The sequence below is a fragment of the Streptomyces sp. NPDC055749 genome (genome assembly GCF_053617235.1).
In genome coordinates this window covers 1-54,453 of the sequence record NZ_JBSHFH010000045.1, presented here as the reverse complement: position 1 = coordinate 54,453, position 54,453 = coordinate 1, and the positions used below count along the sequence as shown (strand labels likewise).

At 70.9% G+C, this 54,453-nt stretch carries 42 protein-coding genes and 1 tRNA gene; 25 read left to right on the top strand and 18 right to left on the bottom strand.

All coding sequences use genetic code 11. The features are described 5' to 3' along the window. Positions 1 to 158 precede the first annotated feature (158 nt). Together ACWGO0_RS28030 and ACWGO0_RS28025 are read right to left on the bottom strand one after the other, a co-directional pair. Positions 159 to 1,793 carry a penicillin-binding transpeptidase domain-containing protein gene (locus ACWGO0_RS28030; protein WP_453540812.1) on the bottom strand — a complete coding sequence of 545 codons (1,635 nt, stop codon included), beginning with the start codon at positions 1,791 to 1,793 and terminating at the stop codon, positions 159 to 161. 105 nt (positions 1,794 to 1,898) lie between these two features. Next, the gene (locus ACWGO0_RS28025) at positions 1,899 to 3,665 is read right to left on the bottom strand and encodes a dolichyl-phosphate-mannose--protein mannosyltransferase (protein WP_453540809.1); all 1,767 of its coding nucleotides are present in this window, start codon (positions 3,663 to 3,665) and stop codon (positions 1,899 to 1,901) included. Between the two features lie 53 nt (positions 3,666 to 3,718). Here ACWGO0_RS28025 and rsmI point away from each other — a divergent pair, with 53 nt between their 5' ends. The 6 genes from rsmI (at position 3,719) to ACWGO0_RS27995 (ending at position 9,315) form a co-directional block, all read left to right on the top strand. Next, positions 3,719 to 4,609 carry a 16S rRNA (cytidine(1402)-2'-O)-methyltransferase gene (gene rsmI, locus ACWGO0_RS28020; RefSeq protein ID WP_453540806.1) on the top strand — a complete coding sequence of 297 codons (891 nt, stop codon included), beginning with the start codon at positions 3,719 to 3,721 and terminating at the stop codon, positions 4,607 to 4,609. A 165-nt stretch (positions 4,610 to 4,774) separates the two neighbouring features. Continuing rightward, entirely contained in the window at positions 4,775 to 5,131 is a 357-nt protein-coding gene (locus tag ACWGO0_RS28015) for a hypothetical protein (RefSeq protein WP_453540803.1), read from the top strand. 33 nt (positions 5,132 to 5,164) lie between these two features. After that, positions 5,165 to 6,031, top strand: a complete 867-nt coding sequence (locus tag ACWGO0_RS28010) for a TatD family hydrolase (protein WP_453540800.1) — start codon at positions 5,165 to 5,167, stop codon at positions 6,029 to 6,031. A gap of 241 nt (positions 6,032 to 6,272) precedes the next feature. Beyond that, positions 6,273 to 7,505, top strand: coding sequence for a ubiquitin-like domain-containing protein (locus ACWGO0_RS28005; RefSeq protein WP_453540797.1), 1,233 nt, complete (start codon positions 6,273 to 6,275; stop codon positions 7,503 to 7,505). After that, positions 7,502 to 8,413 carry a 16S rRNA (adenine(1518)-N(6)/adenine(1519)-N(6))-dimethyltransferase RsmA gene (gene rsmA, locus ACWGO0_RS28000; protein ID WP_453540794.1) on the top strand — a complete coding sequence of 304 codons (912 nt, stop codon included), beginning with the start codon at positions 7,502 to 7,504 and terminating at the stop codon, positions 8,411 to 8,413. The genes ACWGO0_RS28005 and rsmA overlap by 4 nt, the downstream gene beginning before the upstream one ends. Then, a complete protein-coding gene (locus ACWGO0_RS27995; RefSeq protein WP_453540792.1) occupies positions 8,410 to 9,315 on the top strand; it encodes a 4-(cytidine 5'-diphospho)-2-C-methyl-D-erythritol kinase in 906 nt (301 codons plus the stop codon). Before rsmA ends, ACWGO0_RS27995 begins: the two co-directional genes overlap by 4 nt. Before the next feature lie 24 nt (positions 9,316 to 9,339). On the opposite strand, the gene ACWGO0_RS27990 is transcribed toward ACWGO0_RS27995, so the two are convergent. Beyond that, positions 9,340 to 10,005: a lipoprotein gene (locus ACWGO0_RS27990; protein WP_453540789.1), complete on the bottom strand. Its 666-nt coding sequence runs from the start codon at positions 10,003 to 10,005 to the stop codon at positions 9,340 to 9,342. Between the two features lie 150 nt (positions 10,006 to 10,155). Between ACWGO0_RS27990 and ACWGO0_RS27985 the strand changes: the two genes are divergently transcribed. The 8 genes from ACWGO0_RS27985 to galK all read left to right on the top strand — a co-directional run bounded on the left by ACWGO0_RS27985 (position 10,156) and on the right by galK (position 21,893). Beyond that, complete coding sequence (locus tag ACWGO0_RS27985; RefSeq protein WP_453540786.1) at positions 10,156 to 11,973, top strand: ABC-F family ATP-binding cassette domain-containing protein; 1,818 nt, start codon at positions 10,156 to 10,158, stop codon at positions 11,971 to 11,973. Positions 11,974 to 12,079: 106 nt separating this feature from the next. Further along, positions 12,080 to 13,642 (top strand): outer membrane protein assembly factor BamB family protein, encoded by a 1,563-nt coding sequence (locus ACWGO0_RS27980; RefSeq protein WP_453540783.1) that lies wholly within the window; start codon positions 12,080 to 12,082, stop codon positions 13,640 to 13,642. Positions 13,643 to 13,885: 243 nt separating this feature from the next. Beyond that, the gene (locus ACWGO0_RS27975; RefSeq protein WP_453540858.1) at positions 13,886 to 15,718 is read left to right on the top strand and encodes an outer membrane protein assembly factor BamB family protein; all 1,833 of its coding nucleotides are present in this window, start codon (positions 13,886 to 13,888) and stop codon (positions 15,716 to 15,718) included. 55 nt (positions 15,719 to 15,773) lie between these two features. Beyond that, positions 15,774 to 17,630: an outer membrane protein assembly factor BamB family protein gene (locus tag ACWGO0_RS27970; RefSeq protein ID WP_453540780.1), complete on the top strand. Its 1,857-nt coding sequence runs from the start codon at positions 15,774 to 15,776 to the stop codon at positions 17,628 to 17,630. A 225-nt stretch (positions 17,631 to 17,855) separates the two neighbouring features. Next, positions 17,856 to 18,557, top strand: a complete 702-nt coding sequence (locus tag ACWGO0_RS27965; protein WP_453540777.1) for a helix-turn-helix transcriptional regulator — start codon at positions 17,856 to 17,858, stop codon at positions 18,555 to 18,557. Positions 18,558 to 18,706: 149 nt separating this feature from the next. Then, on the top strand, positions 18,707 to 19,750 hold the full coding sequence (gene galT / locus ACWGO0_RS27960; protein WP_453540774.1) for a galactose-1-phosphate uridylyltransferase: 1,044 nt from the start codon (positions 18,707 to 18,709) through the stop codon (positions 19,748 to 19,750). Beyond that, positions 19,747 to 20,727 carry a UDP-glucose 4-epimerase GalE gene (gene galE, locus ACWGO0_RS27955; RefSeq protein ID WP_453540771.1) on the top strand — a complete coding sequence of 327 codons (981 nt, stop codon included), beginning with the start codon at positions 19,747 to 19,749 and terminating at the stop codon, positions 20,725 to 20,727. Before galT ends, galE begins: the two co-directional genes overlap by 4 nt. After that, a complete protein-coding gene (gene galK, locus ACWGO0_RS27950; protein ID WP_453540768.1) occupies positions 20,724 to 21,893 on the top strand; it encodes a galactokinase in 1,170 nt (389 codons plus the stop codon). The genes galE and galK overlap by 4 nt, the downstream gene beginning before the upstream one ends. Here galK and ACWGO0_RS27945 read toward each other — a convergent pair. Beyond that, the gene (locus tag ACWGO0_RS27945) at positions 21,890 to 22,339 is read right to left on the bottom strand and encodes a GNAT family N-acetyltransferase (protein ID WP_453540765.1); all 450 of its coding nucleotides are present in this window, start codon (positions 22,337 to 22,339) and stop codon (positions 21,890 to 21,892) included. The genes galK and ACWGO0_RS27945 overlap by 4 nt on opposite strands. Positions 22,340 to 22,569: 230 nt before the next feature. Between ACWGO0_RS27945 and ACWGO0_RS27940 the strand changes: the two genes are divergently transcribed. Continuing rightward, the gene (locus ACWGO0_RS27940; RefSeq protein ID WP_453540762.1) at positions 22,570 to 23,379 is read left to right on the top strand and encodes a LuxR C-terminal-related transcriptional regulator; all 810 of its coding nucleotides are present in this window, start codon (positions 22,570 to 22,572) and stop codon (positions 23,377 to 23,379) included. Here the strand turns inward: ACWGO0_RS27940 and ACWGO0_RS27935 are convergent. Further along, positions 23,338 to 23,835 (bottom strand): MarR family winged helix-turn-helix transcriptional regulator, encoded by a 498-nt coding sequence (locus ACWGO0_RS27935; protein WP_453540759.1) that lies wholly within the window; start codon positions 23,833 to 23,835, stop codon positions 23,338 to 23,340. The two genes, ACWGO0_RS27940 and ACWGO0_RS27935, sit on opposite strands and share 42 nt — an antisense overlap. Positions 23,836 to 23,924: 89 nt before the next feature. Here ACWGO0_RS27935 and ACWGO0_RS27930 point away from each other — a divergent pair, with 89 nt between their 5' ends. Further along, complete coding sequence (locus ACWGO0_RS27930) at positions 23,925 to 24,746, top strand: trans-aconitate 2-methyltransferase (protein ID WP_453540756.1); 822 nt, start codon at positions 23,925 to 23,927, stop codon at positions 24,744 to 24,746. Positions 24,747 to 24,912: 166 nt separating this feature from the next. On the opposite strand, the gene ACWGO0_RS27925 is transcribed toward ACWGO0_RS27930, so the two are convergent. Together ACWGO0_RS27925 and ACWGO0_RS27920 are read right to left on the bottom strand one after the other, a co-directional pair. Further along, positions 24,913 to 25,599, bottom strand: a complete 687-nt coding sequence (locus tag ACWGO0_RS27925; protein WP_453540753.1) for a TetR family transcriptional regulator — start codon at positions 25,597 to 25,599, stop codon at positions 24,913 to 24,915. After that, positions 25,596 to 26,558 carry an acyl-CoA desaturase gene (locus tag ACWGO0_RS27920; protein WP_453540750.1) on the bottom strand — a complete coding sequence of 321 codons (963 nt, stop codon included), beginning with the start codon at positions 26,556 to 26,558 and terminating at the stop codon, positions 25,596 to 25,598. Before ACWGO0_RS27920 ends, ACWGO0_RS27925 begins: the two co-directional genes overlap by 4 nt. Before the next feature lie 288 nt (positions 26,559 to 26,846). On the opposite strand from ACWGO0_RS27920, the gene ppc reads away from it, so the two are divergent. After that, a complete protein-coding gene (ppc, locus tag ACWGO0_RS27915; protein WP_453540748.1) occupies positions 26,847 to 29,576 on the top strand; it encodes a phosphoenolpyruvate carboxylase in 2,730 nt (909 codons plus the stop codon). Between the two features lie 69 nt (positions 29,577 to 29,645). Here the strand turns inward: ppc and ACWGO0_RS27910 are convergent, their stop codons facing one another. The 6 genes from ACWGO0_RS27910 to ACWGO0_RS27885 form a co-directional block, all read right to left on the bottom strand. Continuing rightward, entirely contained in the window at positions 29,646 to 30,116 is a 471-nt protein-coding gene (locus ACWGO0_RS27910) for a hypothetical protein (protein ID WP_453540745.1), read from the bottom strand. A gap of 75 nt (positions 30,117 to 30,191) precedes the next feature. Beyond that, the gene (gene pth / locus ACWGO0_RS27905; RefSeq protein ID WP_453540742.1) at positions 30,192 to 30,785 is read right to left on the bottom strand and encodes an aminoacyl-tRNA hydrolase; all 594 of its coding nucleotides are present in this window, start codon (positions 30,783 to 30,785) and stop codon (positions 30,192 to 30,194) included. A gap of 150 nt (positions 30,786 to 30,935) precedes the next feature. Further along, complete coding sequence (locus ACWGO0_RS27900) at positions 30,936 to 31,526, bottom strand: 50S ribosomal protein L25/general stress protein Ctc (RefSeq protein WP_453540739.1); 591 nt, start codon at positions 31,524 to 31,526, stop codon at positions 30,936 to 30,938. 199 nt (positions 31,527 to 31,725) lie between these two features. After that, positions 31,726 to 32,709, bottom strand: coding sequence for a ribose-phosphate diphosphokinase (locus ACWGO0_RS27895; protein ID WP_362843893.1), 984 nt, complete (start codon positions 32,707 to 32,709; stop codon positions 31,726 to 31,728). Between the two features lie 119 nt (positions 32,710 to 32,828). Continuing rightward, positions 32,829 to 34,277 (bottom strand): bifunctional UDP-N-acetylglucosamine diphosphorylase/glucosamine-1-phosphate N-acetyltransferase GlmU, encoded by a 1,449-nt coding sequence (gene glmU / locus ACWGO0_RS27890; RefSeq protein WP_453540736.1) that lies wholly within the window; start codon positions 34,275 to 34,277, stop codon positions 32,829 to 32,831. A 106-nt stretch (positions 34,278 to 34,383) separates the two neighbouring features. Beyond that, positions 34,384 to 34,458, bottom strand: a tRNA-Gln gene (locus tag ACWGO0_RS27885). Between the two features lie 159 nt (positions 34,459 to 34,617). Between ACWGO0_RS27885 and ACWGO0_RS27880 the strand changes: the two genes are divergently transcribed. Next, positions 34,618 to 35,925, top strand: coding sequence for a sensor histidine kinase (locus ACWGO0_RS27880; protein WP_453540733.1), 1,308 nt, complete (start codon positions 34,618 to 34,620; stop codon positions 35,923 to 35,925). 25 nt (positions 35,926 to 35,950) lie between these two features. On the opposite strand, the gene ACWGO0_RS27875 is transcribed toward ACWGO0_RS27880, so the two are convergent. Together ACWGO0_RS27875 and ACWGO0_RS27870 are read right to left on the bottom strand one after the other, a co-directional pair. Beyond that, positions 35,951 to 36,469 (bottom strand): SUKH-3 domain-containing protein, encoded by a 519-nt coding sequence (locus ACWGO0_RS27875; RefSeq protein WP_453540730.1) that lies wholly within the window; start codon positions 36,467 to 36,469, stop codon positions 35,951 to 35,953. A 10-nt stretch (positions 36,470 to 36,479) separates the two neighbouring features. Further along, on the bottom strand, positions 36,480 to 37,004 hold the full coding sequence (locus ACWGO0_RS27870) for a YwqJ-related putative deaminase (protein ID WP_453540727.1): 525 nt from the start codon (positions 37,002 to 37,004) through the stop codon (positions 36,480 to 36,482). Between the two features lie 261 nt (positions 37,005 to 37,265). Here ACWGO0_RS27870 and ACWGO0_RS27865 point away from each other — a divergent pair, with 261 nt between their 5' ends. The 3 genes from ACWGO0_RS27865 (at position 37,266) to ACWGO0_RS27855 (ending at position 41,883) form a co-directional block, all read left to right on the top strand. Beyond that, positions 37,266 to 38,243 carry an SMI1/KNR4 family protein gene (locus ACWGO0_RS27865; RefSeq protein ID WP_453540724.1) on the top strand — a complete coding sequence of 326 codons (978 nt, stop codon included), beginning with the start codon at positions 37,266 to 37,268 and terminating at the stop codon, positions 38,241 to 38,243. Between the two features lie 5 nt (positions 38,244 to 38,248). Then, positions 38,249 to 40,792 carry an SUKH-4 family immunity protein gene (locus ACWGO0_RS27860; protein ID WP_453540856.1) on the top strand — a complete coding sequence of 848 codons (2,544 nt, stop codon included), beginning with the start codon at positions 38,249 to 38,251 and terminating at the stop codon, positions 40,790 to 40,792. A 191-nt stretch (positions 40,793 to 40,983) separates the two neighbouring features. Continuing rightward, the gene (locus ACWGO0_RS27855; RefSeq protein ID WP_453540721.1) at positions 40,984 to 41,883 is read left to right on the top strand and encodes a cellulose-binding protein; all 900 of its coding nucleotides are present in this window, start codon (positions 40,984 to 40,986) and stop codon (positions 41,881 to 41,883) included. Positions 41,884 to 41,910: 27 nt separating this feature from the next. On the opposite strand, the gene ACWGO0_RS27850 is transcribed toward ACWGO0_RS27855, so the two are convergent. From ACWGO0_RS27850 to ACWGO0_RS27840, 3 genes are all read right to left on the bottom strand, one after another. Beyond that, positions 41,911 to 43,551, bottom strand: coding sequence for a sodium/solute symporter (locus tag ACWGO0_RS27850; protein WP_453540718.1), 1,641 nt, complete (start codon positions 43,549 to 43,551; stop codon positions 41,911 to 41,913). After that, a complete protein-coding gene (locus ACWGO0_RS27845; RefSeq protein ID WP_453540715.1) occupies positions 43,548 to 44,081 on the bottom strand; it encodes a DUF485 domain-containing protein in 534 nt (177 codons plus the stop codon). The genes ACWGO0_RS27850 and ACWGO0_RS27845 overlap by 4 nt, the downstream gene beginning before the upstream one ends. Positions 44,082 to 44,228: 147 nt before the next feature. Then, positions 44,229 to 45,860 (bottom strand): MFS transporter, encoded by a 1,632-nt coding sequence (locus ACWGO0_RS27840; RefSeq protein WP_453540712.1) that lies wholly within the window; start codon positions 45,858 to 45,860, stop codon positions 44,229 to 44,231. Between the two features lie 371 nt (positions 45,861 to 46,231). Here ACWGO0_RS27840 and ACWGO0_RS27835 point away from each other — a divergent pair, with 371 nt between their 5' ends. The 4 genes from ACWGO0_RS27835 to mfd all read left to right on the top strand — a co-directional run bounded on the left by ACWGO0_RS27835 (position 46,232) and on the right by mfd (position 54,409). After that, positions 46,232 to 47,020, top strand: a complete 789-nt coding sequence (locus ACWGO0_RS27835; protein WP_453540709.1) for an ABC transporter ATP-binding protein — start codon at positions 46,232 to 46,234, stop codon at positions 47,018 to 47,020. Then, on the top strand, positions 47,017 to 49,602 hold the full coding sequence (locus ACWGO0_RS27830; protein WP_453540706.1) for an ABC transporter permease: 2,586 nt from the start codon (positions 47,017 to 47,019) through the stop codon (positions 49,600 to 49,602). The genes ACWGO0_RS27835 and ACWGO0_RS27830 overlap by 4 nt, the downstream gene beginning before the upstream one ends. Before the next feature lie 97 nt (positions 49,603 to 49,699). Beyond that, entirely contained in the window at positions 49,700 to 50,629 is a 930-nt protein-coding gene (locus ACWGO0_RS27825; protein WP_453540703.1) for a hypothetical protein, read from the top strand. 249 nt (positions 50,630 to 50,878) lie between these two features. Then, positions 50,879 to 54,409: a transcription-repair coupling factor gene (gene mfd, locus ACWGO0_RS27820; RefSeq protein ID WP_453540700.1), complete on the top strand. Its 3,531-nt coding sequence runs from the start codon at positions 50,879 to 50,881 to the stop codon at positions 54,407 to 54,409. Positions 54,410 to 54,453 lie beyond the last annotated feature (44 nt).

Genomic DNA, 54,453 nt, shown 5'->3' with positions numbered 1-54,453 from the left:
CGGGGGGGGGGGGGGGGGGGTCGTGGGGTGTGCGCTCATCCCCCCCGGCTGGGGGGGGGTGTCCGGGGCTGGCGCGGGGTTCGGGGTGGGGGGCCCCGCCTAAACCGGGGGCCCGGGCCCGGGGTTTTTCGCCCGTCCAGCCGGTAGGCCCCGTACGGTCAGCTCCCCGCCCGCAGTACCGCCGCCACCACAGGACCCGCCGCGTCTCCGCCGTGGCCGCCGGACTGGACGACCGCCGCCGCGGCCAGGTCATTGCTGAATCCCGTGAACCAGCTGTTGGACACGGCCTGGTTGTCGACCTCCGCGGAGCCCGTCTTGGCGCCCTTGTCGCCGCCGACCGAGGCCATGGCGGCCTTGCCCGTGCCCCAGGTAGCCGTCGCCCGCATCATGCTGTTCAGCTGCTCGGTGACGTAGCGCGGCAGGGAGCGGGACGCGACGGCGAGCTGCCGGTTGTCCAGCGACTGCGGCACGATGACCGGCTGCCGGAAGGTGCCGTTGCGGGCGGTGGCGGTGATGGACGCGATGTTGAGGGCGTTCATCTGGACCGTGCCCTGGCCGATGTACTGCGCCGCGGCCTCACCGCCGACCGCCTCGGGGATGCTGCCGTCGGTCGAGAAGATGCCGGTCTTCCAGTCGAGACCGATTCCGAAGACGTCCCGCGCCTCCTTGCCGAGCGCGGAGTCGTCCTTCACGTCGTCGATCTTCTTGATGAAGGCCGTGTTGCAGGAGCGGGCGAAGCTCGTCGTGAACGTGTCGGTGTCCGCGAGCGAGAAGTACTTCAGGTTGTGGAAGGTGTTCCCCTGGTACATCACATCCTTGGGGCATTCGACCGGGGCCGTCGCCGAGACGAACCCCTTCTCGATCAGCATCGCGGCCGTCACGATCTTCAGCGTGGAACCGGGTGCCTGCTTGCCCTGCATCGCCGCGTTGAAGTCGGTCACCGGGTTGTTGGCGACCGCGCTGATCGCGCCCGTCGACGGCTGGATCGCGACCACCGACGCCTGGCTGTGCTGCTTCACCGCCTGCTCGGCCGCCGCCTGGGCACCGGCCTCGATCGTCGTCCGGAGCTTGCCGGGCTTCCCCTTCGTCAGGGTCAGCAGTGTGGTCTTCGGCGCCGTCTCGTCGGCGGGCTCGATCCAGGTCTCGACGCCCGCCGTGCCCCCGCTCCGCGCCCCGTACTTCTCGCGCAGCGTGGCCAGCACCGGAGCCAGCGACGGGTACGTCTTCGGGTCCAGGACCTTGTCGTCGCGGTCGACGGCCTCGATGTCCGGCGTCGACGCCTGACCCGTCCTCAGCGTCGCCCCTTCGGCCAGCTGCGGGTGGATCACCGTGGGCTCCCAGTCGACCAGCGCCTTTCCGCTGGTCAGACCGCGCACCACGGTCAGCTCGGAGGCGTAGACAAGGGTCTTGGTCCTGCCTTCGTACGAGACCGTCGCCTTCACCGTGTACGGCACCTTCGCGCCGACCGCAGGACCCGGAGTGATCACGGCCTTCGTGACGTGGGCGTCCTCGGCGTACCCGGCGAGCAGCGGCTCGGCGCCCGCCTCGTTGTTGGTGAGCAGGGCCGCGGCCGTCGCGTCACCGGCCGCCCACGCCTTCAGGAACTCCTTCGAGGTCCCGGCTATCTCCGTCTTGCTCGGCGGCCCCGACCTCACCTGCGAGGAAGCCGCCTTCGTGTCCGTGCCACCGCTCTCGCCGCCTGCTCCGACAACGTTGTACGCGCCGTAGCCGACGCCGCCGGCCACCAGCGTGAACACGCCGCCTATTACGGCGACCTTCGCTCCACCGCGCATCGTGCAGTCCCCTCCCCAGGAGTCCCCTTGAACATGTTCAAGGGGAGTTTCCCGTCACTCTACGGGAGAGCAGTGACGGGTGGGGTGGGCGTTATTGGACCGGGATCAGACCCACATGTCGAGCCACATCCGGTCGCGCCAGGAGTTCTCCGGGAGGGACGTGCCCGTGTACAGCGGCCAGAAATAGACGAAGTTCCACACGATCAGCAGCACCAGCACACCCGCGCCCACCACGCCCAGCGTCCGCCGGAGTTCACCGGTCGGATCCTTCGTGGGCAGGCTCAGGTGCGTCCCGGTCCGCGCTCCCGCGCCCGGCCCGATCATCGCGCCGATCATCATCGTCACCGCCAGACACAGGAACGGTACGAAGACGACCGCGTAGAACAGGAAGATCGTCCGCTCCTGGTAGAAGAACCACGGCACCCAGCCCGCCGCCACACCGCACGCGATCGCGCCCGCCCGCCAGTCGCGCCGGAAGAACCACCGCCACAGCACGTACAGCAGGGCGAAGCACGCCGCCCACCACAGCATCGGAGTGCCGATCGCCAGCACCTCGCGCGCGCACTTGCCGGTCGCCGACGCCGCGCAGCCCGTCTCCTCCTCGTAGAAGTACGAGACGGGGCGGCCGAGCACGATCCAGCTCCACGGGTTGGACTCGTACGTGTGCCCGGAGGTCAGGCCGACATGGAACTCGTACACCTGGTACTCGTAGTGCCACAGGCTGCGCAGCCAGTCCGGCAGCCAGGTGAACCAACCGCCCTTGCCCTCCGTCGCCGCCCAGTTCCGGTAGTAGCCCTTGTCGGTGACGATCCAGCCGGTCCACGAGACGACGTACGTGCCGATCGCGACCGGCACCGTCGAGACGAACGCGGGCAGCAGATCGCGGCGCAGCGCGGCCACATACGGCTGCACCGCGCCCGCCGTGCGCCGCGCGCCCACGTCCCAGAGCACCGTCATGACACCGAACGCGGCCAGGATGTAGAGGCCGTTCCACTTGGTGCCGAAGGCCAGGCCCAGCATCAGGCCCGCCGCGAGCCGCCACGGGCGCCACCCCAGACGCAGCGTCTCCGCGATCCGCGCATCGGGCCGCATCACCCCGTCCGCGTCGACCGGAAGCGCCGCCGCCAGTCTCCGGCGCGCCCAGTCGCGGTCGGTCACCAGACATCCGAAGGCCGCGAGCACGAAGAACATCAGCACCAGGTCGAGCAGCGCGGTGCGGCTCATCACGAAGTGCAGCCCGTCCACCGCGAGCAGCGTGCCCGCCAGGCAGCCCAGGAACGTGGAGCGGAACAGCCTGCGGCCGATCCGGCAGAGCATCAGCACGGACAGCGTGCCGAGCACCGCCACCATGAAGCGCCAGCCGAACGGGGTGAAGTCGAAGAGCTTCTCGCCGATCCCGATGATCCACTTGCCCACCGGTGGATGCACGACGTAGCCGGGCTCCACGGGGATGTCGACCTTCGAGGGGTCGGCGAGAATCGACTTGTCGATGTCCTTGGGCCAGGCGCCCTCGTACCCCTGGTTGATCAGCGCCCAGGCGTCCTTGGCGTAGTACGTCTCGTCGAATATCACCGCGTCCGGCTTGCCGAGGTTCCAGAACCGCAGCACCCCGGCGACCAGCGCCACCAGCAGCGGTCCGCCCCACGCCGCCCAGCGGACCAGATGGCCCGCCAGGACCGGCGGCACCCCGAGCACCGCCCAGAACCGGCGTCCCGGACGCGTGTACGGCGGCACCAGCCGTTCACGCAGCCCTGTCTCCGGCCTGGGCACATGGCCGAAGCGGCGCAGCCGCTGCTGCCAGGCAGGCGGCTGTGCACTGTAGGTGTCCCCGGCGTCTTGGCCCTGCTGGGCTTCGGGCGCAGTACTCGTCACCGCGCCATCGTAGGGAACGCATCTGTGCGAAGGGCGCCGCCCGTGCTGGGAGGATGGCTCATGTGACTGGATCGACTGGAACGCTGGTACTCGCAGGGACCCCCATCGGCGACATGGCGGACGCCCCGCCACGGCTCGCCGCCGAGCTGTCGACGGCCGACATCGTCGCCGCCGAGGACACCCGGCGGCTGCGCCGTCTCACCCAGGCGCTGGGCATCCAGACCACGGGGCGTGTCGTCTCCTACTTCGAGGGCAACGAAACGGCCCGTACGCCCGAGCTCGTCGAGGCACTGATGGGCGGCGCCCGCGTCCTGCTCGTCACCGACGCCGGGATGCCGTCCGTCTCCGACCCGGGCTACCGGCTCGTCGCCGCGGCCGTGGAGAAGGACATCAAGGTCACCGCGGTGCCCGGCCCCTCGGCCGTGCTGACCGCGCTCGCGCTCTCCGGGCTGCCCGTGGACCGCTTCTGCTTCGAGGGCTTCCTGCCGCGCAAGGCGGGCGAACGCCTCGGCAAGCTCGGTGAGGTCGCCGGTGAACGCCGCACGATGGTCTTCTTCGAGGCCCCGCACCGGCTCGACGACACCCTGGTTGCGATGGCCGAGGTGTTCGGCGCCGACCGCAGGGCCGCGGTGTGCCGCGAGCTGACCAAGACGTACGAGGAAGTGAAGCGCGGCCCGCTGGGCGAGCTCGCGGTCTGGGCGGCGGAGGGCGTACGCGGCGAGATCACCGTGGTCGTCGAGGGCGCGACGGACTCCGGGAACGAGGGCCTGGACGCCGAGGAGCTGGTGCGCAGGGTGCAGGTGCGCGAGGAGGCGGGGGAGCGGCGCAAGGAGGCCATCGCCGCGGTCGCCGCCGACGCGGGGCTTCCCAAGCGCGAGGTGTTCGATGCGGTGGTCGCGGCAAAGAACGCGGCTCGAACTGCCCCCGCGCAGGGCAAGGACTAGCCTGGAAGGCAAAGCCCGAGCCGCGTACCGGGCCCTTTGGCCATGAGAGGGCCAAGACCGCTCCAACACTCGGCTTGACCTGGTGCGTTTCCGTCAGGAAAGGCGTCCACTGGATGGTGGGACGCATTCCATGGCGTGCTTGTCCGGCGGACAAGAGGAGCAGGCATGAGCGAGATCGCAGCAACCACCGTGCATGAGGCGTACGCGTTCGCCTGCATGAGGTGCGGGTACGGCTGGGAGCAGGCGTACGAGATAGAGCACCACGTCGACGGCGCGGGCAACGCGTTCGTCGTCTACAAGGCGGACGGGGAGCGCGTGCCCTCACCGCTGTCCACCCCGACCTGCACGAACTGCGGTGGGCACGTCGTCCGGATCATGCGGTCCGGCCGGGTCTCGACCTTCCAGCAGCTGCTCGAACACCAGCGCCCCGAAGAGCCGGAGCCCGCCCCCGCGCCGGTCCCGGCGGGCCCGGAGCACCACTGGCACTTCTCCCACCTGCTGCACCCCTTCCACCGCAAGTGAGCCGGCGCCCATGATCCTCGTACGATCGTGGGTATGAGCCGTACGGAAGCCCCGCCGCTGCCCGAACCCCTCCGGGTGCCGGTCGCCGATTCGCACACCCACCTCGACATGCAGGACGGAACCGTCGAGGAGGCCCTGGCCAGGGCCGCCGCCGTCAATGTGACGACCGTGATCCAGGTCGGCTGCGACGTGGCGGGCTCGCGCTGGGCCGCCGAAACCGCGGCGGCCCACGCCGCGGTGCACGCCTCCGTCGCCCTTCACCCCAACGAGGCGCCCCGCATCGTGCACGGCGACCCGGAGGGCACCGCGCGCCAGGGCGTCAGGGAGCCGGGCGGGAAGGCCGCACTCGACGACGCGCTCGCCGAGATCGACGCGCTGGCCGCCCTCGACCACGTACGGGGCGTCGGCGAGACGGGCCTCGACCACTTCCGTACGGGCCCCGAGGGCGTGGCCGCCCAGGAGGAGTCCTTCCGGGCGCACATCGAGATCGCCAAGCGCCACGGCAAGGCCCTCGTCATCCACGACCGCGAGGCGCACGCGGACGTGCTGCGCATCCTCGCCGACGCGGGCGCCCCCGAGCGGACCGTCTTCCACTGCTACTCCGGCGACGCCGACATGGCCCGGATCTGCTCGGACGCCGGATACTTCATGTCCTTCGCGGGCAACGTCACCTTCAAGAACGCCCAGCCGCTGCGCGACGCACTTGCCGTCGCGCCGATGGAGCTGGTCCTGGTCGAGACGGACGCCCCCTTCCTCACCCCCGCCCCGTACCGCGGACGGCCCAACGCGCCCTACCTCATTCCGGTCACGCTCCGCGCGATGGCCGAGGTCAAGGGCGTCGACGAGGACACCCTGGCTGCGGCGATCTCCGAGAACACCGCGCGCGCGTTCGACTACTGAGCCGTTGCCGAGCCGTCGCCGACAAGCGACACGGCAACTCTGTGTAGCCGTGTCGCTTTGGAGAGTCACGGAAGCTCCGCTATCGTCCCCGCGCAGTCGGGTCGCAGTGCGGATCTTCTGGAGCGTCGTGAGCAATTCGCAGGGCAGTCACCGTGCAGCGCGCGGCGGACGGCGTACGCCGGCCGCGCCCGTCGCCGTAGCGTCCCCCGTTTCCCTCCATGAAGAGCCGACGCTCGTGGACGTGTCGTGGACCGGCCTCGCCGTCCACGACCCGACGGTGGTCGACACCCCTCTGGTGCCCCGTCCGACCGTCACGGCGGAGGGCGCCACCGGCCGCACGGGCACCGGGCGGGGCACCAGGCGCCGCAGGAGCACCACGGGCCCCGAGGGCCTTCGCCGGCTCGTCCCGCAGGCCCTCGTCGTCGCCTTCCTGGCCGGCGGCACCTCGGCGTTCGTCGCCCACGACAAGGCCGTCGAGCTCAGCGTCGACGGGGAACCGCGCACCCTGCACACCTTCGCCGACGACGTCGGCGAACTCCTCGCGGACGAGGGCGTCACCATCGGCGCCCACGACCTGGTGGCCCCGGCCCCCGGCACCGAGCTGGACAGCGGCGACGAGGTCGTCGTCCGCTACGGGCGCCCCGTCACCCTCACGCTCGACGGCATCCGCCGCCAGGTGTGGACCACCGCCGAGACCGTCGACGAGGCCCTGCGCCAGTTCGGGGTGCGAGCCGAGGGGGCGTACCTCTCGGCCTCCCGCTCCTCCCGGATCGGCCGCACCGGCCTCACCCTCGACATCCGCACCGAACGCACCGTGACCTTCATGGCCGACGGCCGCGAACGCACCCTGCGCACCAACGCCGCCACCGTCCGCGAGGCCGTCGCGGAGGCCGGCATCACCCTCCAGGGCCAGGACACCACCTCCGTGTCCCCCGACAGCTTCCCGCGCGACGGCCAGACCATCTCCGTCATGCGGATCACCGACGCCCGCGAAGTGCGCGAGGAGACCGTCCCGTACGCCGTCGAACGGAGCGAGGACCCCACCCTCTTCGCCGGTACGGAAGTCGTCGAACGCAACGGACGCAACGGAGTGCGCCGCGTCACGTACGCCCTGCGCACCGTCAACGGCGCCCGGCAGAAGCCGCGCAGGACCGGCGAGGAGACGCTGCGCGAACCGGTCAGCCGGATCGTGCGCGTCGGCACGAAACAGCAGCCGGACTCGGTCGCCGGCGCCGACGGACTGAACTGGAACGGGCTCGCCGCCTGCGAGTCCGGCGGCCGGCCGGACGCCGTCGACCCCAGCGGTTCGTACGGCGGGCTCTACCAGTTCGACACCCAGACCTGGCAGTCGCTCGGCGGCACCGGCAGGCCCCAGGACGCCCCGGCCTCCGAGCAGACGTACCGGGCGAAAAAGCTCTACGTTCAACGGGGGGCGAGTCCGTGGCCGCACTGCGGCCGTAGGCTTGGCGGGTGAGCAGCACAGAGCCCGACGCCCTCCTGGGCCCCGCAGACATCCGAGACCTGGCAGCGAAACTGGGCGTACGCCCGACCAAGCAGCGCGGTCAGAACTTCGTCATCGACGCCAACACCGTCCGCCGGATCGTGCGCACCGCCGAGGTGCGCCCCGACGACGTGGTGGTCGAGGTGGGCCCCGGGCTCGGTTCGCTGACCCTGGCGCTGCTGGAGGCGGCGGACCGGGTCGTCGCCGTCGAGATCGACGACGTGCTCGCGGGCGCCCTGCCCGCCACGGTCGCCGCCCGGATGCCGGAGCGCGCCGACCGTTTCGCGCTCGTGCACTCCGACGCGATGCTGGTACGGGAGCTGCCGGGCCCGCCGCCCACCGCGCTGGTCGCCAACCTCCCGTACAACGTGGCCGTGCCGGTCCTGCTCACCATGCTGGAGCGCTTCCCGAGCATCGAGCGCACGCTCGTGATGGTGCAGGCGGAGGTCGCCGACCGGCTGGCCGCGAAGCCGGGCAACAAGGTCTACGGGGTGCCGTCGGTCAAGGCCAACTGGTACGCCGACGTGAAGCGGGCCGGTTCCATCGGCCGCACGGTCTTCTGGCCCGCGCCGAACGTCGACTCGGGTCTCGTGTCCCTGGTGCGGCGCACGGAGCCGATCAGGACCAGTGCGAGCCGCACCGAGGTCTTCGCCGTCGTCGACGCCGCCTTCGCCCAGCGCCGCAAGACGCTGCGCGCGGCCCTGTCCGGCTGGGCGGGTTCCGCACCCGCCGCCGAGGCCGCGCTCGTGGCGGCCGGCATCTCCCCGCAGGCCCGCGGTGAGGCGCTGACGGTCGAGGAGTTCGCCGCGATCGCCGAGAACAAGCCGGAAGCCGGGAGCAAGCCGGATACCGCCGACAACAGGCCGGAGCCGTCCGCATGACCCAGAGCGTCACCGTCCGCGTCCCCGCCAAGGTCAATGTGCAGCTCGCGGTCGGCGCCCCGCGCCCCGACGGCTTCCACGACCTGGCCAACGTCTTCCTCGCCGTCGGCCTGTACGACGAGGTCACCGTCACCCCCGCCGAGCGGCTGACGGTCACCTGCTCGGGCCCCGACGCCGCCCAGGTCCCGCTCGACGCCACGAACCTCGCCGCCCGCGCCGCCATCGCGCTGGCCGAGCGGTACGGCCTCGCGCCCGATGTGCACATCCACATCGCCAAGGACATCCCCGTCGCGGGCGGCATGGCGGGCGGCAGCGCCGACGGCGCCGCCGCCCTGCTGGCCTGCGACGCCCTCTGGTCCACCGGCGCCACCCGCGAGGAACTCCTCGCGCTCTGCGCCGAGCTGGGCAGCGACGTCCCGTTCAGCCTGGTCGGCGGGGCCGCACTCGGCGTCGGACGCGGTGAGCGGCTGACCCCGATCGAGGTCGGGGGCACCTTCCACTGGGTCTTCGCGGTCGCCGACGGAGGGCTGTCCACCCCGGCGGTCTACGGCGAGTTCGACCGGCTCACGGCGGGTACGGAGGTCCCGGAGCCCACCGCGTCGGCCCTGCTCCTGACCGCGCTGCGCGCCGGGGACACGGCGGCGCTGGCGAAGGCCCTGAGCAACGACCTCCAGGCCGCCGCCCTCTCCCTGCGCCCGTCCCTGGCCGACACCCTCGCCGCGGGCACTACCGCGGGCGCGCTGGCCGCCCTGGTCTCGGGCTCGGGCCCCACCACGGCGTTCCTGGTCGCGGACGAGGAGTCGGCGCAGAAGGTGGCACAGGCACTGATCACGTCCGGCACCTGCCGGACGGCAGGGGTGGCGCGGTCCGCGGCGCCGGGGGCGACGGTCCTGCGCCCGTAGGCCCGGCAGCTTCGGAGCGCGCCCTCAGCCCAGCTTCAGGGTCTTCCGCGCCAGCTCGTACGCGGGCAGCATCTGCCGGTGCTCCGCGGAGTCCAGACCGCCCAGGTGCACCACGACCGGACCTTCCGGGGTGGCGACCGCGAAGGCGCGCTCGGTCTTCGGCTCGTCCAGCAGTTCGCCGCTCACGGTGTACGTGACTTCGGTGGCGGCCAGGGAGCCGGCCTTCACCTCGGTGTACGCGGCCTTGCCGGCACTCGGGTCGTCCGCGAGGAACGCCTCGAGCACCGCGCGGGTGCCGGTGCCGGACGGTTCGCCCGCCCACACCCGGAGGTAGCCGATGTTCCCCGCGGGCTTCGCGTCGATCTCGCAGACCATCCGGACCGGGCCCTGCTCACCCAGGGCGGCCAGGTCGGAGCCGGGCTCCACCTCGACGGCCTCCGGCGTCCAGGACGTCGCGAAGTCGAAGGTGACGGGCATCGGGCAGGCCGAACCGGCTGCGCCGATCGTGCCGCCCTTGGCGACGGGCTTCCCGGCGGTGGCATCGGTGGCATCGGCGGTGGAGTCGGCGGCCCCGGTCGCCTCGCTTGGCTGCTTCCCGCTGTCCGCGGAGTCGTCCGAGGACGAGCAGCCGGTCAGCGCCACCGCCGCCAGGACCGCCGGAACCAGAGCCCTTGCCGCGTACCGCACCATCACGAAGTCCCCACCCCTGAGATGTTCAAAACAGCTCCGACCTGGGGTTCCTCCCCAAGATCGATCGCCGCACGCTATCGCACCTCCGGCGGCGACTACCCTGGGACTTCGAGCGGTCCCCGACGCAGGGACCCCCCAGGCAGGAGTGAAATGGCCGTCAATCTGGTCAATGTCGAGCAGGTCAGCAAGGTGTACGGCACCCGTGCCCTGCTCGACGGTGTATCTCTCGGGGTGTCCGAGGGCGACCGGATCGGTGTGGTCGGCCGTAATGGCGACGGCAAGACGACTCTCATCCGGATGCTCGCCAAGCTGGAGGACGCGGACACCGGCCGTGTCACCCACAACGGCGGGCTGCGCCTCGGAGTCCTCACCCAGCACGACTCCCTCGACCCGAAGGCGACCATCCGCCACGAGGTCATCGGCGATCTCGCCGACCACGAGTGGGCGGGCAGCGCCAAGATCCGTGACGTGCTCACCGGACTCTTCGGCGGCCTCGCGCTGCCGGGCTTCGAGCACGGTCTCGACACCGTCATCGCGCCCCTCTCCGGCGGCGAGCGGCGCCGCATCGCGCTCGCCAAGCTGCTCATCGGCGAGCCCGACCTGATCGTCCTGGACGAGCCCACCAACCACCTCGACGTCGAGGGCATCTCCTGGCTCGCCGGTCATCTGCGCAACCGCCGTTCGGCGCTGGTCTGCGTCACTCACGACCGGTGGTTCCTCGACCAGGTCTGCACCAGCATGTGGGACGTCCAGCGCGGTGCGGTCCACGAGTACGAGGGCGGCTACAGCGACTACGTGTTCGCGCGCGCCGAGCGGGAGCGGATCGCCGCCACCGAGGAGGGCAAGCGGCAGAACCTGATGCGCAAGGAGCTCGCCTGGCTGCGGCGCGGCGCCCCCGCCCGTACGTCCAAGCCGCGCTACCGCATCGAGGCGGCCAACGAACTGATCGCCGATGTGCCGCCGCCGCGCGACACCAGCGCGCTGATGAAGTTCGCCAACGCCCGGCTCGGCAAGACCGTCTTCGAGCTGGAGGACGTGACCGTCCAGGCCGGACCCAAGACGCTGCTCACCGATCTCACCTGGCAGCTCGGCCCCGGCGACCGTATCGGTCTGGTCGGGATCAACGGCGCGGGCAAGACCTCGCTGCTGCGGGCGCTCGCCGAGGCGTGCCGTACGCAGGGCGACGTACAGCCGGCCGCCGGGAAGGTCGTCGTCGGCAAGACGGTCAAGCTGGCCTACCTCTCGCAGGAGGTCGCCGAGCTGAACCCGAACCTGCGGGTGCTGGAAGCGGTGCAGCAGGTCCGGGACCGGGTCGACCTCGGCAAGGGCCGCGAGATGACCGCGGGTCAGCTCTGCGAGCAGTTCGGCTTCACCAAGGAGAAGCAGTGGACGCCGGTCGGCGACCTGTCCGGTGGTGAGCGCCGCAGGCTCCAGATCCTGCGTCTGCTGATGGACGAGCCCAACGTCCTCTTCCTCGACGAGCCCACCAACGACCTGGACATCGAGACCCTGACGCAGCTGGAGGACCTCCTCGACAGCTGGCCCGGGTCGATGATCGTGATCTCCCACGACCGGTTCTTCATCGAGCGGACCACCGACAAGGTGATGGCCCTGCTCGGTGACCGCGCGCTGCGGATGCTGCCGCGCGGGATCGACGAGTACCTGGAGCGCAGGCTGCGGATGGAGGAGACGGCCACCCCGGCCTCCCACTCCATGACGCCCGGCGCGAAGGCGGCCCCGGCCGAGGCCGTTTCTCCGCAGGCCGCGCGTGCCGCGAAGAAGGAGCTCCAGAAGGTCGAGCGCCAGCTGGAGAAGATGTCGACCAGGGAGACGGCCCTGCACGCGCAGATCGCCGACAACTCCACCGACTTCGGGAAGGTCGCGAAGCTCGACGCCGAGCTGCGTGAACTGGTCGCGGAGCGCGATGTGCTGGAGATGCGCTGGCTGGAACTGGCCGCGGACTCCTGACAGTAGGGAAGCCGGGCAGCAGCCCAGGCAGCTGTGACGGGTGGTGCGTTCGGGGCGGGTGGTAGAAAGAAACCTTGCCCGGAACGCACCCAGGGGGAATGCACGGATGAGTCAGCCGCCCGGTCACCAGCCGCCGCAGGGGGTCTTCGGGGCCCCTTACGAGCCGGAGCCCGGTCTGTACGGCTATCCGCAGCCCGGCGGCGGTGGGCGCTTCAAGGGGAAGCCCGCGCTCGTCGTCGCCGCCGCGCTCGCCGTGGTCCTGCTTGCGGGCGGCGGTGTCTGGTTCACCACGAGCGGCGGCGGCGACGGCGGGAAGCGGCCGGCCGCCGGGAGGAACACGTCCTCGGCGCCCGTCGAAGACGACAGCAAGGGCAAGGCCAAGGACAAGGCCAAGGAACAGGCCGCCGACCCCGAGAGCGCCGAGAAGCTCAACGCCGGTCGCAAGCCGGGCGAGGCGAAGGTCCGATGGATTCAGCGGAACGGCGTCGACCTGCCCCGTAACGGCTTCGACGCCCACGGCCCGTGGATCGTCGGCGACACCGTCGTGAAGGCCATGTACCGCACGGTGTCCGGGTATTCGCTCACCGACGGCACGCAGAAGTGGAGCCTGCGCCTCAAGGGCGAGATGTGCGCGGCGCCCACGCAGGCGTCCGCCGACGGCAAGCTCGTGATCGGCATCGAGGACGGCATCGCGAGCGACTCGTTCTGCAACCACCTCCAGATGATCGACCTCACCACGGGGAAGGCCGGCTGGCACAAGTCCTATGTGCGCTCAGGGGCTTGGGACGAGCTCTCCGATGTCTCGATGGCCATCAACGGCGACACCGTGACCGCGGGACGCACCAGCCGGACGCACGCCTTCCGGATCACTGACGGCAAGCCCCTGTGGGACAGACTGCCCACCAACTGCCAGCCGTTCGGCTTCGCGAGCGGCCCCGTCCCGCTCGCCGCCGCCAGCTGCCAGACCGAGGCGGACGACCACGCCGAGCAACTGGTGCAGCGGATCGACCCGGTCACCGCGAAGGTCGCGTGGACGTACAAGGTCAAGAAGGGCTGGCAGGTCGACCAGTTCTACTCCGTCAGCCCGCCGGTCGTCTCCCTGAAGAAGGACGACGGGTGGGCCGTCGTCGTGCTCAACGAGGACGGCACCTACCGCTCCCAGCTGGTCGGCGGCACCGACGACTACGCGACGCGGTGCGGCAGCGATCTCCTCACCCGCGGCAAGAACATCGACAACTGCCTGGGCGTCGCGGCCGATGCCGGTACGGCGTACCTGGCGACGAAGCCCGAGTTCGTCGGCGACGGCATGACCAACGCGGTCGTCGCCTTCGACCTGGACACCGGCAAGTCGAAGTGGAAGGTCGCGGCGCCCGCCGGACAGACCCTCATGCCCCTGCGGGTGGAGGGCGGCAAGGTGCTGAACTACCTGTCCCCGGGGGAGGGCAGGAACAAGAAGCAGGGCGGCGGGATCGTGGCGCTGGCACCGACGGGCGGTGCGTTGCAGCCCGTTCTGCGGCACCCCTCGTCGGCGGCCGCCGTGGAACGCGGCTTCTTCGATCCCAGGGTCGTGTACGCCAACGGGCGCTCCCTCCTCATGCACGCCTACGTCACCGGGCCCACCGATGAGGAGGAGATCGCGCTGAGGACGGTGATCACCTTCGGCGACTGACTGGCTTTCAGGTCCGGCCGAGGCGTAACGAGGGCATCACGGGGCGGTTCTCCCTTGGGAACAGGGGGTGGACCGACCCCGTGTTCGAAGTCGTGCGGGTGGTAAAAAGAAGCCCCGCTCGACTGTCGTAACACCGCGGAAGCCATGCCCGATTCGCTCCTTTCCGAGGGGTATCAGCCCAGCGGAATCGCGGGGGAGACCGAAACGGGCACCGGACCGCACCGCACGAAGGGGGACGTGCTGATGACCCAGCCGCCCAGCCAGCAACCGCCGCAGGGAGGCTTCGGGGCTCCGCAGGAGCCGCCGCAGGGAACTCCTCAGCCGCCTCCGCCCCACGGACACCCTCAGCCTCCCCAGACCCCGCCGCCCGCGCAGCCTCCGCAGATGCCGACCGGGGCCCCGCAGACCCCGCCGCCCGGCCAGCCCGGTTACGGCTATCCGCAGGCCCCGGGCCAGGCCCCGGGACCGTACGCCCAACAGCCCGGACCGTACGGTCAGCAGCCGGGTCCGTACGGCCAGCAGCCCGGACCCTACGGTCAGCAGCCGGGTCCGTACGGGCAGCAGACGCAGGCCGGTTACGGCTATCCGCAGCAGAGTTACGCCGGTACGCCTGCGGGACCCGGTGGCGGCAGCCCGTTCAAGGGCAAGCCCGCGGTGATCATCGGCGCTGCGGTCGCCGCGCTGCTCGTCATCGGCGGCGGCGTCGTGTTCGCCACGAGCGGCGGTGACGACGACAAGAAGCCCGTCGCGAAGAAGACCACCGACGCCGGGCCGAGCGTGTCCCCCACGGTCGACGAGGGCGACGGCAACGGCGACGGCCGTGAGGTCGACGACGACCTGAACGCCGGTCGCAAGCCGGGCGAGGCGAAGGTCCTCTGGCTCCAGACGAACGACGTCGACCTGCCGCGCAACGGCGCGGACGTGTACGGCCCGTGGATCGTCGGCGACACCGTCGTCAAGGGCATGTACCGCACGGTCTCCGGCTATTCGGCCGCCGACGGCAAGCGGAAGTGGACCCTGCCGCTGGCCGCCGATCTCTGTGCGGCGCCCGCGCAGCCCACCGCGGACGGCAAGCTCGTCATCGGTGTGAAGGACAGCACCAAGGAGAGCGCCGACTGCACGCTCCTCCAGATGATCGACCTCAACACCGGCAAGCCCGGCTGGAAGAAGACGGTCGAGAAGAACAGCACCTGGGACCTGATGTCCGACATCGGCCTCGCGATCAGCGGGGACACGGTCACCGTCGGACGCACCAGCAACTCCAACGGCTATCGCGTCAGCGACGGCAAGGAGCTGTTCGGCAAGCCGGAGGGCAACTGCCAGCCGTTCGCCTTCGCGGGCGGTCCCAAGCTGATCGCCGCGGGCAGCTGCCGCACCGACGACATCGAGAACCCGCAGCACCAGATCCAGGAGATCGACCCGGTCACCGGGAAGCCCAAGTGGACGTACAAGCCCGCGCGCGGCTGGGAGATCGACAAGGTCTACTCGGTGAGCCCGCTGGTCGTCTCGCTCACCCAGGAGAAGAAGAAGCAGTGGTCCATCCTCGCCATCAAGGAGAACGGCACGCTCCGTTCCCAGCTGGACGGCGACGACGAGGACAAGTTCTCGCCCAGCTGCGGCGGCACCTTCTCCATCTTCGGTGAGAAGCTCGAAGGGTGCACCGGAGTCGCCGCCGACGCCAACACCTTCTACATGGCGACCGAGGACGACACCAGCGGCACCAGCCGAACCAACAAGGTCGTCGCCTTCAACCTGAACACCGGCAAGCCCAAGTGGAAGGCCGCGGCCCCCGCCGAGCGCGTCATGACGCCGCTGCGGATGGAGGGCGGCAACGTGCTGCTCTACCTGGACGCCTCGTACAACAAGGGCGGGGCCATCGCCACGCTCGCTCCGACCGGCGGCGCCCCCACCGTGGTGCTCCAGCACCCCGAGTCGACGTCCGGCATCGAGAGCACCTTCTTCTCGTCGAAGGTCGCCTACGCGAGCGGCCGTTCCTTCATCCTGAGCGGGCGCATCAGCGCGAGCAGCGACAAGGAGGAGAAGGAGCAGAAGACCATGATGGTCTTCGGCAAGTGACGGTTCACGACGGCACCCGACCCCACAGTCCCCTTCCTTCAGAGGTAAGCACCCCATGACCCAGCCGCCCCAGCCGTCCAACGAACCGCCCCAGGGCGGATTCGGTGCCCCGCAGGGCCCCCCGCCCGGTGGATTCGGTGCGCAGACCCCGCCGCCGTCCGACGGCTTCAGCAAGCAGCCGCCGTCCGCACCGCCGACCCCACCCGCCCCGCAGACCCCGGCTCCGGGCGGCTACGGCACCCCGCAGGCGCCCCCGCCCGCCATGCCGCCGCAGAACCCCGGCTACGGCTACCCGCAGAACCCGCCTCCCGGCGCGCCCCCGGCGCAGCCCGGGTACGGATTCCCGCAGGGACCGCCGCCCGGACAGCCCGGCATGCCCCCGCAGCAGGGGTACGGCTATCCGACCGCGCCCATGCAGCCGCAGTACCCGGGAGCGCCGGCCGGGAACGGCAAGAAGTTCTCCACGCAGATGCAGATCATCGTCGCGGCGGTGGCCGCCGTCGTGCTGATCATCGGCGCCGGGGTCGTCTACTCCGCCACCAGCGGTGACGAGGAGCCCGGCAAGAACACCGAGGCGTCGTCGGCCGGTACGACCGGTGGCGAGAACAAGGGCGGTGAGGGCGGCGGACTCGGCGGCGGCGACGAGAAGGCGCCCGCGAACACCAAGTCCGCGGTCGGCTTCCAGCTCCCGCAGCCGAAGGTCACCGACACCACGACGGTGGCGGGCTCCTGGCTCACCGACAAGGTGTACGTGAAGACCGGCGTGTACGAGATCGTCGGCTACGACCCGGCCAAGGGCACCAAGCTCTGGTCGATCCCGCTGCCCGGTCAGGTCTGCTCCGCGTCCAAGCACATGAGCAAGGACTTCAAGACGGCCGTCGTCTTCGAGGCGGGCAAGCCGACGAAGGCGGAGAAGTACCAGCCCTGCAACCAGGTCGGCGGACTCGACCTGGCCACCGGCAAGATGATGTGGAGCAAGGGAGTCACGGCCGCCACCGGCGGTGACGAGCCCATCAGGTTCGACGAGGTCACGGTCAGCGGCGGCACGGTCGCCGCGGGCGGGACCAGCGGCGGCGCCGCGTTCAACCTCGCCACCGGCGCCGAGCTGTGGAAGCCGACGGCCGACGCCGACGGCTGCTACGACATGGGTTACGGCGGCGGCCCGGCCCTGGCCACGGTCCGCAAGTGCGGTACGTACGACGCCCCGCAGCTGACCGTCCAGTCGCTGAACCCGACCACGGGCGCCCCGGTCTCCTCGTACAAGATGCCGGCCGGTGTCGAGTACGCGAGCATCGTCTCCACCAAGCCGCTCGTCGTCGCCGCCGATGTCGGCGACACCGCGGGTGACGGCAGTGGCATCTCGGACTTCTTCTCGATCGACGCCGCCACCGGCAAGCTGCTCGTCCGGATCTCGGCCGACGCGGACAAGTACGCGGCCCGCTGCGGTTCCACCGAGGTGGAGACCTGCCAGCACCTCGCCGTCGGCAACAACAGGCTGTACGTGCCGACCGAGGAGCACGAGGGCGGTGGCGAGTACGGCGACACCAACGAGATCGTCGCCTTCGACCTGACCACCGGCAAGCTCGTCGGCGGCAAGGCCGACGCGGGCGACCGCTACACGCTGACGCCACTGCGCATGGACGGCACCAACGTCCTCGCGTACAAGCAGCCCCCGTACGACAAGGGCGGCCAGATCGTCTCCATCGACGGCGCGACCTTCAAGGAGACGCTGCTGATGGAGAACCCGGGCGAGGAGGCGGTCCGTGACGCGGAGAGCAGCTTCTCCGGGGACTACTCCGAGGTCATCTACTCGAAGGGACAGCTGTTCCTGTCCGAGACGATGATCAGTGAGCCGCGCGAGAGCTCGCTGGACGACAAGGAATACCTCGTGGTCTCCTTCCGCACCAGCTGACCCCGCTCCCGCTCCGCACGCACACGGCCCTGCCGGTCGATCAACCGACCGGCAGGGCCGGTCGTTTTCTGTCCGCCAAGTACCCCTCAAGGAAGCAGAATCCGGCATTCTCGGGTGCTTCTGGGGGCTAAGGGGCGCGCCAGGTCGAACAAGCGTGTAGCTTGCCGGGTCAAGGCCGGGGGGCCGGGCTCGCAGGGGCATACAGGGGTACATGGGGGTTGCTCGATGAGCGTGCGGCTCATGGTGGTCGACGATCACAGACTGCTCGCCGAGGCACTTGCCTCGGCGCTGAAACTGCGCGGGCACCGGGTGCTCGCCGCAGCCGCGCCGACGGCGGGCGCGGCCGAACTGGTCGTCAGCAGGGCGCCGGAGGTCTGCCTGTTCGGGACCGCGACGCCCGCGGAGCCGGGGACGTTCGACCCGATCGTGCGGATCGGGCGGGAGCGCCCGCAGGTGGCGGTCGTGGTGCTCGGCCCGGTGCCGAGCCCGCGCGGGATCGCGGCGGCTTTCGCCGCGGGGGCCGCCGGGTATGTCCGTCACGACGAACGCATAGAGGGCGTCGAACGGGCGATCATCAAGGCCAGGGCCGGTGAGAGCGCGGTCGCGCCGCAACTGCTCAGGGCGGCCTTCGCGGAGCTGCTCAACCCGGCGGTCCAGCCGGACGACGAGGGCCAGCGGCTGCTGCGGATGCTCACCCCGCGCGAGGTCGAGGTGCTGGTGCGGGTCGCGGAGGGCGAGGACACCCGGCTGATCGCGGCCGGTATGGGGATCGCGTCGAGCACCGCGCGTACGCATGTCCAGCGGGTGCTGATGAAGCTGGGCGTCGGCTCCAGGCTGGAGGCGGCGGCGCTCGCCGCCCGTACCGGGCTGCTGGACCGGGCGGCCCTGGACACCCGGCAGGGACCGGGACCGGGCCTCCCCGCCTGAGTTCCGGCCCTTTCACCGGACACCACCCGAACCGAACACCACCACACACAGTCACGAGGGACGCGAGGCCGTGCGCGCTCCCTGACTCACGCGTTGACTCACCTGTTGGATTGTGATTCATTGTGTGCGGTTATGTTTGGAGGAACCTGGTGAAGAAGACGGTTACGAGCCTCGCCGACGGCCGTGAGCTGATCTATTACGACTCCGCGGACGACACCGTCCGCGATGCCATCGACCGCCGACCGCTCGACGCCGTCTCGACCTCCTCGGAGGTCCGCCGCGATCTGCTCCTCGGCGACAGCGTCGCCATCGCCTCGCACCGGCAGGGACGCACCTACCACCCGCCGGCCGACGAATGCCCGCTCTGCCCCTCCGGGGACGGCCGGCTGAGCGAGGTCCCCGACAGCCACTACGACGTGGCCGTCTTCGAGAACCGCTTCCCCTCCCTCGCCGGGGACTCGGGCCGCTGCGAGGTCGTCTGCTTCACCTCCGACCACGACTCCTCGTTCGCCGACCTCACCGAGGAGCAGGCGGGCCTGGTCCTGGAGGCGTGGACCGACCGCACCGCCGAGCTCGCCATGCTCGATCAGGTCACCCAGGTGTTCTGCTTCGAGAACCGGGGCGCCGAGATCGGCGTCACCCTCGGCCACCCGCACGGACAGATCTACGGCTACCCCTTCGTGACCCCGCGCACCGAGCTGATGCTGCGCTCGGCGCGCCTGCACCGCGAGGAGACCGGGCGCAACCTCTTCGACGACGTCGTGGCCCGTGAGCTTGGCGACGGCGCCCGTGTGGTGCTCTCCGGCGAACACTGGGTGGCCTTCGTGCCGTACGCGGCGCACTGGCCGTACGAGGTGCACCTGTACCCGCGCAGCCGCGTCCCCGACCTGCGGGAGCTCGACGAGGCGGCCCGCAGAGAGTTCCCACAGATCTACCTGGAACTCTTGAGGCGGTTCGACCGGATCTTCGGCCCCGGCGAGCCGCCGACCCCGTACATCTCGGCCTGGCACCAGGCCCCGTTCGAAGTCCCCGGCCGGGAGGACTTCGCGCTGCATCTGGAGCTTTTCACCATTCGCCGCACCTCCGGCAAACTGAAGTTCCTCGCGGGCTCCGAATCCGGTATGGGCGCATTCATCAACGACGTGCCGCCGGAGGCCGCGGCAGAGCGACTGCGAGAGGTAGCGAGCCAGTGAGTAACTCCCGGAAGAAGTACCTGGTGACCGGCGGCGCGGGATACGTCGGCAGTGTGGTCGCCGCACATCTCCTGGAAGCCGGTCACACGGTGACCGTCCTCGACGACCTCTCGACCGGTTTCCGGGAGGGTGTGCCCGAGGGTGCCGAGTTCATCGAGGGCCGCATCCAGGACGCCGCCAAGTGGCTGGACTCCACCTACGACGGCGTGCTGCACTTCGCCGCGTGCTCCCAGGTCGGCGAGTCCGTCGTCGACCCGGAGAAGTACTGGGTGAACAACGTCGGCGGTACCACCGCCCTGCTCGCCGCGATGCGCGGCGCCGGGGTGCGCACCCTGGTCTTCTCCTCCACCGCCGCCACCTACGGCGAGCCCGCGTCCAGCCCCATCACCGAGGCGTTCCCGACCGCGCCGACCAACCCGTACGGCGCGAGCAAGCTCGCCGTCGACCACATGATCACCGGCGAGGCCGCCGCGCACGGACTGGCCGCGGTCTCCCTGCGCTACTTCAACGTGGCGGGTGCGTACGGCAGTTCGGGCGAGCGTCACCACCCCGAGACGCACCTCATCCCGCTCGTCCTCCAGGTCGCCCTCGGACAGCGCGAAACGATCTCCGTGTACGGGGACGACTACCCGACCCCGGACGGCACCTGCGTCCGCGACTACATCCACGTCGCCGACCTCGCCGATGCCCACCTCCTCGCCCTCGACGCCGCGGCCCCCGGCGAGCACCTGATCTGCAACCTGGGCAACGGCAACGGTTTCTCCGTACGCGAGGTCATCGAGACCGTCCGCCAGGTCACGGGCCACCCCGTCCCCGAGACCCCGGCCCCCCGCCGCGCCGGCGACCCGGCCGTGCTCGTCGCCTCCGCGGCCACCGCCAGGGAGCGCCTCGGCTGGCAGCCGTCCCGCGCCGATCTGGCCGGCATCGTCGCGGACGCCTGGGCGTTCGCCCGCAGAGAGGAGTTCACCACCTCATGACCACTGGATCCGCCGACATCGAGGCTGCTTTCAGCGAGCTGTACGGGAGCGCCCCGGAAGGAGTGTGGGCCGCGCCCGGACGAGTGAATCTGATCGGTGAGTACACCGACTTCAACGACGGCTTCGTGATGCCGCTCGCCCTCCCGCACACCGCGCTCGCGGCCGTCGCACGCCGCACCGACGGCGAACTGCGGCTGCACTCCACCGACGTCCCCGGCGGCGTCGTCCAACTCCGCGTCGACGAGCTGGCCCCGCACGAGGGGCACGGCTGGGCGGCCTACCCGGCAGGCGTCGTCTGGGCGCTGCGCGAGGCCGGTCACCCGGTCACCGGCGCGGACATCCAGCTCACCTCCACGGTCCCCACCGGCGCCGGCCTCTCCTCGTCCGCCGCGCTCGAAGTGGTCACCGCGCTCGCTCTGAACGACCTGTTCGATCTTGGCCTGAGCCCCGCCGAACTGGCGGTGCTCGGCCAGCGCGCGGAGAACGCGTTCGTCGGCGTCCCCTGCGGCGTCATGGACCAGATGGCCTCGGCCTGCTGCACCGAAGGTCACGCCCTCCACCTCGACACCCGTGACCTCACCCAGCGCCAGATCCCCTTCGACCTGGCCGCCCACGGTCTGCGGCTCCTGGTCGTCGACACCCGGGTCAAGCACGCCCTGGGCGACGGGGCGTACGCCGAGCGGCGCGCCGGCTGCGAGGAGGGCGCCCGGCTCCTCGGCCTGCGCACGCTGCGCGACCTCCCGTACGAGGGTCTCGGCGCCGGGCTCGCCACCCTGGCCGAGGCCGGCGCCGACGAGTCCGTCGTGCGCTACGTACGCCATGTGGTCGGTGACAACCACCGGGTCGAGCAGGTCATCGCGCTCCTGGACGCGGGCCTGGTGCGCGCGGCGGGCCCGGTCCTCAACGAGGGCCATGTCTCGCTCCGCGACGATCTGCGGGTCTCCTGCCCGGAGTTGGACCTGGTCGTCGCCACGGCGAACGAGGCCGGGGCGCTCGGCGCCCGGATGACCGGTGGCGGCTTCGGCGGCTCGGCGATCGTGCTGGTGGAGGAGGCGGACGCCGAAGCGGTCACCAAGTCGGTACGGGAGGCGTTCGCTTCGGCGGGTTACGCGGCGCCGGGAGTCTTCCCCGCCGTACCGTCCGCGGGGGCCCGCAGGATCGGTTAGGGCTGCACGAGCCGCTTCACGAGGATGAACTCGGTGACGCCGGGCGGGTAGTTGTCGACCCGTCCGGCCAGCTCGTACCCCTGCTTCCCGTAGAAGGCGGGGGCCTGGAAGTCCCAGGTCTCCAGCCGCGCGTCGGTGCAGGACCGCTCGGTGCGGGCCACCCGCTCGGCCTCGGCCAGCAGTCGCGCACCGAGACCGAGCCCGCGGTGCGTGGCCTCCACCCAGAGCAGCTCCACATGGAGCCAGTACGCCCAGGTCCGTCCGCACAGTCCGCCGACGACTCCGCCCTCCTCGTCCAACAGCCAGACCTCCAGGGGAACTTCGTGCTCGGCAGGGGTGGAGAGCAGGGCGCGGAGCTCGGGTGACGCGGCTCTGTTGTCATCACGCAGTCGACCGCTCAGCAGAATGCGACGTTCTTTGTCTACTTCTGTCTCAAGACGGAACATGAATCACACCCTAAACACCCTGGCCGACCAGTTCTGTGAATTCGCTTCCGCTCCCGGCCCCCGCCCGTACGCTGATGCTCAGCACCGGTGGGGGCCGGTGCCGATTCAGGGGAGCGAGACAGTCGGGTACGACGCCCGGGACGGGGTGGCGAACGGTGCACGGCGGCGGCCGTGAGCTGTGGGCCACCGTAAAGTTCCGGGCGTCGTACCCGTAGTTGTCGGTCCCCACGATGGGGGTGTCTGTGGCTCGTATCCGGGTTCTGGTGGTCGACGACCACCGCATCTTCGCCGAGTCGCTCGCGGCGGCCCTCGCGGCCGAACCGGACGTCGACGTGGCGGCGGCGGGCAGTGGCCCGGCCGCGCTGCGCTGTCTGGACCGCGCGCTCGCCGAAGGCCGTGCGTATGACGTACTGCTGGTCGATGCCGAACTGGGCATCCTGGCGACGGGCGGCGCCCGCGCCGTCCCCGTACCGAACAACGGGGCGAACGGCCTGGTGGACGGTATCTCGCTGGTCGCCGGTGTCCGCGCGGGACAGCCGTCGGTCCGTACGGTGGTGCTCGCCGAGAGGGACGATCCGCGCCGGGCGGCGGCGGCGCTCCAGGCCGGGGCGTCCGGCTGGGTGGCCAAGGACTGTTCGCTGCAACGGCTGCTCGCGGTCATCCGGGGTGTCCTGCGCGACGAGACCCATCTGCCGCCCGCGCTGCTGACCGGCGTCCTGCGGGAGCTGACGGCGGCGCGCAAGCACCGCACCGACAGCGAGCGCCTCATCGAGTCGCTGACCCCGCGCGAGTGCGAGGTGCTGCGGTGCATGGTGGCGGGCCTGGGCCGCAAGGCGGTCGCGGAGCGCCTGTTCCTCTCCCCGCACACGGTGCGTACGCACATGCAGAACGTGCTGGGAAAGCTGGGTGTGCACTCCACCCTGGCGGCGGTGGCGCTGGCGCGGCGGGCCGGGGTCGGGCCTGCCGACCTGTCGGCCGCCCCGCTGCCCGCTCAGTCGCTAGCCGGGAACGTTGTCGAACGGAGCGGTCAACTGGCGTAGCAGTCCCGCCAGTTCGCTGCGCTGGTGGCGGGAGAGCTCGCCCAGGATGGCGCGTTCCTGATCGAGCAGTCCGGCCAGTGACGCGTCGGCCTTGTCCTGGCCCTCGGCGGTCAGCCGCACGAGCACGCCGCGCCGGTCGCTCGGGTCGGGGAGACGCTCGACGAGATTCTTCTTGGTCAGCCGGTCGATGCGGTTGGTCATCGTGCCCGAGGTGACCAGCGTCTGGGTCAGGAGCTGGCCGGGGGAGAGCTGGTACGGGGCGCCCGCGCGCCGCAGCGACGTGAGAACGTCGAACTCCCAGGGCTCCAGATTGTGCTCGGAAAACGCGATCCGCCGTGCGCGGTCGAGGTGGCGGGCCAGGCGTGAGACGCGGCTGAGCACCTCGAGTGGTTCCACGTCGAGGTCGGGGCGCTCGCGGCGCCATGCAGCGACCAGTCGGTCGACCTCGTCCTCCATGTGGATCAGTGTAGAGGGTCTGTCGACATAGAGTCTCTTGAATTCGAGTCTCTTGACATCAAGATACTTTGCGGATCATCCTGGCACCCATGACCGCACCCCTCTGGGATCCGCAGCAGTATCTGCGCCACGCGGACCACCGCACCCGCCCCTTCCACGATCTCCTGGCCCGCATCGGCGAGCTCCCCGGCCACCCCGCGCCCCGCATCGCCGACCTCGGCTGCGGAGCGGGCAACGTCACCACCCTGCTCGCCGACCGCTGGCCGCAGGCCCGTATCACCGGCTACGACAACTCCCCGCAGATGCTGTCCCGCGCCGCCGCCCACGCCCGGCCGCTCCTGGACTTCGCCGAGGCCGACGCCGCGACCTGGGAGCCATCGGAGCCGTACGGCCTGATCGTCTCCAACGCGCTGCTCCAGTGGATCCCCGGCCACGCCGACCGCCTCCCCGTCTGGCTGGACGCACTCACCCCCGGCGGCACGTTCGCCTTCCAGGTCCCCGGCAATTTCACCGCCCCCAGCCACACCCTGCTGGCCGCACTCCGCGAATCCCCCCGCTGGCGCTCCCGCCTGCACGGCGAGGGCGACCGCACGGCGGCGGTCCTCGCCCCCGCCGACTACCTGAACCGCCTGCGCTCCCTCGGCTGCGAGGCGGACGTCTGGGAGACCACCTACCTCCAGACCCTCCAGGGCGAGGACCCGGTCCTCGACTGGGTGAAGGGCACCGCACTGCGCCCGGTCCTCACAGCCCTCGCCGACGACCCGGAAGCCCGCGACGCCTTCCTCACCGAATACGCCACCCTGCTCCGCACCGCCTACCCACCGGGCCCCCACGGCACGGTGTTCCCGTTCCGCCGCATCTTCGCTGTGGCGCGGAGGCCGGGGCCGCCGATCGGGGAGGATCAGAGCTGATCGAGCGCGTCCCGCGTGATGTCGATGTCGATCGGGAACGGAACACCGGCCTTGAGCCGGTCGTGGTGGATACAAAGAGTGACGCACCGCCGATGGCTGACACAGCGACGGGCCGCGCACCCCCATTTCGAGGGGTGCGCGGCCCGTATCGCCCGAGGCGGGCGCGTCAGTTCTTCCGGTGGCCTATCAGTCGTGGCTTCGACTCCAGGTTCTCCAGGCCGTGCCAGCAGAGGTTCACGAGATGCGCCGCGACCTCCGCCTTCTTCGGCTTGCGGACGTCCAGCCACCACTGGCCGGTCAGCGCGACCATGCCGACCAGGGCCTGGGCGTAGAGCGGTGCCAGCTTCGGGTCGAAGCCGCGGGCCTTGAATTCCAGGCCCAGGATGTCCTCGACCTGGGTGGCGATATCGCTGATCAGCGACGCGAACGTGCCCGTCGACTGCGCGACCGGGGAGTCGCGGACCAGGATGCGGAAGCCGTCCGTGTACGTCTCGATGTAGTCCAGCAGCGCGAACGCCGCCTGTTCGAGTAGTTCGCGCGGATGGCCGGCGGTCAGGGCGCTCGTCACCATGTCCAGGAGCTGGCGCATCTCGCGGTCGACCACGACGGCGTACAGGCCCTCCTTGCCGCCGAAGTGTTCGTAGACGACCGGCTTGGAGACCCCGGCGCGGGCCGCGATCTCCTCGACCGATGTGCCTTCGAAGCCCTTGTCGGCGAAGAGGGTACGGCCGATGTCCAGCAGCTGTTCGCGGCGCTCCTTTCCGGTCATCCGGACCCGTCGGGTCCGGCGGACGGGGGAGGGTCTGCTCTTCTCGCTGCCTGTGCTGCCGTCGGTCGCCACGTCGTCAATCATGCCGCGTCTGCGGGCGCGGGGTTGCGGCGGGCGTCGATACGGGCCGCATCGGGCCAGCGGACGTCGGAGGCCCAGCCCGCTTTCTCGAACCAGCGGATCAGCCTGGCACTTGAGTCGATCTGGCCCCTCATCACGCCGTGCCGCGCGCTCGTCGGGTCCGCGTGGTGCAGGTTGTGCCAGGACTCGCCGCAGGAAAGGACCGCCAGCCACCACACATTCCCGGACTTGTCACGGGACTTGAAGGGGCGCTTGCCGACCGCGTGGCAGATCGAGTTGATCGACCACGTGACGTGGTGCAGCAGCGCGACCCGTACCAGGGAGCCCCAGAAGAACGCGGTGAAGGCGCCCCACCAGGACATCGTGACGAGGCCGCCGACCAGCGGCGGGATCGCGAGCGAGACGATGGTGAAGGTGAGGAAGTGGCGGGAGATTCCGCGGATCGCCGGGTCCCGGATCAGGTCGGGCGCGTACTTGTCCTGCGGCGTCCGCTCCTCGTCGAACATCCAGCCGATGTGCGCCCACCACAGCCCCTTCATCAGGGCCGGCAGGGTCTCGCCGAACCGCCACGGCGAGTGCGGGTCGCCCTCGGCGTCGGAGAAGCGGTGGTGCTTGCGGTGGTCGGCCACCCAGCGCACCACGGGACCTTCGACCGCGAGGGAACCCGCGACGGCCAGGGCGATACGGAGCGGACGCTTCGCCTTGAAGGAGCCGTGCGTGAAGTAGCGGTGGAAGCCGATCGTGATGCCGTGGCAGCCGATGTAGTACATCCCGACCAGCAGGCCCAGATCGAGCCAGCTGACACCGCGGCCCCAGGCCAGCGGCACCGCCGCGAGCAGGGCCACGAACGGCACCACGATGAAAAGCAGCAGGGCGATCTGCTCGACCGACCGTTTCTTGTCGCCGCCGAGCGTGGCGGGAGGGAGGACGGGATCGTCGAGCACAGTGGGGCTGGTGGGCATGGGGAGTCCCCTGTGTGGTGAGAAGTGCGACGGATTGTGCAGGCTACGCATCCGTAACCTACGCCTTGGTAAGTATGGCAGCGGTATGGCCCGCAGTACGAGAGCTGCGCCGTCGTGGTCCTTTCTCGGGTACCCCCGAGGGCTGCGCGGCACGCCGACGACCCGGACACCTATCCTGGGAGGGTCGGACAGCGCGGTCCGCACTCTGCGTTCCCGGGGGTGACGACGCACCGCTGCATCCCCGGACCCCCTGACAGAAGTGCTCTACCACTGCAAGGAGCCGCACCTGTGAGCAGTGCCGACCAGACCCCCGCCGCCAGCCCCGAGCTGCGTGCCGACATCCGCCGCCTCGGCGATCTGCTGGGCGAGACGCTCGTACGGCAGGAGGGCCAGGAGCTCCTCGACCTCGTCGAGCGGGTCCGCGCCCTGACCCGTACGGACGGAGAGGCCGCCGCCGAGCTGCTGGGCGACACGGACCTGGAGACCGCCGCGCAGCTCGTTCGCGCCTTCTCCACCTACTTCCACCTCGCCAACGTCACCGAGCAGGTCCACCGCGCCCACGAGATGCGCGACCGCCGGGCCGCCGAGGGCGGGCTTCTCGCCCGTACCGCCGACATGCTCAAGGACGCCGACCCGCAGCACCTGCGCGAGACCGTCAAGAACCTCAACGTGCGCCCCGTCTTCACCGCGCACCCCACCGAGGCCGCACGGCGCTCCGTACTGAACAAGCTCCGCCGCATCGCCGAGCTGCTCGAAACCCCCGTCATCGAGGCCGACCGGCGCCGCCACGACCTGCGGCTCGCGGAGAACATCGACCTCATCTGGCAGACGGACGAGCTCCGCGTCGTCCGCCCGGAGCCGGCCGACGAAGCCCGTAACGCCATCTATTACCTGGACGAGCTGCACGCCAACGCCGTCGGCGACGTCCTGGAGGACCTGGCCGCCGAGCTGGAGCGCGTCGGCGTCGAGCTGCCCGCCGGCACCCGGCCGCTCACCTTCGGCACCTGGATCGGCGGCGACCGCGACGGCAACCCCAACGTGACGCCCGCCGTCACCTGGGAGGTGCTGATCCTCCAGCACGAGCACGGCATCACCGACGCACTCGAACTCATCGACTACCTGCGCGGCCTGCTGTCCAACTCCATCCGCTACGCGGGCGCCACCGACGAGCTGCTGAACTCCCTCCAGGCGGACCTGGAGCGCCTCCCCGAGATCAGCCCCCGCTACAAGCGGCTGAACGCCGAGGAGCCCTACCGCCTCAAGGCGACCTGCATCCGGCAGAAGCTCGTCAACACCCGCGAGCGCCTCGCCACCGGCACCCCGCACCGCCCCGGCTGCGACTACCTCGGCACCGCCGAACTCATCGCCGACCTGGCGCTCATCCAGACCTCGCTGCGCGAGCACAAGGGTGCGCTCTTCGCCGACGGCCGGATGAACCGGACGATCCGTACGCTGTCCGCGTTCGGGCTCCAGCTCGCCACCATGGACGTACGCGAACACGCCGACGCCCACCACCACGCCCTCGGTCAGCTCTTCGACCGGCTCGGCGAGGAGTCCTGGCGCTACGCCGACATGCCGCGCGACTACCGGCAGAAGCTCCTCGCGAAGGAGCTGCGCTCCCGGCGTCCGCTCGCCCCGACCCCGGCACCGCTGGACGCCGCGGGCGAGAAGACCCTCGGTGTCTTCCACACCATCAAGGAAGCCTTCGAGCGGTTCGGGCCCGAGGTCATCGAGTCCTACATCATCTCGATGTGCCAGGGCGCCGACGACGTCTTCGCGGCAGCCGTACTGGCCCGCGAGGCCGGGCTCCTCGACCTGCACGGCGGCTGGGCCAAGATCGGCATCGTGCCGCTCCTGGAGACCACCGACGAGCTGCGCGCAGCCGACGTCATCCTCGACGAGATGCTCGCCGACCCCTCGTACCGCCGGCTCGTCTCGCTCCGCGGCGACGTGCAGGAGGTCATGCTCGGGTACAGCGACTCCTCCAAGTTCGGCGGCATCACCACCTCCCAGTGGGAGATCCACCGCGCCCAGCGCCGGCTGCGTGACGTCGCGCACCGCTACGGCGTGCGGCTGCGCCTCTTCCACGGCCGCGGCGGCACCGTCGGCCGCGGCGGCGGCCCCTCGCACGACGCGATCCTCGCGCAGCCCTGGGGCACGCTGGAGGGCGAGATCAAGGTGACCGAGCAGGGTGAGGTCATCTCCGACAAGTACCTCATCCCCGCGCTCGCCAGGGAGAACCTGGAGCTGACCGTCGCGGCCACCCTCCAGGCATCCGCGCTGCACACCGCGCCCCGCCAGTCCGACGAGGCCCTGGCCCGCTGGGACGCGGCCATGGACACCGTCTCCGACGCCGCGCACGCCGCGTACCGCAAGCTGGTCGAGGACCCGGACCTGCCGACGTACTTCCTCGCCTCCACCCCGGTGGACCAGCTCGCCGACCTGCACCTGGGCTCGCGGCCCTCCCGCCGCCCCGGTTCGGGCGTCTCGCTCGACGGCCTGCGCGCCATCCCGTGGGTCTTCGGCTGGACCCAGTCACGGCAGATCGTGCCCGGCTGGTACGGCGTCGGCTCCGGCCTCAAGGCGCTGCGCGAGGCCGGTCTGGACACCGTCCTGGACGAGATGCACGAGCAGTGGCACTTCTTCCAGAACTTCCTCTCCAACGTCGAGATGACGCTCGCCAAGACCGACCTGCGCATCGCCCGCCACTACGTGGACACCCTCGTCCCCGACGAGCTCAAGCACGTCTTCGACGCCATCGAGGCCGAGCACGCGCTGACGGTGAAGGAAGTCCTCAAGGTCACAGGCAACACCGAACTGCTCGGCACCAGCCCGGCGCTCCAGCAGACCTTCGCCATCCGCGACGCCTACCTGGACCCGATCTCCTACCTCCAGGTGTCGCTGCTGGCCCGCCAGCGCCAGGCGGCCGAGCGCGGCGAAGAGGCGGACCCGCTGCTCGCACGGGCCCTGCTGCTCACCGTGAACGGTGTCGCGGCGGGTCTGCGCAACACCGGCTGATCCGCTGCCGCTGCCATTCCCGGTCCCGTTCCCGTTCCCGTTCCCGGGCAGTGGGCGGGTGCGGTTCTGTCAGAGGGCGATGAACGTCGCCATCAGCAGGACCGCGCCCGCGCCCGCGGCTCCCCATGCGGCCCGGGGCAGCCGCAGGCCGCCCCCGATCAGGAGCGCGGACAACAGCAGCGCACCGCCGAACGGCACCCAGGCGTGCAGGAACCCCGGTGTGCCGGTGCGGACGACCTCATCGGTGCCGGGCTTCACGACCACCGGGAACCGGTCGCCCTTCTCCGCGGCGACGGACTTCGTGATCGTCACCCTGGAGCGCTGCGGCGAGTCCTGATCCGGTTCGTACGGTCCGGTGCACGCCGTGTCGTCGCATCCGGTGACCGTCAGGGTGCCGTGCTCACGGCCCTTGGACAGGACGATGTGGTGCGCGGTGTTCCACGACGCCCACGCGCCCGCGACGAGCATCAGCAGGACGATGCAGCCCGCGGCGACGACACGACCGTGGGCCACCAGGCGGTGGGGGGAGCTCCGCTTCATGGGGGCAGATCCTTGGGCAGACCTGTGCTCTCGGTCAACCTGTGGCCGGAAATGATCCCGGGATCGGCGCCAATGTCAGGAGTTGTACGTGGACTGCGCCCGCTCCAGACCCTCGGCGAGCAGCGACTCCACGGCGTCCGCCGCCCGGTCCACCTGATAGGCGAGGTCCTTGCGCTCCGTGGACGAGAAATCCTTGAGTACGAAATCGGCCACCTGCATCCGGCCGGGCGGCCTGCCGATCCCGAACCTGATGCGGTGGTAGTCGGGCCCCATCGACTTCGTCATCGACTTCAGCCCGTTGTGCCCGTTGTCACCGCCGCCCAGCTTCAGCCGGAGCGTGCCGAAATCGATGTCCAGCTCGTCGTGGACGGCCACGATGTGATCCGTCGGCACCTTGTAGAAGTCCCGCAGCGCCGTGACGGGCCCGCCCGACAGGTTCATGTACGACATCGGCTTGGCCAGGATCACCCGGCGGCTCGCGGGTCCTGGCGGCCCCATCCGGCCCTCGACGACCTGCGCCTGGGCCTTCTGCGCCCGCTTGAACTTCCCGCCGATCCGTTCGGCGAGAAGGTCGGCGACCATGAAACCGACGTTGTGGCGGTTCGCGGCGTACTCGGGACCCGGATTGCCCAGTCCCACGATGAGCCAGGGGTCGGTGGCATCGGACATCTGCGCTCGGTCTCCTCGCGTACGTCGGCTGATGACAGGCGAACGGGGCGGCGGGCCCGGTAAGGGTCCGCCGCCCCGTCAGTGAAGCAGGTGAAGCATCGGCGCCAGGCCCTGATCCGCCGGGCAGGCCCTAGGCACGCCGGGTGGGACTCAGGCCTCGGTGGTGGCCGCGGCCTCGGTGCCCTCGGCGGCCGGCTCCTCGGCCTGCGCGGCGACGATCTGGAGGACGATGGCGTCCTCGTCACCGGCCAGCACGGAGCCCTTGGGCAGCGGGATGTCCTTGGCGAGGATCGAGTCGCCGGCGTCCAGGCCCGCGATGGAGACCGTGACGGACTCGGGGATGTGGGTGGCCTCGGCCTCGAGGAGCAGGGTGTTCTGCACGTACTCGAGCAGGTTGGCGCCCGGGGCCAGCTCGCCCTCGACGTGCACGGCGACCTCGACGTTGACCTTCTCGCCGCGCTTCACGGTGAGGAGGTCGACGTGCTCGATGTTGCCCTTGATGGCGTTGCGCTGCACGGCCTTGGGGATGACCAGGGCGTCCTTGCCCTCGATCTCGAGACCGATGAGGACGTTGGCGGTGCGGAGCGCGAGCTGCAGCTCGTGGGCCGGCAGCGTGACGTGGACGGACTCGGCGCCGTGGCCGTAGATGACCGCGGGAACCAGGTTGGCACGACGGGTACGGCGGGCGGCGCCCTTGCCGAACTCGGTACGGACCTGGGCGGCGAGCTTGATCTCAGCCATGGTGCACTCCTCGTGGGATGACGAAAATTCGGACGTCACCCGGCCCGTACGACAGGCCGCCTGCTACGAAGAGCGCGTCGATAACGGAGCACCGTACATATGAGTACGGCCTCCCTCGCCGAGCAACTCGCTGAGTCTACCCGGCGGGGAGGCCGCGCCCAAAGTGGATCTTCGGTACCGCTGGTACCACTGGCCGCTGCTAGTGGTTTTCCTGCTCCTCGAAGAGGCTCGTGACCGAGCCGTCCTCGAACACCTCGCGCACCGCGCGCGCGATCGTCGGCGCGATCGACAGCACGGTGATCTTGTCGAGCTCCAGCTCGCCCGGGGTCGGCAGGGTGTCCGTGAAGACGAACTCGCTGACCTTGGAGTTCTTCAGGCGGTCCGCGGCGGGGCCGGACAGCACACCGTGCGTCGCGGTCACTATGACGTCCTCGGCGCCGTGCGCGAACAGGGCGTCCGCCGCGGCGCAGATCGTGCCACCGGTGTCGATCATGTCGTCGACCAGGACGCAGACCCGGCCCTTCACGTTACCGACAACCTCGTGGACGCTGACCTGGTTGGGCACGTCCTTGTCACGGCGCTTGTGGACGATCGCCAGCGGGGCGTCCAGACGGTCGCACCAGCGGTCGGCGACCCGGACGCGGCCGGCGTCAGGGGAGACGATCGTCAGCTTCGAGCGGTCGACCTTCGCACCGACGTAGTCGGCGAGGATCGGCAGCGCGAACAGGTGGTCCACCGGGCCGTCGAAGAAGCCCTGGATCTGGTCGGTGTGCAGGTCGACGGTGAGGATGCGGTCCGCACCCGCCGTCTTCATCAGGTCGGCGACCAGACGGGCCGAGATCGGCTCGCGGCCACGGTGCTTCTTGTCCTGGCGTGCGTAGCCGTAGAACGGCACGATCACCGTGATCGAACGTGCCGAGGCGCGCTTCAGCGCGTCCAGCATGATCAGCTGCTCCATGATCCACTTGTTGATCGGAGCCGTGTGGCTCTGGATCAGGAAGCAGTCGGCGCCGCGGGCGGACTCCTGGAAACGCACGTAGATCTCGCCGTTGGCGAAATCGAAAGCCTTCGTCGGCACGAGACCGACACCCAGTTGGTGTGCGACCTCCTCGGCCAGCTCGGGGTGGGCGCGGCCGGAGAAGAACATCAGTTTCTTCTCGCCGGTCGTCTTGATCCCGGTCACAGCACAGTCTCCTCAGACGTGTATCTGGCGCTGCACGCATAGGTCCCGATGTGCAACGAGCCAGCCGAAATGGGTGAGCATCTATCACGGTACGCCGTGTCCGGCGCACCTGTTTCCGGTCAGCTTTCGCCGTCGGTGTCCTGGGATGCGGCCTGGGCGGCCTGCGCGGCGGCACTTCCCGGACGCTTCCTGGCCACCCAACCCTCGATATTCCGCTGCTGGCCCCGGGCGACGGCCAGCGAACCGGCCGGTACGTCCTTGGTGATGACCGAGCCCGCCGCGGTGTAGACACCGTCCCCGACCGTGACAGGCGCCACAAACATATTGTCGGACCCGGTGCGGCAGTGGGAGCCGATGGTGGTGTGGTGCTTGGCCACGCCGTCGTAGTTCACGAAGACGCTGGCGGCGCCGATGTTGGTGTACTCGCCGATCGTCGCGTCGCCGACGTAGCTCAGGTGCGGAACCTTCGTGCCCTCGCCGATCGTGGCGTTCTTCATCTCCACGTACGTACCGGCCTTGGCCTTCGCGCCGAGCCTCGTGCCGGGCCGCAGATAGGCGAACGGGCCGACGGTGGCGCCCGGGCCGACCTCCGCCCCGTCCGCGACCGTGTTGTCGACGCGGGCGCCCGCGGAGACGATCGTGTCCGTGAGCCGGGAGTTCGGGCCGACCTCGGCGTCCTCGCCCAGGTGCGTCGTGCCGAGCAGCTGGGTGCCCGGGTGCACGATCACGTCCTGCTCGTACGTCACCGTCGCGTCGATCAGCGTCGACGCCGGGTCGACGATCGTCACGCCGGCCGTCATGGCGCGCTCCAGCAGCCGCTCGTTGAGCAGCCGCCGGGCCTCGGCCAGCTGGACGCGGTTGTTGATGCCGAGGATCTCGCGGTGGTCCCCGGTGACCGAGGCGCCCACGCGGTGTCCGGCCTCGCGCAGGATGGACAGCACGTCGGTGAGGTACTCCTCGCCCTGGCTGTTGTCCGTGCGCACCTTGCCGAGGGCGTCCGCGAGCAGACGCCCGTCGAAGGCGAAGACCCCGGAGTTGATCTCCAGGATCGCCCGCTGGGCCTCGGTGGCGTCCTTGTGCTCGACGATCTCGGTGACCGCGCCGCTGGCCGCGTCGCGGACGATCCGGCCGTAGCCGGTGGAGTCCGGGACCTCGGCGGTCAGCACGGTGACGGCGTTGGCGTCGGCGTCGTGCGTGGCGGCGAGCGTGGCGAGGGTCTCGCCGGAGAGCAGCGGGGTGTCGCCGCAGACGACGATCACGGTGCCCTCGATGGTCCCGCCGAGCTCTTCTAGCGCCATCCGGACGGCGTGTCCGGTGCCGTTCTGCTCGGCCTGGAAGGCGGTCCGTACGGGTGCGTCGCCCGAGGAGAGGTGTGCGGTGACCCGCTCCGCCGCGTGGCCGACGACCACGACGAGGTGCTCGGGGTCGAGTTCACGGGAGGCGGCGACGACATGTCCGACGAGCGAGCGCCCGGAGATCTCGTGCAGGACCTTGGGGGTCTTCGACTTCATGCGGGTGCCCTCACCCGCTGCGAGGACGACTACGGCTGCCGGGCTGGTGGCGCTCACGGGTGTGCCCTTCGGCTTCGGGTGGTGGACATCCGCAGGATACCGGGGGTGTGTTCGCCGGAAACGAGGGCGGGCCCCGACCGTGGTGGTCGGGGCCCGCACCGTATGGCTCCCCCACCAGGACTCGAACCCGGACAAATAGCACCAAAAGCTACTGTGCTGCCAATTACACCATGGGGGAATAACACGGACGAAGCAGACATTGCGTCAGCCGCCCGGATTGGCACCCAACACTATGCCGTACCGAGCGCCCTCGACGCGACGGCAGAGCGCGGTGCTCTTGGCACGTCCTGTCCGAGTCACCCGAAAATGAGGTGCGCCCGCCCGTAGGCTGGACGGCATGACCGCAACGGGGGCAGACCGGGAAGCGGCGGGGTCGACCACCCGCGGCTACTGGTGGTGGGGGCGGCGGCGCAGTGTCGCCCTGGATGTGGGACTGGCGTCGGCATCGGCGCTGGAGTGTGCGCTGGAAGGGGTGGTGTTCGCGGGGGAGACCGGACTGCCGGTGCCGATCGGGGTGCTGTTCGGCCTGCTGGCCGGGTCGGTGCTGCTGGTGCGCAGGCGGTGGCCGATCGCCGTGGTGCTGGTGTCGATCGCGACGACACCGGCCGAGATGGGCTTCCTGATGGCCGTCGTCGGCCTGTACACACTGGCCGCGTCCGACGTGCCGCGCAGGATCACCGTGGTGCTGACGGGGATGTCCCTGGTCGGCACCTTCATCGTCACGTACGTACGGCTGCGCCAGAACGTCACCGAGGGAGCCGACTTCGGCCCGGGTGACTGGTACGTACCCCTGGTGTCCCTCTTCATGTCGCTGGGGCTGACCACGCCGCCCCTGCTGTTCGGCCTCTATATAGGGGCGCGAAGACGGCTCATGGAGAGCCTGCGGGAGCGCGCGGACTCGCTGGAGCGGGAGCTTTCGCTGCTGGCCGACCGCGCCGAGGAGCGCGCCGAGTGGGCGCGTACGGAGGAGCGGACCCGCATCGCCCGGGAGATGCACGACGTGGTCGCGCACCGGGTGAGCCTGATGGTCGTGCACGCGGCGGCGCTCCAGGCGGTCGCCCCGAAGGACCCGGCGAAGGCCGTGCGGAACGCGGCGCTGGTCGGTGACATGGGACGCCAGGCGCTGACGGAACTGCGCGAGATGCTGGGCGTGCTGCGCAGCGAGGACACCGCGCCCGCCGGCCGGGTGCCCCTCGCCTCGGTGGCGCGGGCGGCCGCCGCGGCGGCCGCGGCGGCCGTCGATGACGGACACCGGCTGGCCGAGGTGGAGTCGCTCGTCGCGCAGTCCCGGGAGGCGGGGATGACGGTCGAGCTCTCGGTGGAGGGCGAGCTGCGCCCGTACGCGCCCGAGGTCGAGCAGACCGCGTACCGGGTGGTGCAGGAGGCCCTGACGAACGTGCACAAGCACGCGGCCGGCGCGAAGACCTGGGTCCGGCTCGCGCACCGCGGCGACGAGGTCGCCATGCAGGTGGAGAACGGCCCGTCCGACGTCGGCGCGGCCGACGCGGGGCTGCCGAGCGGGGGGAACGGCCTGGTGGGCATGCGGGAACGGGTGCTCGGCCTCGGCGGCGTCTTCGTGTCGGGTCCGACCGACGCGGGGGGCTTCCGGGTGTCGGCGGTCCTGCCGGACCAGGGGACCGCGTAGGGGCGCGTGCCGCTCCGGTGTGGCGTCAGGCCGAGGTGAGTCTGGCCGGCTGGGCGCCCGTGACCAGCGTGGCCAGCGCCTGGTCGATGTCCGCGCCGAGGTACCAGTCGCCGGTGTGGTCGATGCTGTAGACGCGGCCCTCGATATCGATCGCGAGCACCGCCTGCCCGTCGCCCTCCTCGCCCAGGGGGCTGATCTCGGTCTCCAGCGCCCGCCCCAGGTCACCCAGGGTGCGGGCCAGATGCAGGCCGCTCAGCGGATCGATGCGTACGACAGCGGGCGCGATCTGGCGGCCGGGTGCCGACGCGGTGATGCGCAGGGCGCCGAACTCCGCCCAAGCCTCGACGGCCGCGGGGAAGACCGCGTGCCGGTGGCCGGCCGGTGAGGCGTGGGAGCGCAGTGCGTCGGCCCACTCCTCGGCCTGCCGGATGTCCCAGCGCCCCGGCTGCCAGCCCGCCTCACGGAGGGCGGAGTCGACGGCGACGGGGAAGCGGGTGGAGGTGTGCCGGTCGGGCGCGGGGGAGTGTCCGGTTCGGTCCTGCATCGGGGTGCCGTCAGCCCTTCTCGGCGGTGGTGGCCGCCCCGGTCGTGGTGAGGTCGACGGGACGTACGCCGAAGTGCGCGAGCATCGCCGTACAGGAGCGGCAGGGCGGCGCGTAGCTGCCGTGCAGCGGGTCGCCGTCCTCGCGGATGCGCCGGGCGGTGATACGGGAGTGCTTCAGCGCGCGCCGGGCCTCGCCGCTGGTCAGCGGCTTGCGCTGGGCCCGTTTGGAACGGCCGCCGTCGGTGGCGGTGAGCTGCCGCGACAGCAGTATCGCTTCGGGGCAGCGGCCGGTGAAGCGTTCGCGCTGTCCGCTGGTGAGGGTGTCGAGGAAGTCCTGCACGAGCGGGTGCAGCACCGGCGGCTGATCACCCTTGCCCGCGGTGCAGGTCAGCGTCTCTCCGCGGACGGACAGCGCCGCTGCCACGGCGGGCAGGATGCCGTCGCGGCGGTGGTGCAGTTGAGGCGCGTGGCTGGTTTCGGTGCTGCTCCAGCTGAGTCTCGGATCCCCGGATGTGACTGTCGGTGCTGTGTTCATGGTGCTTGCATCCCTCCCGTGCCCGCAGCGGTAGCTGCAGGTGTGCACGCCCCCGAGTTGCGGTGACAGCCTGCCAAATGTGCCGGGGGCTGGGGAAGCTGGGTCGGTGAAACGTGTCTGCGTGTCGCCCGAAGTGGCACGACCGTCGCCCGTCCGTCACCTGGCTGTGACGGTTGGTGACCGAAACGGAGGGGCGAGACCCCCTGTTGCCCCACCGCATAGGCTGTGCGGAATCACCGGACGCAGCAGGGGGCAACCGCCATGACGACAGGTCGGCTCGGGCAGCAAGCCGCGCCACCGAACGCGGCCTACGCCGGGCAGGTCGTGCACTTCCCGGACCCGGTCCGGGCGTCCCGCCACCCCAGAGGTGTGCGCATGGACGGGAACGGCTATCCGGAACTCGCACCGTACGCGCGTGCCGCCGCCGAGATCGCCGATCCGCCCCCGGGCTTCGGCATCGACGAGCTGCGGCTCACCGACTACGTGTCGGCGAACGCGGCCCTCGCGGCGAGCGGTCACGAGCTGTGGGACACGATCGCGCCGGTGGCGACCCCGCACGGCTGGACCTGGCACCACGTGCCGGGCGGCCGGCGGATGGAACTCGTGCCGGTCGAGGTGAAGGCGCTGCTGCGTCATCACGGCGGCATGGCGACGGCTCCGGTCGACCACAACCGGCGCGGTACGCGGCCGTTGCAGGAGACACGGCCTCCGCACTTCCGGCTGCCCAAGGGTTCGGTGGCGGTGAGCGAGCAGCAGGTGCTGGGTGTCGAGGAGGACCTCGGTTACCGGCTGCCTGGTGCGTACCGCTCGTTCCTGAAGGCCGCGGGCGGCTCCGCCCCGGTGGGTGCGGCGCTCGACGCGGAGCTCGGGCTCCTGGTCGACCAGCCGTTCTTCACGGTGCGCGACGAGGCTGCCGTGAACGACCTGCTGTACGTCAACAAGTGCCTGCGCGACCACTTCACCAAGGACTACCTGGGCGTCGGTTTCGTCCAGGGCGGCATCCTCGCGGTGAAGGTCCGGGGGCAGGACGTCGGCTCGGTCTGGTTCTGCGCGTACGACGATGCCCGGGACCAGGACGGCTGGAGCGTGCAGGACCGCGTCGACCGGCTGCTGCTGCCCTGCGGTGCGGACTTCGACGCCTTCCTCCAGCGCCTGGCGGGCAATCCGCCGGAGCTGGAGACCGTGGCGAACCTGATGGTGGACGGCGGCTTCGCGCGGGCCGTCCCGGTGGAGGGGTGAGCGCGGTGGTGACCTTCGCGCAGGCGCAGGAACGTGCGGACGAGTGGGTCAACGGCGATGTGCCCGCGTACCAGCACCGTGAGGTGCGGGTACGCGAGTTCGAGCTGGGCTTCGTGGTCTGGGCCGAGGACCGGGCGGAGGGCCCGGTCTCGGACGGCGGGCGCCAGCGGCTGGTGATCGCCCGTGACAGCGGTGAGGCCACCTTGTGGCCCGGGCTGCCGGTGGGCGAGGTGATCCGGCGGTACGAGGAGGAGTACGGAGCGTCCGCGGGGGCGCCGGCCGCCCCGGTGCCGCCGCAGCGGATCGATCTCAACCAGACGTCGTTCCTGCTGAGTCCGCCGGAGTGGCTCCAGGAGGCCGCCGACAAGCTGGGGATTCCGGACCGGCGGGCGGAACCGGCCGACGGCCCGCCCGCGGACTCGGTTCCTTCTTCTTCTTCTTCTCCTTCTACTTCCGGGGGCGCGTCTTCTTCGGTGGACGCGTCCGCGCCGTGGCCTGCCGCGGGTGGTCGGGGCGACCACGAGCCCACGGCCGCCGATGGTGTGCCCGCGTCCTCGCCCGGTGCGCCCTCCGGGGGTACGCCGTGGGCGGGTACGGATACCAACGCCGACCCCGACGCCGGTGCGGTCGGTCTGCCGGCCACGGTGTTCGCTCCTGCGCTCTCGGGCGCGGACGACGAGGAGGCCCCGCCGCCGGTCGTACCGGCCGAGGCTCCCACCGCGCTGATGTCCGGTGGCAGCCAGCTGCCCCGGACCGCCGTTTCTCCGGCCCTCGACGCCTCGCGCCCGGGTGCGCCCGGTGCCGGTGCGTCCGGTCCGGCAGGGCCCGCGCGTCCTGGTGCGGGTGACATCGCGGACGCCGCCACCAGCAAGGCGGTCGTGCCTCCGCGCGGGGCGCGTGGAGGCGGCTCGACGACACCGCCGCCGCCCGGCGCCCCCGGTACTCCGGGTATGCGCCCGGGCGCCACTCCGCCGCCTTCGGGGCCGGGTGCGCCCGGTGCTCCCGCGGGTGGCTACGTACCGACGCAGCTCGTCTCACAGCTCGGCCCGCCCGGACCGCCCAGCCCTCCCGGGGCGCCTGGTGCTCCGGGTGCTCCTAGTGCTCCTGGCGCGCCGCAGCCTCCTGGTCCGCCGGGTCCTCCCGGTGCGCCCGGTTCGACGCCGCCGCCCGGTGGCGGGATGCACCACGCGGCGACGATGTTCGCCGACGCGAGCCTCGGCGGCCCCCGGCCCCCGGCCCCGCCCGGCCCGCCCGGCGTACCCGGTGCTCCGCAGCCTCCCGGTCCGCCGGGGGCGCCCGGTGCTCCCGGTGCCCCTGGGGCGCCGCAGCCTCCGGGCCCGCCCGGTCCTCCCGGTGCGCCCGGTTCGACGCCGCCGCCCGGTGGCGGGATGCACCATGCGGCGACGATGTTCGCCGACCCCAGCATCGGCGGTCCCGCCGCACCCCGGCCCCCGGGTCCTCCTGGTCCCCCCGGGATGCCGCAGGGCGGGGCCCCCGGTCCCGTACCGCCGAATCCGCACACCCCGCACACCCCGCCGCCCCCGGCGTACGGCTATCCGCAGCAGCCGCTCGGGCAGCCGACCGTCGGGCCCGGCTACCAGGCCGTGCTGCGGTTCCGCGCGCCCGACGGCAGCGAGCAGCAGCTGATCCGCCGCTCGGCGCCGGGCACCCCGCACCCCGAGTGGCAGATGCTGCACGAGCTGCGGGCCATGAACGTGCCGCCGCAGCAGGTCATCGAGCTGCACACCGAGCTGGAGTCGTGCGAGCTGCCCGGTGGCTACTGCGCGCGGATGATCCGCGAGACCTGGCCGCAGGTGCGGATCACCAGCGTCGCTCCGTACGGGGCCGATCACGCGAGCCGTCAGCAGGGCATGCAGCATCTGCTGACGCATCAGGGCGAGCTGCACCAGGTCGCCGACGGCCCGGCGCGGCCGGCCCCGGTGCGGGCGCCGCTGCCGCAGATCCAGCCCGCAGTGCCGGTGCCTCCGGAGGCACTCGCGGAGGAGCTGGTGCAGGTCTTCGGACCGCAGGGCGTGCTCCGTTTCGACCAGCGTGCCGTGTCCCGTCAGGGTGTGCCCGAGATCGTGGGGCGGACCCTGGTGTGGGCCGGGCTGCCCGCCGATTTCGGGCCGTTCTTCTGGGCGCAGCCGGGGCAGCCGGTGGTGCCGACGCTGGCCGAGCTGGCCGCGCAGCGTCAGGTGCAGCCGGCGCCCGACGCGGGTTCGTACCTCGTGATGGGGACCGACTTCGGCCGGGCGATCTGTGTCCAGTACGGCACCGCGAACATCGTTGCCGTGCCGGTCGAGGCCGGTCCCGGCGGGCAGTCGGTGCCGCCGCAGTTCGTGAACACCGGGCTGCCGGAGTTCGTGCGCTCGATGGCGTTGCTCGGCCGGATGTGGCGGCTCCGCTTCGGGCTCAACCCGGAGCAGGCGGGTCGTTGGACCGTCGACTTCCAGGCACAGTTGGCGGCCCTCGATCCGGCGGCTCTCGCGTCGCCGGAGAGCTGGTGGTCGGTGCTGCTGGAGCAGATGTGGGACGGACTGCTCTGACCTGTCCCGTTGTGTGAGTGGTGCGGCGGAGGCGCCCGGGACCCGTAAGGGGCCGGGCGCCTCTCCGTTTTCGCCCTGTGATGCCCGTCGCTTCCGTCCTGAATACTGCTGATCGATTCCGACTTCTTTACCAATTGCCGCATCCTTGACGTATTGCTGGAGGTCGGAGTGTCGGAGAGAGGGCTTCAAGGATGAGTGCTGGACCGGTGTCCGCCCATGGCTTCGTCGGCGTACGGGGGCGTGGCTACCGTCCCGAGCAGGTGGACCGGACCGTGGCCGCCCTGTCCGCGGAGCGCGACGCCGCAGGGGAGCGGCTTTCCCGGCTGACGGATCTCGCCGAGGAGCTGGCGGCAGAGTCGGCCCGGCTGGCGGGGGTCGTCGCCGCGCTGGCCCCGCAGACGTACGACTCGCTCGGTGAGCGCGCCCAGCAGATCCTGGCGCTCGCGCAGGCCGAGGCCGAGGCCGCGCGCGGGGCGGCCCAGGAGGACGGCCAGGCGCTGCGGGACGCGGCGGACACGGCGGGGCGGGCGGCCCGGGAAGCGGCCCGCGAGCACTCCGAGACGGTACGGGCGGCTGCCGAGGCGCACGCCCTGGCGGTGCTGTCCGCGGCGCAGGAGTCCGGGGGCGAGGCCGTCGCCGCGGCGCGCAAGGAGGCCGCCGAGGTCCGTGGGTCGGCGGACGAGGCGATGGCGGAGACCCGGCGGCGTACGGCGGGTGTGCTGGCCCATCAGGAGCAGGAGCACACCGAGCGGTCGAAGGCGGCGGCGGCCGGACTGGCGGCGGACGAGGCCGCGGCGGCTGCGCGCGAGGCCGAACTGTCCGAGCGGGGCGATGCGTTGATCGCGGAGGCGCGGCGGGCGCTCGCGGAGACCGAGGAGGCCGCCAGGCACGGCCAGGAGGACGCGGAGGCGCGGGCGGGCGAGGTGATCTCGGAGGCCCGGGTGCGTGAGGAGCGGATTCTGCGGGAGACGGAGCGGATTCTGCGGGAGCACGAGGAGGGCCGCGAGGAGGTGCAGGCGCACATGGCGCATGTACGCAACTCGCTCGCGGCACTCACGGGGCGTGCGGTGTCGGGGCCGGAGGAGAACTAGTACCAGGACAGGTCAGAGGCGGACTGACTAGGACGGGCCCTGGGGACCCCCTCGGCGGGCCGACGCCACCGGGGGCGCGCCCGCCAGGATCCACGGCTCCACCGCCTCGTACTGTCTGCGTTCCTCCTCCGCCGTGCGCCGGCCGAGCACCGTTCCCAGCCAGCCCGCCAGGAATCCGAACGGGATGGAGACGAGCCCGGTCGTGGTGAACGGGAACCAGTTGACGTCACGGTTGGGGAAGACCGCGCCGGGGGACCCGGACACCAGGTTGGTGCCCGGCATCAGCACCAGCACGCAGAGGGTGCCGCCGATGAGGGTGCAGAGCAGTCCCGTACGGGTGAAGCGCCGCCAGAACATGCTGTAGACCAGCGCCGGGGCCAGGGCCGACGCACCGACGCAGAACGAGAGCGTCACCATCGCCTGGACGTTCCAGTGCCGGGCGAGCACGGCGAGGACGATGGCCGCGAGGCCCACACCGACCGCGGCGAGCTGCGCCGCACCCATCTCGGTGCGGCCCGGTACCGGCCCCTTGCTCCGGTTGCGGAGTCCGTGCGCGAACAGGTCGTGGGCCAGGGAGTTGGCGCAGGCCAGGATCATTCCGGCGACCGAGGCGAGCAGGGTCAGGAAGATCGCTGTGGTCATGGTCGTGACGATCAGTGCCCCGATCCCGCCGCCGCCCGCGACGACACTGCTGACCTGGAGGATCGCGCTGTTGCCCTGCGCTCCTGCGGCCGTGATGCGGTCGTGCCCGACCAGGGCCGCCGCGCCGAAGCCGATGACGGTGAGCAGCAGGCAGAGGCAGACGACGACGCCGACCGCCCAGGACAGGGACCGGCGTACGGCCTGGGCGCCGCGGACGCTCGACATCCGCATGGTGATGTGCGGGAGGCACGCGGCGCCGAGCACGACGGTGAGTTCGGAGCTGATCATGTCGAGGTCGTTGCCGCCGAACTGGAGCCCCGAGTGCAGATACGCGGCCCCCGCGCCGCTGCCCTGCTGGGCGGCCCGGAGCAGGGCGCCGGTGTCCCAGTCGAAGCGGTTCATGATCAGTACGGAGACCAGGAGGCCGGCGCCGAGGAGCACGACGGTCTTCACGATCTGGATGAGGGCGGTCCCCTTCATCCCGCCGATCGCCGCGTAACCGATCATCACGACGCCGAGCACGATGATGGATCCGGTGCGGAATCCGGAGCTGTCGAAGCCCAGGATGAAGGCGAGCAGACTGCCGCTGCCCGCGAGCTGGACCACCATCAGGGGCACCAGCGCGACGAGGGTGGCCGCGCAGGCGGCGATGCGGACGGCCCGGCCGGGGGAGCGGCGGGTCAGTACGTCGCCCATGGTGAACCGGCCCGCGTTGCGCAGCGGTTCGGCCAGCAGGAACATCAGCAGAACCAGGGAGAGGGCCGTGCTCAGGGCGAGTACGAGCCCGTCGTGGCCGGTGAGGGCGATGACGCCGGTGGTGCCGAGGACGGTGGCCGCGGAGAGGTAGTCACCGGCGATGGCCAGGCCGTTGCGCACGGGGGAGAGCGAGCGGAAGCCGGTGTAGAACTCGTCGAGGTCGTCGTCGCGGTCCGGTCCTGTCATCACGCAGAGCAGCAGGGTCACGGTGGCCACCGCGATGAACGCCATCAGCGACATCGTCTGCGCGGACTCGTCGAATCCGTTCATCGGCCCGTTCCTGTTCCGCGGCGCTCGGTGGCCGCTCGGTCGTCCGTGGAGCGGGCCCGGCTGCGGAGTCCGGCGCAGAGCGGGTCCACGGTGCGCCGGGCCGTCCGCTCGTACAAGGCGATGGCGGCCAGTGTCACCGGGAGCTGGCACAGGCCGAGCAGGAGTCCGGTGGTGAGGCCGCTTTCGCCGACCGGGCTGGTCATCAGGTCCGGGGCGAATCCGGAGAGGAGGAGGAAGAGGGTGAAGTAGCCGAGTGCGGTGAGCGTGGAGGCCCGGCGCAGGACGCGGTACGCGCCGCGCAGCCGGCGCAGATCGCTGTGGTGGCCGGGAGCGGGGACGGGCGCGGCGGGCGGGGTGGGCCACCGGGGCGGCGGAGGAGTCGAGGAACTCTGCCAGGGGAGGAGGTATTCGCCGCCCGGGGAGCGGGGCGGCGGCGGAGGGGGGCGGCGGTGCGGCCGTGAGGGCGCGTACGGGGGATACGGGGGTTGCGGCGGGCGGTACCGAGGGTGCTCAGGGTGCTCTTGAGGCATCGTGGTGCTGCTCCTTGCGTGGCTCGGATCCGGGGACGGACCGCAAGGCAGGAGCGCGGGTGCGCTGTTGGGAGCGCGTACGTTACTCGCGGGTATGGCGCCTGGGCAGGGGTGTGGCCGAACTACCTACGGTAACCATGAAGTTGTCTACTTCCTCAGAGCCTGCGGGGTGTTCTCGGACCCCTCGTCGAGGACCGGGAAGCGGCGCGGGGCCACGAAGACGAGGACGAGCAGGGCGAGTACGGCGGCCCCTGCCGCGCCGATGTAGACGTAGTCGACGGCCGCGTCCACGGCCCGTCGCAGATAGTCCGTCGCCGCGGCGGAGAGCGAGCCGGGATCACCCAGGGCGTGCGAGATGGCGTCCAGGTCGCCGGGCAGTCCGGGGACCGGGGCGTCGGCCAGCCGGGAGGCGAGCACCCCGTTGGCGACCGCGCCGAAGAGCGCGGCGCCCACGCTCTGGCCGACCTGCCGGCAGAACAGTACGGAGGCCGTCGTCGTACCGCGCTCGGACCAGCCGACCGTGGACTGGACGCCGACGATCAGCGGCAGTTGGAACAGGCCGAGCGCCGCGCCGAGCAGCAGCATGATCAGGGCGGGCTGCCAGGCGGAACCGGGGTACGGCAGCAACGGGAAGGCCAGCAGGATCAGCAGGGTGGCGCTCATGCCGATGATCGCGGTGAACCGGAAGCCGATGCGGTTGTAGACCCGGTTGGAGAAGGCCGCCGAGACCGGCCAGCTCAGCGTCATGACGGAGAGCACGAAGCCGGCGGCGATCGGGCCGAGGCCCAGGACGGACTGCGCGTACGTCGGCAGGAAGACGGTGGGCGCCACCATCAGCAGCCCCATCGCGCCCAGCGCCAGGTTGACGGAGGCGATGGTGCGCCGCTTCCAGACCCAGCCCGGGATGATCGGGTCGGCGGCGCGCCGCTCGATGAGGACGGTCAGCGCGGCGAGTGCGGCGCTCGCGCCCAGCAGGCCGAGCGAGGGTGCGGAGAGCCACGGCCAGGCCACTCCGCCCTGGACGAGCGCGGTCAGCAGGAGTACCCCGGTCGCGAAGACGGCGAGGGCGCCCGCCCAGTCGATGGGGAGCCTGGCGCCGGTGCGGGGGCGGGCCGGTTCGTGGAGGTGACGTACCACCAGCCAGAGCGCGACGGCGCCGACGGGCAGATTGATCAGGAAGATCCAGCGCCAGTCCGCGTACGTCGCGAGGAGCCCGCCGACCGCCGGTCCCGCGACCGCCGATGTCGCCCACACGGTCGACAGCCTGGCCTGGATCTTGGGGCGTTCCTTGAGCGGGTAGAGGTCGGCGGCGATCGTCTGGACGGTGCCCTGGAGTGCGCCGCCGCCGAGTCCCTGGACGACGCGGAAGGCGATCAGGGCAGCCATGTTCCAGGCTGCCGCGCAGAGCACCGAGCCGACCAGGAACAGGATGATGCCGGCGACCAGGACCGGCTTGCGGCCGAAGGTGTCGGAGAGCTTCCCGTAGACGGGGAGGGTGACGGTCACGGCCAGCAAGTAGCCCGAGAACAGCCAGGAGAAGACGGCGAACCCGCCGAGATCGCCGACGATCTGGGGGACGGCCGTGGAGACGATGGTGCCGTCGATGGCGGCGAGCGCCATGCCGAGCATCAGCGCGGCGACGACGGGCCGCCGGCCCCGGGGCGTGGTCGCGGCGGTGGTGGCGGTGTCCGCGCCGCCGCCCTGGCTCGTACCCTCGGTGCCGCCGCCCTCGCTCGTGCCGACGCCTATGCCTGCGTCCCCGCCTCCCGTGCCGGCCACAGGTTTTCCTTTCCCTATGCATCTATTTCCCGGGACACTGTCTCATCCCTGCGGTGCGCGGCGGGAGGGTGCGGGAGGGCGGGTTCCGCTTCGGGCCGTCCCCTACCCGGGTCTCATACCCGCGACGGAATCCCCTAGGGGTAGCTCCGTACTTGTGCCCAGGGGCCGTTCCTCCCCCCGGAGGACGTGGCGGCCGGGGCCCGTTCTTTACCGTGGTCATACACCGCAAGGGCGGCTGACCGCAGAGGGCGAGGTGGGGAAAACCCCACCCGAAGACTGCGCTGGGCACCAGCGCGCAGGACCCCCTCCTCCCGCAAGACTCAGGACGTACACAAAGACGTCCAGTCATCCATCGACATAGGAGAAATACCGTGACAACGGCTGTGACCATTCCCAGGCACGGGGGCACTGGAGGGCGTACGGCCGTCGCTGCGCGAGCGCGGCAGGTCGTCAAGGCGTACGGGTCGGGGGAGACCCGGGTCGTCGCGCTCGACCATGTCGATGTCGACATCGCTCGCGGGCAGTTCACGGCGATCATGGGTCCGTCCGGTTCGGGCAAGTCGACCCTGATGCACTGCCTCGCGGGTCTGGACACCGTGACCTCGGGTGAGATCCACCTCGACGAAACCGAGATCACGAAGCTCAAGGACAAGAAGCTCACCCAGCTCCGCCGGGACCGGATCGGCTTCATCTTCCAGGCGTTCAACCTGCTTCCCACGCTCAACGCGCTGGAGAACATCACGCTGCCGATGGACATCGCGGGCCGCAAGCCCGACGCCGCCTGGCTGCGCCAGGTCGTGGAGACCGTCGGCCTCGCCGACCGCCTGAAGCACCGGCCGACCGAGCTCTCCGGCGGCCAGCAGCAGCGCGTCGCCGTGGCCCGCGCCCTCGCCTCGCAGCCGGAGATCATCTTCGGTGACGAGCCCACCGGAAACCTGGACTCGCGGGCCGGCGCCGAGGTGCTGTCCTTCCTGCGCAGGTCCGTCGACGACCTGGGCCAGACCATCGTCATGGTCACCCACGACCCGGTCGCGGCCTCCTACGCGGACCGGGTGCTGTATCTCGCTGACGGCTCCATCGTCGACGAGATGCAGAACCCGACCGCCGACCAGGTCCTCGACCGCATGAAGCACTTCGATGCTCGGGGGCGTACGTCGTGACTGTCCTCAAGACCTCTATGCGCAACTTCCTCGCGCACAAGGGACGCATGGCGCTCTCCGCCGTAGCGGTCCTGCTGTCGGTGGCGTTCGTCTGCGGCACGCTCGTCTTCACCGACACCATGAACACCACGTTCGACAAGCTCTTCGCGGTCTCGTCGGCCGATGTCACCGTCAGCCCCAAGACGGCCGGCGGGCCCGAGGAGATGCCGGAGAACGGCAAGCCCGAAGCACTGCCCGCCTCCGTACTCGACCGGGTCGAGAAGGCCGACGGGGTGAAGCAGGCCGAAGGCGGCGTCTCCAGCATGTCCGTCACGGTCGTCGACGGCGACAACAAGAACATGGGCTCCGAGACGGGCGCCCCCACGTTCGCCGGCAACTGGACGCGCAACGACCTGCGTTCCATGGAGATCGCCTCCGGACACGCCCCGCGCGGCCCCACCGAGGTGATGGTCGACGCGGACACCGCCGAGAAGCACGGCCTGAAGATCGGTGACGAGCTGCGCACCATCGCGGCCACCGGTGACATCAGTGCGAAGATCAGCGGCATCGCCGCCTTCACCGTGACCAACCCGGGCGCGGCCGTCGTCTTCTTCGACACGGCGACCGCCCAGCAGACGCTGCTGGGTGCGACCGGTGCCTTCACCCACATCCACGTCGCCGCCGAATCAGGCGTGGACGACACGCAGTTGAAGAAGAACGTCGCCGCGGCGCTGGGCGACGCGGGGACCTACAAGCTCCAGACCCAGGACGAGGCCGCGGCGGCCAACAAGGACTCCATGGGCTCCTTCCTCGACGTGATGAAGTACGCGATGCTCGGCTTCGCCGGAATCGCCTTCCTCGTCGGCATCTTCCTCATCGTCAACACCTTCTCGATGCTGGTCGCCCAGCGCACCCGCGAGATCGGTCTGATGCGGGCCATCGGCTCCAGCCGCAAGCAGGTCAACCGGTCCGTGCTCGTCGAAGCGGTGCTCCTCGGGATCGTCGGCTCGATCCTCGGTGTCGGCGCCGGAATCGGGCTCGCCGTCGGGCTGATGAAGCTCATGGGCTCCATGGGCATGGAGCTGTCCACCAAGGACCTCACCATCGCCTGGACGACCCCCGCCATCGGCCTCGTGCTCGGCATCTTCGTCACGGTCCTCGCCGCCTATGTGCCCGCCCGCCGGGCCGGCAAGGTCTCGCCGATGGCCGCCCTGCGCGAATCCGGAACCCCGGCGGACGCCAAGTCCGGCTGGATCCGGGCCGGTATCGGTCTGGTCCTCACCGTCGGCGGTGGCGCCGCCCTGTGGGCGACCACCCAGGCCGAGAAGGCGAGCGAGGGCTCGCTCTTCCTGGGGCTCGGTGTGGTCCTGACCCTCATCGGCTTCATCGTGATCGGCCCGCTGCTGGCCGGGATCGTGGTGCGGGCGCTCAGCGTGGTCGTGCTGCGGATGTTCGGCCCGGTCGGCCGGCTCGCGGAGCGCAACGCGCTGCGCAACCCGCGGCGTACCGGAGCGACCGGCGCGGCCCTGATGATCGGCCTGGCCCTGGTGGCCTGCCTCTCGGTCGTCGGCTCGTCCATGGTGGCCTCGGCCACCGAGGAGCTCGACAAGTCGGTGGGAACGGACTTCATCGTCCAGTCGTCGGTCCCCGACCAGCTGATCGTCCCCCAGGCCGCGAAGGCCATGGAGAGCGTGCCCGGCATCGAGCACATCACCGACTACAAGTCCGTCGACGCGAAGCTGACCGCCCCCGACGGTTCGACGGAGGACGAGGGAGTCGTCGCCGCCGACCCGACGTACAAGGACGACCTGCGTCGCAAGACTGTCTCCGGCGATCTGGCCGCGGCGTACGGCGAGGACGCCATGTCGGTCGGCGACGCGTACGCCACCCGGCACAACGTCAAGGTAGGGGACCGGATCACGGTCGCGTTCAAGGGCGGTGAGACGGCGAAGCTGAAGGTCGCCGCGATCACCTCGGACGAGACCAACGTCGACAAGGGCGCGATGTACACGAACATCACGACCGCCGAGAAGTACGTCCCCGCCGACAAGATGCCGCAGAACATGATCATGTTCGCCATGGCGGAGGACGGCAAGGAGAAGGAGGCGTACGCCGCCCTCAAGGCTTCGCTCGACAAGTACCCGCAGTACAAGGTGCAGAACCAGGCGGACTTCAAGCAGGACCTGAAGGACCAGATCGGCCAGTTGCTCAACATCGTGTACGGACTGCTGGCCCTGGCGATCATCGTCGCGGTGCTCGGTGTGGTGAACACGCTCGCCCTGTCGGTGGTCGAGCGGACCCGCGAGATCGGTCTCATGCGGGCCATCGGACTCTCGCGCCGTCAGCTGCGCCGCATGATCCGGCTGGAGTCCGTGGTCATCGCCCTCTTCGGCGCCCTGCTCGGCCTCGGCCTGGGCATGGGCTGGGGCACCTCGGCCCAGAAGCTGCTGGCGCTGGAAGGGCTCAACGTCCTGGAGATCCCGTGGCCGACGATCCTCTCGGTCTTCGTGGCCTCGGCCTTCGTCGGACTGTTCGCCGCACTGGTTCCCGCTTTCCGGGCGGGCCGGATGAACGTCCTCAACGCCATCGCCACCGACGGGTGACGTGAGGCTCGACGTAGGATGACCGAGCAGGCCCCGGGGCGTTCCTCCAAACGCCCCGGGGCCTGCTCCGTTCCCGGCTGCACGTAGTTTTGTGGTCATGACCATGCCGCCGCAGCAGCCCAATCCGTACGGGCAGCAGCCCAACCACAATGGCCAGCAGCCCAGTCCGTACGGTCAGGGACCCAATCCGTACGGGCAGCAGCCCGGTCCGTACGGGCAGCAGGCGAATCCGTACGGGCAGCAGCCGGGTCCGTACGGGCCCCAGCCCCACCCGCCCCAGCCCCACCCTCAGCAGCAGTACGGGCAGCCGTACCCGCAGCAGCCCCACCCGGGCGCGTGGGGCGGGCCGCCGATGGGGCCGCCGCCGCGCAAGAACCGCACCGGGCTGACCCTGAGCATCGTCGCGGCCTCGATGGTGTTCGTCAGCGCACTCGCCTACTTCGGCAACCGGGGCAGCGACCGGGCGGAATCCGCTGCGTCCACGGAGCCGTTCCCCGCGGCGACCCACCGGCTCACCGTCCCGAAGACCCTGCTGGACCAGAGGTACAAGCTCATCAACGACGGTTCGGCGGATGCGGACGCCGAGGCGAAGGAGGGCGGCTACGGCGACGGGCCGGACAGCCGCAACACCAAGGCGAGCATCGGCTCGTACAACGGCTCCAGCACCGACGCCCCCGACGGCCTCATACTCACCGGCGTGCACGGGCAGTTCAAGGATCCGGCCCAGGTGCGCGACGGCCTCCTGAAGGGTCTGCGGGGATCGGAGGGGATGAGCGAACCCAACGCTCCGAAGACGATCACGCCACCCGGTTCCGATGTCGGCATGACGTGCACCGTCCTGCTGTCCAAGGACGAGGACGGCACATCCACCGTGCCTGTGTGCGCATGGGGCGACGAGAACACCGCCGCCTACGTCGCCTTCCTCACCCCCGCGCAGTCCTCGAAGGACCCCGACTCCATCGATCTCGAAGAGACGGCCGCGACGACCTTGAAGGTGCGCGAAGAGGCACGGCAGCCGATCGCCTGATCGCGGCACGTCACGTCGCGCGGTGTGACTGTACGTATCCGGAGGGGCGCCCGGCATTCGGTGGACCGGCGCCCGTGCCGCCCCGGCGCGAGGCCGTTGCGGGCGCGGCTGTCGTACGGGAGTCGTAGTCTGGGACCCCGGCCCGTCCTACGTGTCGGGCCCTTCGCGTTGCCCCCTGCCGGGGACGGCGCGGCGCCCCTGGCAGCAGCCGGCTGTCAGTACACCCCCGTACCCGGACGGAAGCCCTTCATGAGCCTGCACGGTCTGCTGGATGTCGTCGTACGTGACCCGGCACTCTCCGAAGCGGTGAAGGCCGCAGCCGACGGCCACCGGATGCACGTGGACCTGGTGGGTCCGTCCGCCGCCCGTCCCTTCGCGGTCGCCGCGCTGGCCCGCGAGACCGGGCGGACCGTGCTCGCCGTCACCGCGACGGGCCGGGAGGCCGAGGACCTCGCGGCGGCGCTGCGCACGCTGCTGCCGCCGGACACCGTCGTCGACTACCCGTCCTGGGAGACCCTGCCCCACGAACGGCTCTCGCCCCGCTCGGACACCGTCGGCCGCCGCCTCGCCGTGCTGCGCAGGCTGGCGCACCCCAGGCAGGACGACCCGGAGACCGGCCCGGTCAGTGTCCTCGTCGCCCCCGTGCGCTCCGTGCTCCAGCCGCAGGTCAAGGGGCTCGGCGAGCTGGAACCCGTGGCGCTGAGCAGCGGGCAGAGCGCCGATCTGGGCGAGGTCGTCGAGGCGCTCGCGGCTGCCGCGTACTCCCGGGTCGAACTGGTCGAGAAGCGCGGAGAGTTCGCCGTACGCGGTGGAATCCTGGACGTCTTCCCGCCGACCGAGGAGCACCCCCTTCGGGTGGAGTTCTGGGGCGACGACGTCGAGGAGATCCGCTACTTCAAGATCGCCGACCAGCGTTCGCTGGAGGTCGCCGCGCACGGGCTGTGGGCGCCGCCCTGCCGCGAGCTGCTGCTCACGGACGAGGTCCGTATCCGCGCCGCCGCGCTCGCAGAGGCCCACCCGGAGCTGGGCGAGCTGCTCGGCAAGATCGCCGAGGGGATCGCCGTCGAGGGCATGGAGTCCCTCGCCCCGGTGCTGGTGGACGAGATGGAGCTGCTGATCGACGTCCTGCCGAAGGGCTCGATGGCGGTGGTCTGCGACCCGGAGCGGGTGCGGACGCGGGCGACCGACCTGGTCGCCACCAGCCAGGAGTTCCTCCAGGCGTCCTGGGCGGCCACGGCGGGCGGCGGCGAGGCCCCGATCGATGTCGGCGCGGCCTCGCTCCGGGGCATCGCGGACGTCCGTGACCGGGCCCGCGAGCTGAACATGATGTGGTGGTCGGTCTCCCCGTTCGCCGCCGACGACGAGCTCGACGAGGACACCCTCAAGCTCCGGATGCACGCCCCCGAGTCCTACCGGGGCGACACCGCCCGCGCGCTCGCCGACACCAAGGGCTGGCTCGCGGACGGCTGGCGCACGGTGTACGTCACCGAGGGCCAGGGCCCGGCCTCCCGCACCGTCGAGGTCCTCGGCGGCGAGGGCATCGCCGCCCGCCTGGACCAGGACCTGGCCGAGATCTCCCCCTCGGTCGTCCATGTCTCGTGCGGCGCCATCGACCACGGCTTCGTCGACCCGGCGCTCAAGCTCGCCGTACTGACCGAGACCGACCTGACCGGCCAGCGCACGGCCACCAAGGACCTCGGCCGGATGCCGGCCCGCCGCCGCAAGACCATCGACCCGCTGACGCTGGAGACCGGCGACTACATCGTCCACGAGCAGCACGGCGTGGGCCGCTACATCGAGATGGTGCAGCGCACGGTGCAGGCCGCCACCCGCGAGTACCTCCTCGTCGAGTACGCCCCGGCCAAGCGCGGCCAGCCCGGCGACCGGCTGTACATCCCCACCGACCAGCTGGAACAGGTCACGAAGTACGTGGGCGGTGAGGCCCCGACCCTGCACCGGCTCGGCGGCGCCGACTGGACGAAGACCAAGCAGCGCGCGAAGAAGGCGGTCAAGGAGATCGCCGCCGACCTCATCAAGCTGTACTCGGCCCGGATGGCGGCCCCGGGACACGCCTTCGGCCCGGACACCCCGTGGCAGCGCGAGCTGGAGGACGCCTTCCCGTACGCGGAGACGCCCGACCAGCTCTCCACCATCGCCGAGGTCAAGGAGGACATGGAGAAGACGGTTCCCATGGACCGCCTGATCTGCGGCGACGTCGGCTACGGCAAGACGGAGATCGCCGTCCGCGCCGCGTTCAAGGCGGTCCAGGACGGAAAGCAGGTCGCCGTCCTCGTACCGACGACGCTCCTCGTCCAGCAGCACTTCGGTACGTTCACCGAGCGTTACTCGCAATTCCCTGTCAACGTAAGGGCGTTGAGCCGCTTCCAGTCCGACACCGAGTCGAAGTCGACACTTGAGGGCCTGCGCGAGGGCTCGGTCGACCTCGTCATCGGCACGCACCGCCTCTTCTCCTCCGAGACGAAGTTCAAGGACCTGGGCCTGGTCATCGTCGACGAGGAGCAGCGCTTCGGCGTCGAGCACAAGGAGCAGCTGAAGAAGCTCCGCGCCAACGTCGACGTACTGACCATGTCCGCGACGCCCATCCCCCGTACGCTCGAAATGGCCGTCACCGGCATCCGCGAGATGTCGACGATCACCACGCCCCCCGAGGAGCGCCACCCGGTCCTCACCTTCGTCGGTCCGTACGACGAGAAGCAGATCGGCGCAGCCGTCCGCCGTGAACTGCTGCGCGAGGGCCAGGTCTTCTACATCCACAACCGGGTCGAGTCCATCGACCGCGCCGCCGCCCGGCTCCGCGAGATCGTGCCGGAGGCCCGTATCGCCACGGCGCACGGGCAGATGGGCGAGAGCGCCCTGGAGCAGGTCGTCGTGGACTTCTGGGAGAAGAAGTTCGACGTCCTCGTCTCGACGACGATCGTCGAGTCCGGCATCGACATCTCCAACGCCAACACGCTGATCGTGGAGCGCGGCGACAACTTCGGTCTCTCGCAGCTGCACCAGCTGCGCGGACGCGTCGGCCGAGGCCGGGACCGGGGCTACTCCTACTTCCTGTACCCCCCGGAGAAGCCCCTCACCGAAACCGCCCACGAACGCCTGGCCACCATCGCCCAGCACACAGAAATGGGCGCGGGCATGTACGTGGCCATGAAGGACCTCGAAATCCGCGGCGCCGGAAACCTGCTGGGCGGTGAACAGTCCGGCCACATCGCGGGCGTCGGCTTCGACCTCTACATCCGCATGGTCGGCGAGGCGGTGGCCGACTACCGGGCGGCGGTCGACGGCGGCGTCGAGGAGGAGCCCGCGCTGGAGGTCAAGATCGAGCTCCCGGTCGACGCCCACGTCCCGCACGACTACGCCCCCGGCGAGCGGCTCCGCCTCCAGGCGTACCGCGCGATCGCCTCCGCCAACACGGAGGACGACATCAGGGCGGTACGCGAGGAACTCACCGACCGCTACGGCAAGCTCCCCGAACCGGTCGAGAACCTCCTCCTGGTGGCCGGCCTGCGCATGCTGGCCCGCGCCTGCGGCGTCGGCGAGATCGTCCTCCAGGGCTCGAACATCCGCTTCGCCCCGGTGGAGCTGCGCGAGTCGCAGGAGCTCCGCCTCAAGCGCCTCCACCCGAAGACGGTCATCAAACCGGCCACCCACCAGATCCTGGTCCCACGCCCCACGGCGGGCCGGATCGGCGGCAAGCCGGTGGTGGGGCGGGAACTGCTGGCGTGGACGGGAGAGTTCCTGACGACCATTCTCGGTTCGTAGCTCAGGCAGGATGCCGGCCGCGCCGGGTCGCCTCTGCCGAAGGA

Coding starts and splice junctions, on each gene's coding strand:
- ACWGO0_RS27930 (WP_453540756.1), top strand. CDS start 23,925: ATGACCGCACCCCTCTGGGATCCGCAGCAGTATCTGCGCCACGCGGAC.
- ACWGO0_RS27990 (WP_453540789.1), bottom strand. CDS start 10,005: ATGGTGCGGTACGCGGCAAGGGCTCTGGTTCCGGCGGTCCTGGCGGCG.
- ACWGO0_RS27945 (WP_453540765.1), bottom strand. CDS start 22,339: ATGTTCCGTCTTGAGACAGAAGTAGACAAAGAACGTCGCATTCTGCTG.
- ACWGO0_RS27880 (WP_453540733.1), top strand. CDS start 34,618: ATGACCGCAACGGGGGCAGACCGGGAAGCGGCGGGGTCGACCACCCGC.
- ACWGO0_RS27995 (WP_453540792.1), top strand. CDS start 8,410: ATGACCCAGAGCGTCACCGTCCGCGTCCCCGCCAAGGTCAATGTGCAG.
- ACWGO0_RS28015 (WP_453540803.1), top strand. CDS start 4,775: ATGAGCGAGATCGCAGCAACCACCGTGCATGAGGCGTACGCGTTCGCC.
- ACWGO0_RS28030 (WP_453540812.1), bottom strand. CDS start 1,793: ATGCGCGGTGGAGCGAAGGTCGCCGTAATAGGCGGCGTGTTCACGCTG.
- rsmI (WP_453540806.1), top strand. CDS start 3,719: ATGGCTCATGTGACTGGATCGACTGGAACGCTGGTACTCGCAGGGACC.
- ACWGO0_RS27980 (WP_453540783.1), top strand. CDS start 12,080: ATGAGTCAGCCGCCCGGTCACCAGCCGCCGCAGGGGGTCTTCGGGGCC.
- ACWGO0_RS27925 (WP_453540753.1), bottom strand. CDS start 25,599: ATGATTGACGACGTGGCGACCGACGGCAGCACAGGCAGCGAGAAGAGC.
- ACWGO0_RS27910 (WP_453540745.1), bottom strand. CDS start 30,116: ATGAAGCGGAGCTCCCCCCACCGCCTGGTGGCCCACGGTCGTGTCGTC.
- ACWGO0_RS27825 (WP_453540703.1), top strand. CDS start 49,700: ATGACCATGCCGCCGCAGCAGCCCAATCCGTACGGGCAGCAGCCCAAC.
- ACWGO0_RS27845 (WP_453540715.1), bottom strand. CDS start 44,081: ATGCCTCAAGAGCACCCTGAGCACCCTCGGTACCGCCCGCCGCAACCC.
- ACWGO0_RS27975 (WP_453540858.1), top strand. CDS start 13,886: ATGACCCAGCCGCCCAGCCAGCAACCGCCGCAGGGAGGCTTCGGGGCT.
- ACWGO0_RS27965 (WP_453540777.1), top strand. CDS start 17,856: ATGAGCGTGCGGCTCATGGTGGTCGACGATCACAGACTGCTCGCCGAG.
- ACWGO0_RS27920 (WP_453540750.1), bottom strand. CDS start 26,558: ATGCCCACCAGCCCCACTGTGCTCGACGATCCCGTCCTCCCTCCCGCC.
- ACWGO0_RS27935 (WP_453540759.1), bottom strand. CDS start 23,835: ATGGAGGACGAGGTCGACCGACTGGTCGCTGCATGGCGCCGCGAGCGC.
- galK (WP_453540768.1), top strand. CDS start 20,724: ATGACCACTGGATCCGCCGACATCGAGGCTGCTTTCAGCGAGCTGTAC.
- pth (WP_453540742.1), bottom strand. CDS start 30,785: ATGTCCGATGCCACCGACCCCTGGCTCATCGTGGGACTGGGCAATCCG.
- ACWGO0_RS27970 (WP_453540780.1), top strand. CDS start 15,774: ATGACCCAGCCGCCCCAGCCGTCCAACGAACCGCCCCAGGGCGGATTC.
- ACWGO0_RS27985 (WP_453540786.1), top strand. CDS start 10,156: ATGGCCGTCAATCTGGTCAATGTCGAGCAGGTCAGCAAGGTGTACGGC.
- ACWGO0_RS27855 (WP_453540721.1), top strand. CDS start 40,984: ATGAGTGCTGGACCGGTGTCCGCCCATGGCTTCGTCGGCGTACGGGGG.
- ACWGO0_RS28010 (WP_453540800.1), top strand. CDS start 5,165: ATGAGCCGTACGGAAGCCCCGCCGCTGCCCGAACCCCTCCGGGTGCCG.
- ACWGO0_RS27850 (WP_453540718.1), bottom strand. CDS start 43,551: ATGAACGGATTCGACGAGTCCGCGCAGACGATGTCGCTGATGGCGTTC.
- ACWGO0_RS27875 (WP_453540730.1), bottom strand. CDS start 36,469: ATGCAGGACCGAACCGGACACTCCCCCGCGCCCGACCGGCACACCTCC.
- ACWGO0_RS27900 (WP_453540739.1), bottom strand. CDS start 31,526: ATGGCTGAGATCAAGCTCGCCGCCCAGGTCCGTACCGAGTTCGGCAAG.
- mfd (WP_453540700.1), top strand. CDS start 50,879: ATGAGCCTGCACGGTCTGCTGGATGTCGTCGTACGTGACCCGGCACTC.
- ACWGO0_RS27940 (WP_453540762.1), top strand. CDS start 22,570: ATGGGGGTGTCTGTGGCTCGTATCCGGGTTCTGGTGGTCGACGACCAC.
- ACWGO0_RS27870 (WP_453540727.1), bottom strand. CDS start 37,004: ATGAACACAGCACCGACAGTCACATCCGGGGATCCGAGACTCAGCTGG.
- ACWGO0_RS27865 (WP_453540724.1), top strand. CDS start 37,266: ATGACGACAGGTCGGCTCGGGCAGCAAGCCGCGCCACCGAACGCGGCC.